The sequence below is a fragment of the Paraburkholderia sp. WS6 genome, assembly GCF_030464835.1.
Lineage (GTDB): Bacteria > Pseudomonadota > Gammaproteobacteria > Burkholderiales > Burkholderiaceae > Paraburkholderia > Paraburkholderia madseniana.
Genome location: NZ_JALQCK010000053.1, coordinates 1 through 57671 on the forward strand (window position 1 = coordinate 1; position 57671 = coordinate 57671).

At 60.9% G+C, this 57671-nt stretch carries 53 protein-coding genes; 19 read left to right on the forward strand and 34 right to left on the reverse strand.

Translation table 11 applies throughout. From position 1 onward, the window contains the following. Positions 1-41: 41 nt before the first annotated feature. Positions 42-242: a hypothetical protein gene (locus M0D64_RS39025; protein WP_266261570.1), complete on the reverse strand. Its 201-nt coding sequence runs from the start codon at positions 240-242 to the stop codon at positions 42-44. A gap of 243 nt (positions 243-485) precedes the next feature. Here M0D64_RS39025 and M0D64_RS39030 point away from each other — a divergent pair, with 243 nt between their 5' ends. The 3 genes from M0D64_RS39030 to M0D64_RS39040 are packed head-to-tail and all read left to right on the forward strand — an operon-like array spanning position 486 to position 4172. Continuing rightward, positions 486-824 (forward strand): DUF805 domain-containing protein, encoded by a 339-nt coding sequence (locus tag M0D64_RS39030; RefSeq protein WP_266261571.1) that lies wholly within the window; start codon positions 486-488, stop codon positions 822-824. A 7-nt stretch (positions 825-831) separates the two neighbouring features. Continuing rightward, positions 832-3069 carry an FAD-binding protein gene (locus M0D64_RS39035; RefSeq protein WP_266261572.1) on the forward strand — a complete coding sequence of 746 codons (2238 nt, stop codon included), beginning with the start codon at positions 832-834 and terminating at the stop codon, positions 3067-3069. Continuing rightward, positions 3066-4172, forward strand: coding sequence for a hypothetical protein (locus tag M0D64_RS39040; RefSeq protein ID WP_266261573.1), 1107 nt, complete (start codon positions 3066-3068; stop codon positions 4170-4172). The genes M0D64_RS39035 and M0D64_RS39040 overlap by 4 nt, the downstream gene beginning before the upstream one ends. Before the next feature lie 84 nt (positions 4173-4256). Here the strand turns inward: M0D64_RS39040 and M0D64_RS39045 are convergent, their stop codons facing one another. Together M0D64_RS39045 and M0D64_RS39050 are read right to left on the reverse strand one after the other, a co-directional pair. Beyond that, positions 4257-4730: a VOC family protein gene (locus tag M0D64_RS39045; RefSeq protein ID WP_154560210.1), complete on the reverse strand. Its 474-nt coding sequence runs from the start codon at positions 4728-4730 to the stop codon at positions 4257-4259. Between the two features lie 124 nt (positions 4731-4854). Next, positions 4855-5739: a LysR family transcriptional regulator gene (locus tag M0D64_RS39050; RefSeq protein ID WP_266261613.1), complete on the reverse strand. Its 885-nt coding sequence runs from the start codon at positions 5737-5739 to the stop codon at positions 4855-4857. A gap of 78 nt (positions 5740-5817) precedes the next feature. Between M0D64_RS39050 and M0D64_RS39055 the strand changes: the two genes are divergently transcribed. Then, entirely contained in the window at positions 5818-7119 is a 1302-nt protein-coding gene (locus M0D64_RS39055) for an aspartate aminotransferase family protein (protein ID WP_171927972.1), read from the forward strand. A 773-nt stretch (positions 7120-7892) separates the two neighbouring features. Here M0D64_RS39055 and M0D64_RS39060 read toward each other — a convergent pair. Together M0D64_RS39060 and M0D64_RS39065 are read right to left on the reverse strand one after the other, a co-directional pair. Beyond that, a complete protein-coding gene (locus tag M0D64_RS39060; protein ID WP_266261574.1) occupies positions 7893-8990 on the reverse strand; it encodes a beta-propeller fold lactonase family protein in 1098 nt (365 codons plus the stop codon). Positions 8991-9142: 152 nt separating this feature from the next. Beyond that, the gene (locus M0D64_RS39065) at positions 9143-10699 is read right to left on the reverse strand and encodes a methyl-accepting chemotaxis protein (RefSeq protein WP_266261575.1); all 1557 of its coding nucleotides are present in this window, start codon (positions 10697-10699) and stop codon (positions 9143-9145) included. 420 nt (positions 10700-11119) lie between these two features. Between M0D64_RS39065 and M0D64_RS39070 the strand changes: the two genes are divergently transcribed. From M0D64_RS39070 to M0D64_RS39090, 5 genes are all read left to right on the forward strand, one after another. Next, positions 11120-11728, forward strand: a complete 609-nt coding sequence (locus M0D64_RS39070; RefSeq protein WP_266261576.1) for a TetR/AcrR family transcriptional regulator — start codon at positions 11120-11122, stop codon at positions 11726-11728. Positions 11729-11844: 116 nt separating this feature from the next. Then, positions 11845-12654 carry an oxidoreductase gene (locus M0D64_RS39075; RefSeq protein WP_266261577.1) on the forward strand — a complete coding sequence of 270 codons (810 nt, stop codon included), beginning with the start codon at positions 11845-11847 and terminating at the stop codon, positions 12652-12654. A gap of 94 nt (positions 12655-12748) precedes the next feature. Continuing rightward, positions 12749-13750 (forward strand): NADP-dependent oxidoreductase, encoded by a 1002-nt coding sequence (locus M0D64_RS39080; RefSeq protein WP_171927968.1) that lies wholly within the window; start codon positions 12749-12751, stop codon positions 13748-13750. 163 nt (positions 13751-13913) lie between these two features. Further along, positions 13914-15215 (forward strand): UDP-N-acetylglucosamine 1-carboxyvinyltransferase, encoded by a 1302-nt coding sequence (locus tag M0D64_RS39085; RefSeq protein WP_266261578.1) that lies wholly within the window; start codon positions 13914-13916, stop codon positions 15213-15215. A gap of 45 nt (positions 15216-15260) precedes the next feature. After that, positions 15261-16220: an alpha/beta fold hydrolase gene (locus M0D64_RS39090; RefSeq protein ID WP_266261579.1), complete on the forward strand. Its 960-nt coding sequence runs from the start codon at positions 15261-15263 to the stop codon at positions 16218-16220. A gap of 71 nt (positions 16221-16291) precedes the next feature. Here the strand turns inward: M0D64_RS39090 and M0D64_RS39095 are convergent, their stop codons facing one another. Then, positions 16292-17533 carry an FAD-binding oxidoreductase gene (locus M0D64_RS39095; protein ID WP_266261580.1) on the reverse strand — a complete coding sequence of 414 codons (1242 nt, stop codon included), beginning with the start codon at positions 17531-17533 and terminating at the stop codon, positions 16292-16294. A gap of 64 nt (positions 17534-17597) precedes the next feature. Then, a complete protein-coding gene (locus M0D64_RS39100) occupies positions 17598-18386 on the reverse strand; it encodes an ABC transporter substrate-binding protein (RefSeq protein WP_154560199.1) in 789 nt (262 codons plus the stop codon). 240 nt (positions 18387-18626) lie between these two features. Here M0D64_RS39100 and M0D64_RS39105 point away from each other — a divergent pair, with 240 nt between their 5' ends. From M0D64_RS39105 to M0D64_RS39120, 4 genes are all read left to right on the forward strand, one after another. After that, a complete protein-coding gene (locus M0D64_RS39105) occupies positions 18627-19598 on the forward strand; it encodes an ornithine cyclodeaminase family protein (protein ID WP_266261581.1) in 972 nt (323 codons plus the stop codon). 144 nt (positions 19599-19742) lie between these two features. Beyond that, complete coding sequence (locus M0D64_RS39110) at positions 19743-20387, forward strand: transcriptional regulator (RefSeq protein ID WP_054038287.1); 645 nt, start codon at positions 19743-19745, stop codon at positions 20385-20387. 270 nt (positions 20388-20657) lie between these two features. After that, the gene (locus M0D64_RS39115; RefSeq protein ID WP_266261582.1) at positions 20658-22061 is read left to right on the forward strand and encodes a GGDEF domain-containing protein; all 1404 of its coding nucleotides are present in this window, start codon (positions 20658-20660) and stop codon (positions 22059-22061) included. A 125-nt stretch (positions 22062-22186) separates the two neighbouring features. After that, positions 22187-22633: an SRPBCC family protein gene (locus tag M0D64_RS39120; protein ID WP_266261583.1), complete on the forward strand. Its 447-nt coding sequence runs from the start codon at positions 22187-22189 to the stop codon at positions 22631-22633. 10 nt (positions 22634-22643) lie between these two features. Here the strand turns inward: M0D64_RS39120 and M0D64_RS39125 are convergent, their stop codons facing one another. The 9 genes from M0D64_RS39125 to M0D64_RS39165 form a co-directional block, all read right to left on the reverse strand. Next, the gene (locus M0D64_RS39125; protein ID WP_171927962.1) at positions 22644-23264 is read right to left on the reverse strand and encodes an ANTAR domain-containing response regulator; all 621 of its coding nucleotides are present in this window, start codon (positions 23262-23264) and stop codon (positions 22644-22646) included. Beyond that, a complete protein-coding gene (locus M0D64_RS39130; RefSeq protein WP_266261584.1) occupies positions 23261-24436 on the reverse strand; it encodes a transporter substrate-binding domain-containing protein in 1176 nt (391 codons plus the stop codon). The genes M0D64_RS39125 and M0D64_RS39130 overlap by 4 nt, the downstream gene beginning before the upstream one ends. A 32-nt stretch (positions 24437-24468) precedes the next feature. Continuing rightward, positions 24469-25770 carry an amidase gene (locus tag M0D64_RS39135; protein ID WP_266261585.1) on the reverse strand — a complete coding sequence of 434 codons (1302 nt, stop codon included), beginning with the start codon at positions 25768-25770 and terminating at the stop codon, positions 24469-24471. Between the two features lie 35 nt (positions 25771-25805). Then, positions 25806-26513, reverse strand: a complete 708-nt coding sequence (locus M0D64_RS39140) for an ABC transporter ATP-binding protein (protein ID WP_266261586.1) — start codon at positions 26511-26513, stop codon at positions 25806-25808. 25 nt (positions 26514-26538) lie between these two features. Then, complete coding sequence (locus M0D64_RS39145) at positions 26539-28401, reverse strand: branched-chain amino acid ABC transporter ATP-binding protein/permease (RefSeq protein WP_266261587.1); 1863 nt, start codon at positions 28399-28401, stop codon at positions 26539-26541. After that, a complete protein-coding gene (locus M0D64_RS39150) occupies positions 28394-29227 on the reverse strand; it encodes a branched-chain amino acid ABC transporter permease (RefSeq protein WP_266261588.1) in 834 nt (277 codons plus the stop codon). The genes M0D64_RS39145 and M0D64_RS39150 overlap by 8 nt, the downstream gene beginning before the upstream one ends. 86 nt (positions 29228-29313) lie before the next feature. Beyond that, positions 29314-30480 (reverse strand): substrate-binding protein, encoded by a 1167-nt coding sequence (locus M0D64_RS39155; RefSeq protein ID WP_266261589.1) that lies wholly within the window; start codon positions 30478-30480, stop codon positions 29314-29316. A 65-nt stretch (positions 30481-30545) separates the two neighbouring features. Continuing rightward, on the reverse strand, positions 30546-31442 hold the full coding sequence (locus M0D64_RS39160; RefSeq protein ID WP_154560189.1) for a nitrilase family protein: 897 nt from the start codon (positions 31440-31442) through the stop codon (positions 30546-30548). 361 nt (positions 31443-31803) lie between these two features. Next, a complete protein-coding gene (locus M0D64_RS39165; protein WP_266261590.1) occupies positions 31804-32343 on the reverse strand; it encodes a carboxymuconolactone decarboxylase family protein in 540 nt (179 codons plus the stop codon). 248 nt (positions 32344-32591) lie between these two features. On the opposite strand from M0D64_RS39165, the gene M0D64_RS39170 reads away from it, so the two are divergent. Beyond that, positions 32592-33551, forward strand: coding sequence for an AraC family transcriptional regulator (locus M0D64_RS39170; RefSeq protein WP_266261614.1), 960 nt, complete (start codon positions 32592-32594; stop codon positions 33549-33551). A gap of 23 nt (positions 33552-33574) precedes the next feature. Here the strand turns inward: M0D64_RS39170 and M0D64_RS39175 are convergent, their stop codons facing one another. The 4 genes from M0D64_RS39175 to M0D64_RS39190 form a co-directional block, all read right to left on the reverse strand. Further along, positions 33575-34597: an aldo/keto reductase gene (locus tag M0D64_RS39175; RefSeq protein WP_266261591.1), complete on the reverse strand. Its 1023-nt coding sequence runs from the start codon at positions 34595-34597 to the stop codon at positions 33575-33577. 92 nt (positions 34598-34689) lie between these two features. Then, positions 34690-35556 carry an NmrA family NAD(P)-binding protein gene (locus M0D64_RS39180; protein ID WP_266261592.1) on the reverse strand — a complete coding sequence of 289 codons (867 nt, stop codon included), beginning with the start codon at positions 35554-35556 and terminating at the stop codon, positions 34690-34692. Positions 35557-35612: 56 nt separating this feature from the next. Further along, positions 35613-36926 carry a serine hydrolase gene (locus M0D64_RS39185; protein ID WP_266261593.1) on the reverse strand — a complete coding sequence of 438 codons (1314 nt, stop codon included), beginning with the start codon at positions 36924-36926 and terminating at the stop codon, positions 35613-35615. A 50-nt stretch (positions 36927-36976) separates the two neighbouring features. After that, positions 36977-37312 carry a DUF4148 domain-containing protein gene (locus tag M0D64_RS39190; protein WP_266261594.1) on the reverse strand — a complete coding sequence of 112 codons (336 nt, stop codon included), beginning with the start codon at positions 37310-37312 and terminating at the stop codon, positions 36977-36979. 160 nt (positions 37313-37472) lie between these two features. Here M0D64_RS39190 and M0D64_RS39195 point away from each other — a divergent pair, with 160 nt between their 5' ends. Further along, entirely contained in the window at positions 37473-38387 is a 915-nt protein-coding gene (locus tag M0D64_RS39195) for a LysR family transcriptional regulator (protein WP_266261595.1), read from the forward strand. Positions 38388-38420: 33 nt separating this feature from the next. Here the strand turns inward: M0D64_RS39195 and M0D64_RS39200 are convergent, their stop codons facing one another. The 8 genes from M0D64_RS39200 to M0D64_RS39235 form a co-directional block, all read right to left on the reverse strand. Then, on the reverse strand, positions 38421-39719 hold the full coding sequence (locus M0D64_RS39200; RefSeq protein WP_266261596.1) for an L-fuconate dehydratase: 1299 nt from the start codon (positions 39717-39719) through the stop codon (positions 38421-38423). Between the two features lie 166 nt (positions 39720-39885). Beyond that, positions 39886-40827, reverse strand: coding sequence for an ABC transporter substrate-binding protein (locus tag M0D64_RS39205; RefSeq protein ID WP_171927973.1), 942 nt, complete (start codon positions 40825-40827; stop codon positions 39886-39888). A gap of 98 nt (positions 40828-40925) precedes the next feature. Beyond that, positions 40926-41951, reverse strand: a complete 1026-nt coding sequence (locus M0D64_RS39210; RefSeq protein WP_266261597.1) for an ABC transporter permease — start codon at positions 41949-41951, stop codon at positions 40926-40928. Positions 41952-41975: 24 nt separating this feature from the next. After that, the gene (locus tag M0D64_RS39215) at positions 41976-43487 is read right to left on the reverse strand and encodes a sugar ABC transporter ATP-binding protein (protein ID WP_266261598.1); all 1512 of its coding nucleotides are present in this window, start codon (positions 43485-43487) and stop codon (positions 41976-41978) included. Between the two features lie 266 nt (positions 43488-43753). Beyond that, a complete protein-coding gene (locus tag M0D64_RS39220) occupies positions 43754-44719 on the reverse strand; it encodes a LysR family transcriptional regulator (RefSeq protein ID WP_168435674.1) in 966 nt (321 codons plus the stop codon). Between the two features lie 236 nt (positions 44720-44955). Further along, positions 44956-45597 (reverse strand): DsbA family oxidoreductase, encoded by a 642-nt coding sequence (locus M0D64_RS39225; protein WP_266261599.1) that lies wholly within the window; start codon positions 45595-45597, stop codon positions 44956-44958. 143 nt (positions 45598-45740) lie between these two features. Next, positions 45741-46223: a cupin domain-containing protein gene (locus tag M0D64_RS39230; protein ID WP_154560175.1), complete on the reverse strand. Its 483-nt coding sequence runs from the start codon at positions 46221-46223 to the stop codon at positions 45741-45743. A 131-nt stretch (positions 46224-46354) separates the two neighbouring features. Beyond that, entirely contained in the window at positions 46355-46864 is a 510-nt protein-coding gene (locus M0D64_RS39235) for a DUF1993 family protein (protein WP_266261600.1), read from the reverse strand. Positions 46865-47155: 291 nt separating this feature from the next. Here M0D64_RS39235 and M0D64_RS39240 point away from each other — a divergent pair, with 291 nt between their 5' ends. The 3 genes from M0D64_RS39240 to M0D64_RS39250 all read left to right on the forward strand — a co-directional run bounded on the left by M0D64_RS39240 (position 47156) and on the right by M0D64_RS39250 (position 50541). After that, positions 47156-48445, forward strand: coding sequence for an FAD-binding oxidoreductase (locus tag M0D64_RS39240; RefSeq protein WP_266261601.1), 1290 nt, complete (start codon positions 47156-47158; stop codon positions 48443-48445). Between the two features lie 15 nt (positions 48446-48460). Then, entirely contained in the window at positions 48461-49018 is a 558-nt protein-coding gene (locus M0D64_RS39245) for a helix-turn-helix domain-containing protein (RefSeq protein WP_097394205.1), read from the forward strand. 176 nt (positions 49019-49194) lie between these two features. After that, positions 49195-50541, forward strand: a complete 1347-nt coding sequence (locus M0D64_RS39250) for a glutamine synthetase family protein (protein ID WP_266261602.1) — start codon at positions 49195-49197, stop codon at positions 50539-50541. 8 nt (positions 50542-50549) lie between these two features. Here M0D64_RS39250 and M0D64_RS39255 read toward each other — a convergent pair whose 3' ends face one another. Genes M0D64_RS39255 through M0D64_RS39265 form a run of 3 tightly spaced genes read right to left on the reverse strand, consistent with a single transcriptional unit; the run spans position 50550 to position 52727 of the window. After that, entirely contained in the window at positions 50550-51410 is an 861-nt protein-coding gene (locus M0D64_RS39255) for a class I SAM-dependent methyltransferase (protein WP_266261603.1), read from the reverse strand. 52 nt (positions 51411-51462) lie between these two features. Then, positions 51463-51903 carry a GNAT family N-acetyltransferase gene (locus M0D64_RS39260; protein ID WP_266261604.1) on the reverse strand — a complete coding sequence of 147 codons (441 nt, stop codon included), beginning with the start codon at positions 51901-51903 and terminating at the stop codon, positions 51463-51465. 44 nt (positions 51904-51947) lie between these two features. Further along, on the reverse strand, positions 51948-52727 hold the full coding sequence (locus tag M0D64_RS39265) for an SDR family NAD(P)-dependent oxidoreductase (protein WP_266261605.1): 780 nt from the start codon (positions 52725-52727) through the stop codon (positions 51948-51950). Between the two features lie 158 nt (positions 52728-52885). Between M0D64_RS39265 and M0D64_RS39270 the strand changes: the two genes are divergently transcribed. Continuing rightward, the gene (locus M0D64_RS39270; RefSeq protein ID WP_154560168.1) at positions 52886-53779 is read left to right on the forward strand and encodes an AraC family transcriptional regulator; all 894 of its coding nucleotides are present in this window, start codon (positions 52886-52888) and stop codon (positions 53777-53779) included. A 17-nt stretch (positions 53780-53796) separates the two neighbouring features. On the opposite strand, the gene M0D64_RS39275 is transcribed toward M0D64_RS39270, so the two are convergent. The 3 genes from M0D64_RS39275 to M0D64_RS39285 are packed head-to-tail and all read right to left on the reverse strand — an operon-like array spanning position 53797 to position 57411. Continuing rightward, a complete protein-coding gene (locus tag M0D64_RS39275; protein ID WP_266261606.1) occupies positions 53797-54699 on the reverse strand; it encodes a metal-dependent hydrolase in 903 nt (300 codons plus the stop codon). A gap of 28 nt (positions 54700-54727) precedes the next feature. Further along, entirely contained in the window at positions 54728-56527 is a 1800-nt protein-coding gene (locus tag M0D64_RS39280; protein WP_266261607.1) for an SDR family oxidoreductase, read from the reverse strand. Between the two features lie 11 nt (positions 56528-56538). After that, the gene (locus M0D64_RS39285) at positions 56539-57411 is read right to left on the reverse strand and encodes a M24 family metallopeptidase (RefSeq protein WP_266261608.1); all 873 of its coding nucleotides are present in this window, start codon (positions 57409-57411) and stop codon (positions 56539-56541) included. Positions 57412-57671 lie beyond the last annotated feature (260 nt).

Sequence of the window (57671 nt, forward strand, 5' to 3'; positions counted from 1 at the left end):
CTTTTTCATCCCGCCAGGATACCAGGTCCGACAAAAAGTGCCTAACACCCTCTAGCGGGGCCGCGCTCCTGTATCAGCATGTCCACGTCCGCCGCACGGACGAAGCGCGATCCGGCCGGCGCCGCGCTCCGTGCGATGTCCCGCTCGCGGCTATGGGCGATCAGATCCGCGCCGCCTAATACGGCAACCAGCGCGATGATCGGTACAGCGACCAGTGCGACCGCGACTTTATAGAGTTTCATGGCGTTTCACACATTCTTTTTTATGCTTTATGGGTTCGGCGGCACACTTATTCAGGCCGATGATTATGTACAGTTATGCTCAGCCAATTTTCTCAAGATTGAGATCGACCGATAATATCAAGTCCGCTTAAACTTGCGCACCGAGGCTTGAAACGTTTTGATAGCTTCAGGAATCACCAATTGACTTCCGGGAATAGGCAAAAATAAAAAATGCTATTAACCACCCTCACCCCCGCTTTCTTTTTGAGCCGCGGCCGTATCACCCGCAGCGAATGGCTGACCCGGATCATTATTGCCGCATTCGTATGCGCCGCCTTCGGCAGTCTTGCCGGTTCCTGGTTTGGCGAGATCGGTGCGGCCGTCTTCGCGATCGTTTTTCTCTGGAGCGCGGTTGCGCTCTCCACCCAGCGCCTGCACGACACCGGACGGTGCGGATGGTCGTTGCTGACGGCCATCGTTCCGGTGTTCGGGCCGATCTGGGTGCTGATCCACGTGCTGCGCCGCGGCGTCGATCACGAGAACCGCTTTGGCCCCGATCCGGCAACTCGCGCGGATTACCTCAAAGTCAACATCGGGGAGTGACACAAACATGGCAACAGTCAACGACGTCACTCAGCTAAACCGGATTCCCGTATTTTCAATCGCTACGCCCACCTCCACGCAGGAAGTCGTCGAGGCGCTCACCCAGACCAATCTGCCGGTGTCGGTAGGCGGCGGCCACTTCAGCATGGGCGGACACACCGCGAGTCCTGGCACCCTGCATCTGGACATGCGCAAGATGAACCGTGTACTCCGGTTCGAACCGCACACGTCGGTGATTCGCGTGCAGGCCGGTATCCGCTGGTGCGATATCCAGCGGTTTATCGATCCGCACGGCCTGTCGGTCAAGATCATGCAGACCTATGCGAACTTCACGGTGGGCGGCGCGCTGTCGGTGAACGCCCACGGACGATACATGGGATTGGGGCCGGTCGTGCTGTCGGTACGGGCGATTACGCTCGTGCTCGCCAACGGCGAAGTAGTCAACGCCACTCCCACCGAGAACACCACGTTGTTCAACGCGGCGATTGGCGGATATGGCGGCGTAGGCATCATCACTGAAGCGGAGCTCGACCTTGTGCCCAATACGCGGGTCAAGCGCAGCGACCGCAAGATGCGCACTGCCGATTACAAGGCATGGTTCGATACAACCGTGCGCAGCCATCAAGATGTGATCTTCCACAATTTCGACCTCTATCCGCCGCGCTACACGCGCGGCCGGGCGATTAGCTGGACGGTCACCGACGAGCCGGCCACGTCGGCGCGATTGCAGCCGCTCAGTCGCGGCTTTCTTGCTGCGAAATACTTTCTATGGGCAATCACCGAAACGCCGCTCGGCAAGTTTCGTCGCGAGTATCTGTACGACCCGCTGCTGCATTTCGGCAAGAAGGTGCACTGGCGCAATTACGAAGCCGGTTACGATGTCGCAGAACTCGAGCCGGTTGGGCGACGCCGGCGCACGTACGTGCTGCAGGAGTACTTCGTGCCCGTAGACGCCGTCACGCGATTCGCCGAGGCGTTATCGGCGATCCTCTCGCGGCATCGGGTGAACGCGGTCAACATCTCGATCCGCCATGCGCTCGCCGACAACCGCACCGTCATGGCGTGGGCGCGCGGCGAGACGTTTGCCTTCGTGCTCTACTACAAGCAGCGCACTCGCGAGAATGCCAAAGAGCGCGTTGCGGTATGGACGCGCGAACTGATCGACGCCGTGCTCGCCGCGGGTGGCACCTACTATCTGCCCTACCAGTTGCATGCAACGCGCGAGCAGTTCCATCGTGCCTATCCGCGAGCGCGCGAGATGTTTGCGCTCAAGCGGGAGCTCGATCCGCAATACCGCCTGCGTGGTGCGCTGTGGGATCGCTACTATGCGCCTGAGCGAAGCGCGCTAGATGCGGCGCCTGATGTGACGGCGGCACAAGAGGACAGCAACAGCAACGGCACCCTGTTCGCCACGATCTATCGTAACGAGCGCGAAGCCGATCGTTTCTATGCGTTCCTGCAGAACATTTTCAATGTGCTGCCCGAAGACCGTCTGCATACGTTGATCAAAACTTCGACAGCCGAACACACGGGCGACGAGCGGATCTATCGCGCGATCCAGGCGGGCCTCAAACCAATCACGCCGCGCCTCGCGATGCTCACGCACGCGCTGCCGTCCCTGTCGATGCAGAAGGCTGAAATGGGCCGGCAAGCCGCCATGCTGCTGGGCGATTCGCCGTTGCAGGATTACGTCGAGATTGGCACGACAGGGCGCTACGTTCGGGCCATGAAGAAGTATCTGCGGCTCAACGGCAAGGTGACCCTGGTTCATGACGTGCGACCGGGAATGAGCCCGGTCGATATTGTCGAACGTGGACAGATCGGCTCGATCGGCGAGTTCCAGCCGTTGAACGACTACGCGCCCATCGCGCTGCCTGCGGCTAGCGCGGACCTAGTGAGTTGCTTTGTCGGCTTGCACCACATGGCGCCGGCGAAGCTCGCGCCGTTTCTCGACTCGATCGCGCGAATCGTCCGCCCCGGTGGCTATTTCGTGGTCCGCGATCACGACGTCACAACGCCGACAATGGACGCATTCGTTTCACTCGCCCATACGGTTTTCAACGCGGGCCTCGGCGAAACGTGGGAAACCAACCGGTCGGAGTTGCGTCATTTCGCCAGCGTGGACGACTGGATCGCGCGCGTCGAAGCGACAGGTTTTCGCCATACCGGCATGCGCCTGACCCAGCAAGGCGATCCGTCGGACAACATCCTGATGGCGTTCGTTCGCCATGGAGAGGCGGCATGAAGCGGCCGTTGCGCAAGGCGCTTCTTACCATCACCATCACCACCACCATCGCCATCGGCGTCGCGCTCACATTCGCGATGCCGGTTGCGCATGCGGCGGCGTCCTCCGCGGCGGCTGAGACACCGGGAGCCTCATTCCAAAGCCCCGTGCCGGCGGCGGATCGCCGCGGCACCGAGCAGACGCTGCTGACTTTTCCGGAGTGGTATCTCGTGCACAGCCCGGCGGAGTACGCGCGAATCGTGCAACACGAACCGTCGCACGACTTTCCGTTTCTGGATCAGATCGGCCAGCTCTGGTCGAGTTACGCGACCGTCACGCGTGAGCAGATGCACGACAACTATCCGCTCAATCTCGGTTACCACGTGATGATCTGGGTGATCGCATCGAGTACGACCGTGGAGTATGCGCTGCGCTCCCTCTACGAAAATACCGTGGGTCGCGCGAGTTGGCTGCTCGGCGGGAAAAAGCTCACCGACGAGGACCGCTATGGCGCCCAGGCGGCTCAGGAGTACGTGGACTTCATCCGTCAGGAGCCCTGGTACCTGTTCGATTTCAGCGCCCGACTCCACCATCTCTGGAGCGATGTCCCGCTGTGGGGACCGGATCTCGTACGCAAATGGGAACGCCGCTACGCGCTGACCACCGAATACGCGATCAAGGCGGTGTACGGAAAATTGATCGAGAAGGCGACACGGGCCACCTACACACCGGCCCTGATGACGACCGATGTGGTCGTCGACCGCCTGCCCGATGGGTGGTCGGCGCCGGCTCACGTCAGCGTGCTTGCCCGTCTGCCCGACGGTCGGGCGTTACTTGCGTTGCCGCGCTATTTCGACTTCAGACTTGCGGCGACAACGCTTGCGCAACAAGGCATTCATCTCACCGACATCGCCGGCAACACATCGGTCATTCTGGTCACGGTGTGGGCGAAAGATGACGCCCCGTTGCCCGCCGGCAGCGGCCGCATATTGTTCGAACAGCCGCTGACAATACCGGCCCATACACGACGCGTCGCGTTGTTGATACCGGTTCATGGCCTGTCCGACTTTCTGGCGGCAGCCGGAAAAAACGGCCTGGTGACGGAGCATGTGTACGACTATTGAATCGGCAGAGGGTGTGGAGTTTCTGCTGGAAACGGACAAGCCTGACCGGCGCTCTATGGCACACACGATGTAAGGGACGTTCTGTTACTCCGCCGTCCCCAAGTAAGCGGCTTTCAGCGCGGCGACCTCGAACTTCACCATTTTCATCATGGCCTGAGCGACACGCCCTGCCTTTACCGGATCGGAGTCAGCCATCATCCTGATGAGATCGCCTGGAACGATCTGCCACGAGACGCCGAAGCGGTCTTTCAACCACCCGCACGCCTCGGGCGAACCGCCGCCCTCGAGAAAAGCATTCCAGTAACGGTCAACTTCTGCCTGATCGGCACAGTCGACCATAAGGGATATCGCGTGATTAAACGGGTCGCCCCCGCCGGAGTTCATGGCAATGAAGGGCTGCCCAAAGAGAACAAATTCGACCATCTTCGTGGAGCCGGCGGCCGGTACCGGTGTAACCCGATTGACGCGCGAGTCCGGAAAGATACTCGCATAGAAAGCAGCGGCCTCCTCAGCTTGATCGGAATACCAAAGAAATGGCGTGATCTTTTGAATCGTCATGGCAAATCTCCTGTCAGTGGTGGCCGAATGCGGAGATAAGCCGCATGCTGCCATTGAGACGACGAAGAAAGACTATCAAAATCGACACGCCGCGAAGAAAAATTTCACTTCCTACCGGCTTCGATCACAGCAACGGCAACGTCAGCCTGATGTGCTCCGCGAATACCGTAATCAGATGGGCGGGACGCTCCCGTTCGAACTTCAGGGTAATTCCGACGGTAGGCAGGGATGGCAGCGCCGGATCGCCATTGAGTATGCAGAGATCCGGGGGAACTGCCGTCTGTGTGATAACGGCAACGGCCTGCCCCGAGCGGACCAGGGCCGTCAGGCCGGCAAGACTGCTGCTCGCATAGGCGATGCGGTAAGCCTTGCCCGCGTGCTGCAGCGCTTCGCAGGCCGCCACATGGTCGAGCGTATCGGGATCGGAAACCGCCAGCGGCAAGGGGTCGAAGTGCGCGGAATCCAGTCCCGGATAACCCACCCAGACCAGCGGCTCGCGGCGAATGATGTCGTCATTCGCCGCGTCGTCCGGCAGCGAGATCATGGCAAGGTCCAGCGCATGCATCTCCAGTTGTTCGAGCAATCGCGGAGTCGGGGCGCACATGACCTCCACCAGGGCATGCGGGTGCTGGCTCGAGAACTGGCGCAGCAAATGCGGCAGGAAAACAGCGGCGTAGTCGTCCGGACAGCCGAAGCGGATCGTCCCCGACAGCCCTTTGCCGGACAGATCGGCCATCGTCTCGTCGTGCAGTCGCAGAATGCGTTGGGCATGGACCAATAGGCGTTCGCCGGGATTGGTCAGCACCACCCCTCGCCCCGTGCGCTGGAACAGCGGCTGATCGACGATTTCTTCGAGGCGCTTCATCTGCTGACTCAGCGCAGACTGGGTCCGGCCGATCCGGTTGGCCGCGCGACTGAGCGCCCGGACTTCGGCAATGACGATAAACGAACGCAGCAGATCAATTTCCAGGGAAAGACTCAAGGTATAAGCCCCGCTTCTATCTTCGATAAGAACTATTCGATTCTATGAAAGCAGAGAGCCATCTAGACTGCAAGTTATTCTCGCCACCCGCCAAGGAGAAGCAAGGTGTCCCTGAACAACGATGCAAATTTCTGGCGCAACGCCAAACAGCACCTCATCCGCTATGGCGGCACCTTCGAGCCGATGATCATCGAGCGCGCCCAGGGCAGCTTCGTCTATGACGCGGACGGCCGCGCGATTCTGGATTTCACCTCGGGGCAGATGAGCGCGGTGCTCGGGCACAGCCATCCGGAAATCGTGTCGGTCATCAACGAATATGCTGGCAAGCTCGACCATCTTTTCAGCGGGATGCTGTCGCGGCCGGTGGTCGATCTGGCGACCCGGTTGGCCGAGATCACGCCTGACGGGCTCGACCGGGCGCTGTTACTCAGCACGGGCGCTGAGTCGAACGAGGCCGCCATTCGCATGGCGAAGCTCGTCACCGGTAAATATGAAATCGTTGGTTTCGCGCAGTCCTGGCACGGTATGACGGGGAACGCGGCATCCGCGACTTACAGCGCCGGCCGCAAGGGTGTTGGTCCGGCAGCGGTCGGCTCCTACGCGATCCCCGCGCCGTTTCCGTATCGGCCGCGTTTCGAGCGCAATGGGGAATACGATTACCTGGCGGAACTGGACTACGCCTTCGATCTCATCGATCGTCAGTCCAGTGGCAATCTCGCCGCCTTCATCGCAGAGCCGATCCTCAGTTCAGGCGGCATCATCGAACTGCCGGTCGGCTACATGGCAGCACTGAAGCGCAAATGTGAGGAGCGCGGCATGCTACTGATCCTGGATGAAGCGCAAACGGGTGTCGGGCGCACGGGCACGATGTTCGCCTGTCAGCACGATGGCGTCACGCCCGATATTCTCACCCTGTCGAAGACACTAGGCGCTGGTCTGCCGCTCGCGGCCGTCGTGACCTCCGCACAGATCGAGGAGCGGGCCCATGAATTGGGTTACCTGTTCTATACGACCCACGTGTCCGATCCGCTTCCCGCCGCCGTCGGTCTGCGGGTGCTGGATGTGGTCGAGCGCGAGGGGCTGGTTGCGCGTGCGAACCTGATGGGCGAGCGACTCAAGCGCGGCCTGCTCGATCTGATGGAACGCTTCGAGTGCATCGGCGATATTCGCGGACGCGGGCTGCTTCTGGGTATGGAGATCGTCAAGGACCGCCGCACGAAGGAGCCGGCGGATGGGCTCGGCGCGAAGATCACCCGCGAGTGCATGAACCTGGGGCTCAGCATGAACATCGTGCAGTTGCCCGGTATGGGCGGTGTCTTCCGGATCGCGCCTCCGTTGACCGTCCTCGAGAGTGAGATCGACCTGGGTTTGGATCTGCTTGGGCAGGCGATTGAGCGCTCGCTGTAATCACATGTGTTGACATGCGTTCCAATTGCAAAGAAACTTGATGCCATGCTGACGCTAAACCTCTTCTCTTTCGCGATTCAACGCCACATGGCAGTCCGTTCGGGCATGCCATCGGAGGCCAATGCGCGTTAGATAAGTAGGAACGCAGCTCAAAGGCCTCGCCGAAAATACGGATGAGGCCTTTTTTGTTTGTGGCGTCTCCGTGATCGGCATCACCAGCGGAGATGACAATGGACGAAAGAAGCCCAAAGTTGGCCCCATCCGGCTTACCTGCAACCGGCGATTGCAGCAAAGGCCGCGTGGCAAGTACTGCGATCTACCCAACCCGGGGCCCTGTGTCGGCAACGCGTTGGGACACTACCGTCGAATGGCACGATGGCGGATGCGATGCACGTATTCGCTTCGCCCGGATGTTGTACCCATACGAGTACTGGAATCTTCCGATGCAGGAAGGCCACTTCGGCCGGCCGGTCATTTCGATGATTTCAGAGGATGACCCGCCGACAACGACCGGGCCACCCCTCCTCGGCATTCTTGCGACTGTGGGCCATTTGTGGCGGCTCGCGACCCGCAGGGCGCGGGCTACCGGGAGAGCCACATCTGCGCTCTTCGGCAAGCGGCCGCAGGATTAACTAACGGCTTGACGTTCCGCGCGACGGTGCTGCGCTGTCGCGTGGAACTTCATCCGCAAAGCTCTTGACTTGACCGTCCAACGTCACAGAGTGACAAGTCAGTTCGCGTGCAACTTGACCTGCTCACCCGTGACCCGGCTCTCAATTGCCGTTTGTCCCCTCGAACTCAACGATCTCGATCCAGTTCGCACCCTTACCCACGGGGTACTGTCCAATCAAAGCCAGTGCGCCGGAGTTGCGGTCAATACGGTAAGCGCTCAGGTTTGACGACAGTTGACCCACTGCAAGCAGATACTTGCCCGACGGATCGATATTGAATCCGCGCGGCTGCTTTTCCGTCTGATACGTGCCGATACGCGTCAATTCACCCGATTTCGCATTCACCCGATAGGCAGCCAGCGTGTTGGACGTGCGTTCAGTGGCGTACAGGAAATGCCCGTCTGGCGTGACGTGCACATCCGCACCCCACGGCTTGTCGCCGGAAAAATCGGGCGGCAGGATGGAGACGGTCTGGACGGGTTTGGCCTTGTCACGCGTGCTATCGAACGCGAGCACATGCAATTTTCCGTCGAGCTCATCGATCAGATAGACAAAGCGATGATCCGGCGAGAACACAAAGTGGCGCGGACCCGACTTCGCAGGCAACGAATAGGCGGGCGCGGCGTCTTCGGTCAACTGACCGTTCGACGCATCGAATTTCAGACGCAACCACGCATCCGAGCCGAGCACCGATGCGAAGACATAACGATTGTCGGGCGCATTGCGTATGGCGTGAGCCATTGGGCCGGTTTTGACGGTTTGCTGGACATCACCCGCCACGCCATTCGCGGCGATCCGGCTCACTGCCAGAAGGTTTCCGCCATACGATGCGAAAAGGAGGTAGCGGCCGCTCGCATCCGTCGAAACGTAGGCCATGCTATCCGCAAGCGGCGCCCTGCCCAGTTCGATCAGCCGACCGTCGAGCGGATTGACCGCGAAGGTCACCACGCTATACGGCTTGGAGCGTAACGCAGCATAGAGCCGGAGGTGGTCGGGCGAAAGCGCCATTGGCATGACCGTGCCCCCAACCGGCACGGTCTCGACTGCGGCGAGTGAGCCGCTCGATTTGTCGAGGCTGAAGACAGAGATGTCCTGGCTGTCCGCATTCGATACGTAGGCGTACGTAGCAGCCTGCGATACGCCCGATCCCAAAGCACCCGCAAACAGGATTGCTGCGACCAGGGTGGCCCTAACGCTCATCGTGACACTCCGTTGAAATGGTTGAATTCGTCGAATATGAACATCCAGCATCGGCCGCCTCGGTCTTTTCGAAAGAATATCCGCGGCCGGCGGCAGTACATTGCCAGCCCGGCACGTGCGCGACAGATGCTTCTACTGGATATGGATGCGGGTCAAGCCCGATTCAGGCGGAATGCCGAAACAGCATCCGTCATCGCTTGCGCCTGCTGCTCAAGTGCGCTCGCGGCGGCGGCTGCCTGCTCGACTAGCGCGGCGTTTTGCTGCGTTACCCGGTCCATCTGGCTGACGGCCTGCCCGACCTGCTCGATGCCGGAGCTCTGTTCAACTGTCGCCGAAGTAATCTCAGCCATGATGGTGGCGACGCCTTGCACCGCGCCCACAATCTCACCCATGGTCTGCCCGGCCTGGACAACGAGTTCATTGCCGTCACGGATATCGTTGACGGATGCGGCGATCAGCGTTTTGATCTCCTGTGCCGCGGCAGCGCTGCGCTGCGCGAGCGTGCGCACCTCGCCGGCGACAACGGCAAAGCCGCGACCCTGCTCCCCTGCTCGCGCGGATTCGACCGCCGCATTCAAGGCCAGGATGTTGGTTTGAAATGCGATGCTGTTGATCATCCCCGTGATCTCGGCAATCTTGTTCGAGCTGGCCGTGATCGCCGTCATCGTTTGCACTGCCTGCCGCACGACATTGCCGCCTCGCTGGGCGACGTCCGCCGCGTTAGCGGCGAGCTTGCTTGCCTGGCGGGCATGGTCGGCGTTCTGTTTGACGGTCGAAGTCAGCTCTTCCATGCTGGCCGCCGTTTCTTCAAGCGACGCAGACTGCTGCTCGGTTCTACTCGACAAATCGAGGTTGCCGGCAGCTATCTCACGCGCACCACCGTGGATGGCTTCACAGTTCACGCGCACATTCGACACCGTCTTCGCCAGGCCCGTCTGCATCTGCGACATCGCCGTAAACAACTGCCCCAACTCGCTCCTGCCCCCTTCCGGAATCGATACGGTCAGGTCGCTTCCTGCGATACGGTTAAGCAACTCAGAGGCAATCTGCAGCGGACGGACCACGATCTTCCGCAAAGCGAAATGCGCGGCGACGATCAATGCAAGGGCCAGTGCCACACCCGCCGCCACCATCGTGACAACCCACGTGTATTCGCGATCACCTTGCGCGGCGGAATCCTGGGCAAGTGCTTCAGCGAGCTTCTGGAACTTCTCGACGTTAGCCGAATAGGCGACGCCGGCCATTGTGATGTCTTTGTCGTTGATCGATACGTATGCATTCGTATCGCCCCGCTGCAAGGCGTCGAACGCAGCATGCAGAATCGTGGCCAGAGTATTGGAAGAATCGACGAGTTTTTGCTTCAGCGCGTCGTCCTGCCCCGCAAATTTATCAGCATCGCGAAACATCTGGGTTTCGCGGTCCGCACGCTCCAATGTCGTGGCCGCACTCTTGAGCGCCGAGTCGCGGGTCACTTCGTCATTGCGCTCTTTCAAAGCGGAATACGCACGCGTCAGAGCGGCGCGCGTGCGTGTGGAGTCTTTATAGGCATCGTTGACCAGCACTTCCTGGCTGGCGATATCGTGCAGACGCCGAGCGTTGTCGTTAGAACGGCCAAGTGCTAGCACCCCCACTACGCCGCCGATCAGAATCATGCCCGCGAAAAGCACGAGGACGGCAAGGAGACTGTGTCTTATTGTCAGATTACGCATGCCTACCGATCCAGTTGACCATTGTTTGACTGTTTACGACATAAACAACGCAAAACCTGAGCCGTCGATCTCGCAAGATTGCGGTACAGACCGCGGCGTGGCGTGGCGTCGCGCAAATCCATTTCGAGATACGTCATCATACAAGACGAATTGACCCCTTGTCGCAATTCTTCGACGCGTATTTACTAGAATTTCCCCAAATCGCTAAATTTCAATTTCTTTCAACGCGATACCGGCTGAGACGTTATTTATATGACGTCATATGTCTATGAAGCTGATCGTAACTGCCGATATCGCAAGCGAAGCAACGCGGGCACGCACTGCTAAGACCCCGGAGTTGGTAGCGCTGCTAATCGTAGTCTGAGAGACATTGACCGTCATCGACATTGCCCCGCCCAGTAAATTGCGTCGAAATGTTATATGATGGTCATCATGAAAAAGCCATCAATCAATCGGAAGGCTGCCAGCCGCAAAGAAATCACGCACGAGCGCATCGTCGAAGTTGCCGCGCGCGCGATCCGTCGCAGCGGGTACGACGGCACAGGAGTGGCCGACATCATGAAGGAGGCCGGCCTGACGCACGGCGGCTTCTATGCCCACTTCCCGTCGCGCGAGGTGCTGCTTGCCGAAGCCGCTGACCGCGCCGGTGCTGAAGCTGTCGCGCTCTCAGAACATATCGCCGCCTCCGTACCGCCAGAGGAAGCGTTGCCGTCGATGGTGCGCGCGTATCTGTCGAAGGAACATTGCGAAGACATAGAAAATGGCTGCCCGGTCTCCGCCCTTGGCTCCGAGATGCCGCGCCAGGCGCCGGTCGTGCGGCGCGCAGCCACCCGCCGCATCAAGGAGATGATCGATGTCATTGCGCGCCAGTTGCCCGATTGGGGTCAGCCAGGCGCGCACGAGCAGGCGCTTGTCACGGCGGCCACCATGGTTGGCACCATGGTGCTGGCGCGCGCCGTCGACGACCCCAAACTGTCGGAAAATTTTCTTGAAGCCGCATTGAAAAAACTCGCGCCTACTGACGCGTAAATCCACCGGCCCGGTGCCGGTTTTTGTTGAATCGAAAATATGATGAACATCATATTTTCGAAAGATGAACACTCAAACAAGCACCTAAAGACATCCCTCAATATCGGAAGGACATCATGGAAACTGGAATAGCGCTCGTTACGGGCGCCTCGTCAGGAATTGGCGAAGCCACGGCCAAGCGGCTCGCGAAGGCTGGATACAAGGTCTACGGCACCAGTCGGCGCGGCGCACAGGCCGGCCAGCGGACGTTCGGGATGTTGCCCCTGGACGTGACTAGCGATGAATCGGTCGAAGCTGCCGTCAAGGAAGTACTGTGCCTGCACGGCCGCGTCGACCTGCTGGTGAACAACGCTGGTTTCGGCGTGGCCCCTGCCGCTGCGGAAGAGAGTTCGATTGACCAGGCCCGCGCGATCTTCGATACGAACTTCTTCGGGATCGTCCGCATGACGCGTGCCGTGGTGCCCCATATGCGGCAGCAAGGCAGCGGCCGCATCATCAACATTGGTTCGGTGCTGGGTTTCTTGCCCATGCCCTATATGGCGCTGTATTCCGCCACCAAGCATGCGGTCGCAGGCTATTCGGAATCGCTCGATCATGAGTTGCGTACGATGGGCATCCGGGTCTCCGTCATTGAGCCCGCCTACATCAAGACGCCCTTCGACGCGAACTTCATGGAGCCGGACGCTCCCCTCGACGACTACCTTGAGATACGCACGGCCATCGCGAGGCGTGTGAAAGAGGTCGTCGAGAGCGCTGACGGTCCCGAAGTCGTGGCCGAGACCGTACTGCACGCCGCCATCGCGGCTCGCCCGAAACTTCGCTATACAGCCGGTGGACTCGCCGCCCGTCTGCGATTGCTGCGCAGGTTTGCGCCCGCCGGCCTTGTGGATGCAGGTATTCGCAAAGACCTTCGACTTCAAACTTAACGGCATGACTGCGTTGCCATCGAGCTAGAGCGCTACATCCCCGCTACTGTCCGCGAAACAACCTGACTCAACGAGAAACGTACAAGGAAACATGATGAAGGCATTTGTTGTCGATCGATATGGCCGCAAGAATGATTTGCGAGCTGGCGAAATGCCGGTCCCGGAGCCGCGTGAGGACGACGTATTGATCCAGATCCACGCCGCGGGCGTGAATCCGCTCGATGCCAAAATCAGGGACGGCGAGTTCAAGCTCATTCTGCCCTATCGTTTGCCGCTGATTCTGGGCAACGACCTGGCAGGGGTGGTCGTCCGAGTTGGCTCGCGCGTTCGGCAATTCAAGCCAGGCGATGAGGTCTATGCCCGACCGCACAAAGATCGCATTGGCACTTTCGCGGAATTCATTGCCGTCAAAGAAGACGGCGTGGCGTTGAAGCCCAAATCACTCGCCATGGAAGAAGCAGCGTCGATCCCGCTGGTAGGCTTGACTGCGTGGCAGGCGCTAATCGAAAAAGGACAACTCAAGAAAGGGCAGAAAGTGTTGATCCATGCCGGCTCGGGCGGCGTCGGCACATTCGCCATTCAACTGGCGAAACATGTGGGCGCGACCGTCGCGACGACAACGAGCGCGCGCAATGCCGAACTGGTGAAGCAACTCGGTGCGGATATCGTCATCGATTACAAGAAAGACGACTTTGCTGACATCCTCAAAGGTTACGATCTGGTGTTCGACACGCAGGGCGGCGATACGCTCAAGAAGTCACTGCGCGTGCTCAAGCCGGGTGGCAAACTCATCGGGATTGCGGGACCGCCCGATCCCGACTTTGCCAAAGAGATGGGCGCTTCGTGGTTCCTGAAAATGGTGATGCGTCTTTTGAGCTATCGCATCCGGAAAACTGCAAAACGTCATGACGTCAGCTATTCATTTGTGTTCATGCGCGCCAGCGGGGACCAACTGAGCCGGATCGCTGCACTGATCGATGCAGGATCCATACGGCCTGTGATCGATCGGATCTTCCCGTTTGCAGCAACCAATGAGGCCTTGGCTTACGTCGAGACAGGCCGTGTAAAGGGTAAGGTTGTCATCAAGATCCAATAGACAGCTTGGACCGGTCGCGAACCATTGGCCGGGAGATGCTGGATAGATTGCGGCAAGAAACGACAAGAAAAAAAACCGCCCCGGAATCCCGAAACATCCTCCGCATGCCATCCAATGGCATGATAGTGGCCTCGCTTCTCAATCCACCAGCTCTCTCCCGAACATGTCGAACCTGATCGTACATGGCGGTCTCCCGTTACGCGGCGAGATCGTGCCATCCGCCAACAAGAACGCTGTCCTGCCTATCCTTTGTGCCACGCTGCTGACCGACCAGCCACTGCGTCTCATCGGCGTACCCGAGATTACCGACGTCAAGAAGGTCCTCGAGATCTTTCACACGCTCGGCAGCAACGTGTCGATGGACTATGCCACCGGCATTCTCGATTTGCATCACCACGCCACGTCCTTCGATCCCGTCGCGCACAGGCTGCCCGAGGAGATGCGTTCTTCGATCATGCTGGTGCCGCCGCTGCTGGCGCGTTTCGGCGTTGCACGTCTGGAGAACGACGTGAAGGGCTGCACGCTGGGCGTGCGCGAGATCGATCCGCACGTTGAGGTCTTCGAGCGCTTCGGCGCGAGCATCGAGCGCACCACCGACTCGCTGATCGTGCGCGCGGCCACTCAAATGGCGGCGAATCATCATTGGCTGGACTACGCGTCGGTCACCACCACTGAGAATTTCGTGCTTTGCGCGGCGTCGGCCAACGGTACGTCGACCTTGGTCAATGCAGCATCGGAACCGCATGTGCAGGAGTTTTGCCGTTTTCTGGCCATGCTGGGTGTCCCGATCGACGGCATTGGCACATCGCGCCTGAGCGTAGAAGGCGGCCATAAACTCGGCGGCGGCGAGTTCCGGTTCAGCGAGGATTTCCACGAGATCGCGACCTTTCTCGCGCTTGGTGCGATCACCGGGGGCGACATCATGGTCAAAAACAGCGCACCCGAACAGTTCCCGCTTATCGACCGAACCTTCGCGAAGTTCGGCGTGCAGGTGGAGCATCGCGATGGCTGGTCGCACGCCGTTCGGGAAGGCCCATTGCGAGTGCGCCGGCCTTTCACCCAGAATATTCTCACCAAGGTGGAAGCGGCGCCCTGGCCGTATCTGCCCGTCGATCTGCTCCCCATCTTCATCGCGCTTGGCGTGAAGGCGGAAGGCAGCGCGATGTTCTGGAACAAGGTCTATGACGGCGCGATGGGCTGGTCCGTTGAACTCTCCAAGTTCGGGGCTCACGTGTTCCTGTCGGACCCTCATCGTTTGATCACTTTCGGCGGACTTCAGTTAAGTCCCGCCAAGGTCGAGAGTCCGTACATTATTCGCGTGGCAATCGCGCTGCTCATGGTCGCCGCAAGTATCGAGGGGCGCTCGGAAATCACCAACGCGCTGCCGATCCGCCGCGCACACCCCAATTTTGTGGAAAACCTGCGCTCGGTGGGGGCGCGCGTGGAATGGACCAGCAGCGAATGATCGCCTAAGGCGATCCACCGGAACCCGAACATCATGGAGCAAACCTTGCACGAACTTCGCCTCGAGACGTTGCAGGTAGGTGCACTGCGCATGCGTGTGGCCAGCCAGGGCAGCGGCCCGCTGGCGCTGCTATGTCATGGATTTCCGGAGTCCTGGTACGCCTGGCGGCACCAGTTGGCGGCGCTGTCAGCCGCCGGGTTCCGCGCCGTCGCGCCCGACATGCGTGGCTATGGCGGCACCGATGCGCCGCCAGACGCCGAGTCGTACACGATGCTGCATCTCGTCGGCGACATGGTCGAACTCGTCAATGTTCTCGGCGAGAGCAAGGCGGTGATCGTCGGCCACGACTGGGGCGCGCCGGTGGCCTGGAACGCGGCGATGTTGCGGCCCGATCTGTTCCGTGCCGTCGTCGGCATGAGCGTGCCGTTCCATCCGCCTGCGCGGGAGGACTTGCTCAGTGCGCTGGAGCGGCAAGGTGTGCAAACGTTCTATATGCAGCATTTCCAGACACCCGGCATCGCTGAGCGCGAGTTCGAGGCTGATCCCGAAGCCACCATTCGACGCGTCACGTTCAGCATGTCGGGCGATGGGCCCGACCACGTGGTGGCGGGCATACTCGCGCCCGGCACAGGTTTTCTCGACAACACAGTGGACCCCGAGACGCTGCCGGCCTGGCTAAGCAGTGAAGAAATCGCCTACGTGGCGGGCGAGTTCGCGCGCACTGGCTTCAGAGGCGGGCTGAACTGGTACCGCAGCATTCGGCGCTCGTCGGAACTCATGGCCGCGTGGCGGGGCTGCGTGATCCGGCAGCCTTCGCTATTCGTGGCCGGCGCGAAAGACGACGTCCTTAAATTTCCGGGCGCGCAGGCCCGTATCGCGAATCTGGCACGCGTACTGCCCGGACTGCGTGGATGTCATATTCTCGATGGCGCGGGTCATTGGATTCAGCGCGAGCGTGCGGCAGAAGTGAGCGATCTGCTGGTTGCGTTCCTGAAGGGACTGTAGGCAGCGTGCATCCCGGCTCGCGCGATTCGTTACGCAGTTGACTTATCGATGAAGCGGGTCCGCCACGCCCTCTATCGGAATCGCTCGGGACGGAACGGATGGGGATCGGTAAAGGGCTCGCCGCCCGTCATCATTTCCGCCAGCAAACGGCCTGTCACCGGACCGAGCGTCAATCCGTGATGGTTATGCCCGAACGAGAACCACAGCCCTCGATGGCGAGGCGCGCGCCCAATGACAGGCCGCATGTCGGGCGTACAGGGCCGCAACCCGAGCCATGGCGCGTCATCGAGGCGGCGGCCCAGACCGAATATCGGCCGGGCAACAGCTTCCGCGCGTTCCAGTTGAACGCCAGTCGGTGGCGCATCGCGTCGGGCGATTTCCACGCCGGTGGTCAGCCGCAGGCGACCTTGCATAGGCGCGACCACATACCCTTTTTCCGTGTCGACCAGTGGTATCGAGAGCATTGATTTCGTGGCCTCGTAGTGCATGTGATAGCCGCGCTTCGCCCGTAGCGGTATCCGATATCCGAGTGGCTCAAAGACCTTGTCGGACCAAGGGCCGAGCGCCACGACCACCTCTTTGGCACTGATCCTGCCTTGCGACGTCTGTACAGTCCATGCATCGGCTTCCTGACGCACCGTGACCGCCTCGCCGGTAAGCAACGCGCCGCCGCCCTCCTCGAACAGTCGCGCATAGCCCTTCGTCAACGCACCCGGATTGGAGATGCTCTTCGGGTCCTGCCAATGCAATGCGCCGCTAAAACCCGGCGCGATACCGGGTTCACGCGCCACCAGTGCATCGGCATCGCACGGCACCACGCGCATTCCGTATGTCCTCGCCGTGACTTCGGCGGCTGATGCCTGCCGTTCATATTCCGAGCGGGTGCGAAATGCCTCGATCCAGCCGCCGTCGTGCGCGAGACTTTGGAGGCCGGCACGCTCGATCAGTACGTCGTGCTCGGCGACGCTTCGCCGGATCAACGGCAACATATCGCGCGCGGCAGCTTCGAGCCGCTCGGGAGACGACTCCCACCAGAATCGCGCCAGCCACGTCGCGAACGACGGCAGCGCCTTGTAGTCCCAGTAAAGATCGGTCGACCGATTGCGCAGGTAGCGCAGCAGCGTACCGAGATCGCGCGGAAAGCCGTAAGGAACCACCGACGAACTTTCGATCAGGCCGGCATTGCCAAAGCTGGTCTCTTCGCCGGGGCCGCGTCGATCGACGAGCCCCACGCGGCGGCCGCGATCCTGCAGATGCAGCGCGGACGACACGCCGACAATCCCGGCTCCCAGCACGATCACATCGAAATCCATAAGCTCGCTCGAATGTTCATTTCGGATCCCGATGCAATTCGGCTCGCATCGGGTCATGAACCGGTTACTTCGCGATGATGTCGCGCTTGAAATACTTCTGCGACAGGTTGCTGAGCGTGCCGTCTTTCTTTAGCGCGGCGAGCGCGGCGTCGATCTTTCCGGCCAACGCCTTGTCGCCCTTGCGCAAGCCGAAGCCCGTGCCTTCGCCAAGCGTTGCCGGATCGCTGAGCGGCTGGCCGACAATCGCATAATCATGGCCTGACGGCTTGTTCAGGAAACCATCCTCAACAGTCTGCGCTTCCTGGACGGCGGCATCCAGGCGTCCGGCAACGAGGTCGGCGTACACCTGATCCTGGTCCTGGTACGAAACGATCGATACGCCGGCATTCGCCCAGTGGAGCTTAAGGAAATCTTCCTGCGACGATCCCTGCAGAACGCCGACGCGTTTGCCCTGCAGGCTCTTCACATCCGGCAACAAGGGGGAACCACGCTTCGCCACCATCACGATCGGCACCACGTAGATCGGCGGCGTGAAATCGATGGACTGTTTGCGCTTGTCCGTAATGTTCATCGCGGAATTGATGACATCGAATTTGCGCGCCTGCAACGCGGGAATCAAGCCGTCGAACGAGTTCTCCACCCATTCGCATTTCACGCCCATCTTCGCGCAAACCGCGTTGCCGACGTCAACGTCGAATCCCTGCAATTGCCCCGTCGGCGACTTGCTTTCGAACGGCGGATACGCAGCCTCGATGCCGAAACGCAAGGTGCTTTGAGTCTCGGCGCTGACGGTGCCAACCGAACCGATCAGAGCGGCAGCGACGAAAAGTGAGAGTGGAAGCTTCAGACGCATGATGGTTCCCTATGAAATTGGGGTTCACAAAATTAGGGCACGGGGCGGTAACTGACGGCGCGACCTCGAGAAGACGCATGAGGTGCCAAAAAGGCCTGTTCTCACACTCGTTCTGGAACAACAGTCTATTCTGGACACTCACAAATGCAAGCGATTTTCAAAATAAAAGTCCAGACTGGACTTTTTGACTTTAGAATTGCGCTGACGCCGCTAGCCGGCAACGATGTGGAGAGCAGGCCCATGAGCAGCACAGACACAGTATTCCCGTTGATCGTCCAGCAGGACGCGGTGCGCAAAGCACTGCCCCATCTCGATGTACGTGGCGCGTTGACACGCATGTTTCTCTCGCTTGCGAACGATTCCGCGGTGCAACCACCCCAGACCTTCACCCCGTTTCCACAAGGGGCTGGCGATTTCATTACGTACCTCGGGGTCATGGCGGAGGCCAAGGTATTTGGAGCAAAGATGTCGCCGTACATCGTGACTGAATCGAAACCGGTCATTACGGCATGGACCGCACTGATGTCGATGGAAACGGGGCAACCTTTGATGTGGTGCGATGCGGGTCTGCTCACCATCGAGCGCACCGCCGGCGCAACGGCGCTTGCAGTGGAACACCTTGCGGCGCCCGACGCGCGCCGGCTCGCCATCGTGGGCGCCGGGTCAGTGGCGCAGGCGCATTTGCGCCACCTTGCGCCGCTGCGAGCGTGGGACTCGATCAATGTGTTTTCACCCGAGCTTGCGAGCAACGAGGCGAAGCGCGCGGAGGTCGCCGTCCTTCACGAGCGTGTACGGGTTTGCACCCAGCTCGATGAGTGCGTGCGCGACGCCGACGTGGTCGCGTTGTGCACGTCCTCAGGCACGCCTGTACTGTCGGACAACCTGCTGACCAAGCCGGCACTCATCACGTCGATCAGCACGAATGTCGCCAATGCGCATGAAATTCCACCGACGTGGATTCAGGACATGGACGTCTATTGCGACTACCGGCGAACCACGCCCGCCAGCGCAGGTGAAATGAAATTGGCGGCGCAACGGCACGACTGGTCGCCGGCAAGCGTTCTGGGCGATTTGCCCGAACTGGTATCCGGCATGGCCAGGAAACCCTCCTGGCGGCAGCACGTTTTCTTTCGCTCAATCGGACTCGGACTGGAAGATGTAGCGATCGCCTACGCGTTGTTCAGGCACGTGAGCGGGCAACCAATCGGTTGAACAAGATCGATCCAGCGGTGCGTGGGTTGCCGCAAACAGGGGTGAATATTGCCCGTGGCAAAATAGTGCGTCGCACGAATATTCGTTGCACCTTGACGCACGCGCCGCCAGACCCGGCCAAACCGAAAAACCTCATGCTTCCCTATGCGAAAGACTAAGACCACACCCGCGCGCCGGCTTTTGCTGGATCGCTACGGCCGTGTCGCCGACGGTATTGCGCTGCTCTTCTTTCCGTACGTCGAAATCGTCATTCATGACCTGCACAGCCAGACGATTGCGTACATCGCAAACAACCTGTCAAAGCGTGAACTGGGCGATGAATCGGCGCTGGAAGAGATTGATCATTCGGCCCAGTCTGGCACGATCGGTCCGTACGAAAAGATCAACTGGGACGGCAGGCGGATGCGCTGTGTCAGCACGGTGCTCTTTGACGACGCAGGCGCGGCTGTCGGCGTGATGTGCGTCAATTACAACATCGCCGTCTTCGAAGACATGAAACATGTCATCGACCGCGTGGTGTCGGGCGCCGGTCTGGTGAAGCAGCCTGAGGAGCTGTTCAAGGACGACTGGCAGGAGCGCATCAACACGTTTCTCCACGCATGGCTTCAGGAACGCCAACTGGCACTCAACTCCCTGACCCGGGAACACCGTCGCGAACTGGTCGAGGCACTGTGGGAGGAAGGGGCCTTCAAAGGAAAGAGCGCGGCTAACTATGTTGCCAACGTTCTGGGCATGGGCCGTGCGACCGTCTATCAGCATATAAGGGATTTACGCGGCGCCGCAGCCTAGGCTGAATCGGATTCAGCGACTGGCAACTGCCGGCCGCTGTTTCTGTCATTTTCAGAAGACAACTGCACGATATATCAGGAGCTAATTGCACGACCGATATACCACCGATGCAAATTACAGTCCGTTATACTTTCAATTGCCTGAAGATAGTCCGCTGCGCGGTATGTTTGGCCCGGCATAACGGCATGGTGCCGTGTCCGAATCGGCCAATCCACGCGTCAATCGCTCGGCGGTGTGAAAAAACACCGTAATATTGTCGGAGACGGGCACATGAGCACGACAATTTCAATCGAAGAGCCGCCTCGCCTCATCGGGATCGTGACCAAGCTCTACTCGGGTTTGCTGGTCATTGGTTTTGCGCTCCTTCCCGCCTACCTGATTGCCTATCTGGCTTTCTTTCAAGACCCGAGCCTGAAGTTCGAAAACCACGGGTTCCACGAAATCGCGATCGCAGCAGCAACGCTCGAGGGGCTGTTTGTCACCTATGTAACCTGGCGTTGTTATCTGTCGTCGGGTGAACCGCTGTTGCGGTGGCTGACTTTAGGTTTTCTCGGCTTTGTGCTGGTCTATGCGCTGCACGGCGCGTTCACCGGCATGGCGCACCACAATATCTGGCTATTCCTGCTCTACGGACCCGCATCGCGTCTGGTGATGTCGGTGCTGCTGCTGGTTGGGCTTCTCTCGTACCATCGCGCGCCGGACGCGCTCAAGCAGCGCTCGAATCCGCGCCCGTGGCTGAGGTGGATCGCCGTGTTCGTCCTGATCGACCTGGTTGTCGGAATCATTGCGAACTCGCCCATTGCGGGCAACCTCGCCGTGCGGCTCTCCATGGAAGGCGGCGCGCTCGTCTTCTCGACGCTGAACGTCACGGTGCTGATGCTGCGTCGCATTCGCTCGCCGCTGATGGTGATCTACGGCATCTCGATCACCTTCTTCGCGCTGGCGTCTCTCGCGTTCATTCTCGGCAAGCCCTGGAATCATATGTGGTGGCTGGCACACGCGATCTTCGCCGCCGGCTTTTTCCTGCTGAGTTACGGCGTCGTTCAAGCATTTCGCACGACGCGGTCCTTTTCTACGATCTACAGCCAGGAAGAACTGATGGCTCGCCTCGCCGAAGCGATGGCACGCACGGAAAGCGCGCTGCAGGAACTCCAACGCACCAATCACAAGCTCGAACACCTCGCCGCGACCGATCCGCTGACGGGCGCCGCGAACCGGCGCGAGTTTATCCAGCAAGTGGAGACGGAAATCGCACGAGCGAGGCGAGGTGGTGCGCCGTTCTCGCTGCTGGCGCTGGATCTCGACCACTTCAAATTGATCAACGACAACTACGGCCATCAGGTGGGTGACGAGGTGTTGCAGCGATTCGTGCAGAAATGCCTTGATGCCATTCGACCCTATGACGGCGTAGCGCGGGTCGGTGGTGAAGAGTTTATGGTGCTGCTGCCTAAAGCCGCGCTGGACGCGGCACGTTCGATCGCGGAGCGCGTTCGGGGCGCCGTGGCTACCGAGGAGTTCTATACCGGAACCGGACGGGCCGTCGCCGTTACCGTCAGTGTTGGCGTCTCCGAGTTCGGCCGCGACGGTGTCACGATCGACACCCTCTTACGCGTTGCCGATGAACGCCTTTACCGGGCCAAGCACGATGGCCGCAACCGCGTGGTGGCCGGATAGAAGCGGTAACAGGTGACGCTTATTAGCGTGTACGGGTTTTTCCTGGTCTCAGCCTATGTCGATACCGGCGTAGCCAGATCGTCGTAGGAGTATGTTCAACTTCTCCAGTGAAAGGCGAGCACACCATGACAACCGGAACAATCCGTCTCCATCGTGTCCTGCACGCGACTCCCGAACGCATCTATCGGGCCTTCCTCGAAGCCGACGCGATCGCGAAGTGGCTTCCTCCCTACGGGTTCACCTGTCAGGTCCACCACATGGATGCACGCGTGGGCGGCACGTACAAGATGTCCTTCCGTAACTTCGGCACCGGCAATGGTCACTCGTTCGGCGGCGAGTACGTCGAACTGGTGCCGTTCGAGACCATCCGCTACTCGGACCGTTTCGACGACCCGAACCTGCCCGGCCAGATGCACGCCACCATTTCCTTGCGGCAGGTGTCCTGCGGAACAGAGCTCACGATTGTGCAAGAGGGTGTGCCCGAGGTCATTCCAGTGGAGATGTGTTACCTCGGCTGGCAGGAGTCGCTGGTTCAGTTGGCCAAGTTGGTCGAGCCGGTGATCCCTGACTAGCGGGTGCGGCTCAAGGCCTTGGTCCCTTGGCAAGGCCGAGCTTTTCCATTGCCTCATGCGCATCGATCACCAACGTAGCGATCTCGCTCACCGTGACCCGGAGACTTGTCGCTCTTGAACGAATGTGCTCGTATGCTTCGCTCTCGCTGAGCTGGTGCGCCTCCATGAGGATGCGGATGGCCTTCTCGATGTGGCGTCGTGCCTTGATCGCCTCCTCGAGCTTGGCGACCTTGCTATGCAAGCGCTGCTGATAGCCTGAAGACGCGCGCGCGAGCACCAGGGTGCTCAGAATGCCGGTAGACCGGTAGGGCTTCGTAATGACGCCATGCGCCTGCGTATCCACCAGCATTTTTAGCGCCGTTGGATTTTCGTAGTCCGATAACGCGATCAAGGTGGCTTCGGTATCGGCCGCGCACCAGTTTCCCGCGCTGCGGGTTTCGGGGCCGACGAGAAAGAAAATCGCGTCGACATCGGTGGGCAGTTGCGACGGAAACGGCCAGAGCACGCGCACCGGACAACCAATGCGGCGCAACTGTTCTTCCAGAACAATACGGTCCTCACCCGGCGGATGAATCACGAGGACGCGCAGTGTACGTAGATCGTCGAACAGACGACGGGCCCCCGTGCTCATGCCGATTCTCCGTCGAGCCAGAATTCCGCGAATCCGTACGACGTCAGGTAGGGATCAGGTTTGACCGGACCTCGCCCCTCCCAGACGATATCGAACGAGCCGTCCGGCCTGCACACGGCAATGCGTGGCGTCAGTATCGCGTGATTGTTCTCCGGATCGATTTTCAGCACCCCCTCCGGCGAATCGAATTCGACTTCGTGTACCGCCTCCACCAGCTTGGCCGTATCGAGACTGCCGCTACGGGCCAGCGCCAGCGCAAAGAGATGCACCTGGTTATACGCCATCTCCGACCACATGCTGGCCGGTTGATCTCCGAATCGCGCATGCCATGATTTCAGAAAGCGCTGGTTACTCGCGAGGTTCAGCGTGTTGACGTAACTCGCCGAGACGATGTGGCTGCCACACAGTTCGGAGCCGATCATCCGCGTTTCGCCCTCGGTCATTGTCAAGCTTGCGATCGGAATCTGTGCCGGGTCGATACCGTGCTCGCGATACAGCCGATAAAAGTCACGCGCGCCTCGCCCGATCAGCGTGGAGAACACGACGTCGGGCTCGATGCTCTTGATCTGCCGCACCACGTCTTCCAGCGCCGCCGGATCTGCATCGCTCGGCAGATAGAGTTCTTCCACGATTTCGCCGCCATGCTGCTCGACCATGTCGCGCATGATCCGGTTCGATTCTCGCGGATAGATATAGTCGGCGCCAACCAGAAAAAAACGGCGGCCATGATTGCGCAGCAGATAGGCGGCCAGTTGCATGCTGTTCTGGTTCGGTACCGCGCCGGTGTAGATCACGTTCGGTGAATACTCAAACCCTTCGTAGATCGAGCAGTACCAGAGCAATGCGTTGGTGCGTTCGATCACCGGTAACACCGCCTTTCGGCTCGACGAAGTCGAACAGCCGAAAATCACGGTCACGTCGTCTTCCTGCAGCATCCGCGTGGCGAGCCGGCGATATTCGTCAGGTTCGCTCTTCGGATCGTAAACAACCGGGTCGAGCAGGCGCCCACCTACGCCGCCGGCCGCGTTGACTTCCTCAATCGCGAGTACTGTGCCGAAAAAATGCTCCGACCCGGTCGCTGAGGTCACGCCCGTGCGCGAGTACAACACGCCGATGCGCCAACCATCGTCCGCGGGCGCCGGATTGGCCGACTGTCGCGAGCTCGCCGCCATTTCGTCTCCTCCTTGCATCGCTTCCTCGTTGCTCAGGTCGCGGGAAAACGTCCCACTGCTGCCGCGATCGCCTGCTCGGCAAATGCGGCAGCGTCGAGGCATCGTGCATCGTCCCAAGGACGGCAGATCACCTGCACGCCGATCGGGGCGCCACGTGTGCCCCTCAATCCCGGCACGTTTACGCACGGGCAACCGAGCAAGGTCCAATTGCGATTGAATGCGGGGTCGCCCGTGGACGCCTGGCCGTCGGGCGCTTCGTCGGGTGCGCTCGGCGTCAGCAATCCGGTGATGCCGTCGAATAGTTCGGCAAGCCTGGCCTTCGCCTGTTCCGCAAGCACACATGCCTTGATGTAGTTTGCGGTATCGATCCTCGCAGCACGATCAAGAAAACCGGCGAGCATCGGCGATAGACCGACACGATGATGATCGTACTCGAACCCCAACGACTGATACGCCTCATAGCTCTGGATCGTGTTGTGCGCGGCGACCAGGTCGGCCATCCATGGCGCGAAACGCACACGCCGCACGCGCCCGCCCGCCTGCTCGATGGCGCGCACCGCCGTGTCGAGCGCGTCACTCGCATTCGCCGACGGCGCGGTCCATGGGTAGCTGTCCGGCACGCCGAACACCGGGCCGGCCGTCACGCCGCTCAGGGCAAGTGACCGGCCCGACAGGACCTGAGCGAAGTAAGCCACGTCACGCACACCGGCGCCGAACAGGCCGACCGTATCGAACGACCACGAGAAGCACTTCATGCCGACGGTCGGCAACATGCCGAGAGTGGGCTTGTAACCGGCGATGCCGCAGAACGAAGCGGGCCGGATGGTCGAGCCGCCGGTCTGCGTGCCGATCGCGAAAGGCACGATGCCGGCTGCCACCGCAGCGGCCGAGCCGGATGAAGATCCGCCAGGGGTACGTGTCAGGTCGCACGGATTGCGCGTCACTGGCGGCGTCATATAGGCGAATTCGCTGGTGACGGTCTTGCCGATGACGATGCCGCCGTTACGCCGCAATAACGTGACGATCGCGGCATCGGACTTCGGCTGGTGGCCTTCGTAAATTGGCGAGCCGTAGCCGGTGACCAGGTCGCTCGTGTCGAAGATATCTTTCACCGCGATCGGTATGCCGGCCAAAGGACCCGTTGCACCGGCGGCCAAGGTCAACGCCGTTTCCCGCTGCGCGACGGCCGCCATCGCCCTCACCTCGGGCTCGACCTCCGCGATGCGCGCGAACGACTCGCGGACGGCGCGCTCGCGCTCGCGCGGGTCGCCGGCGGTTTGCTCTAGCAGGTCCAGTCCTGAACGGGGTCGATAAAATGAGTTTGCGTTCGTCATATGCCGCCTATCGTGATGGTCGTCCTGAATGTTGCTTACACACGCAGGTGTTCGAAGATCGATCCTACCGCTGCTTCATCTTTCGCGTTGCCTTGCTCGAGGATCTCGCCTTGCTTGAGTACCGCGTAGCGGTCGGCAACCTTCAGCGCAAAGGGAACATTCTGCTCTACCAGCAGCAGCGTCGTGCCGTGCTGGCTGCGCTCCCATAGCAGTGCGTCGGCGAGACGGTCGATCACGGACGGTTGCAACCCTTCCGTAATCTCGTCGAGCAAAATGAGCGAAGGACGCATCATGAGCGCGCGCGCCACCAGCAGCATCTTCTGTTCGCCGCCGGAAAGCGTGCCGGCCAACTGCTTCAGGCGACTTGCGAATACCGGGAACACCGGCTCGATCGCGGCAAAGCGTTCGTCGAACGCCGACGCCTTCTCGAGCCCAAGACGCAGATTGTCGCGAATAGTGAGGTCCTGAAACAATGCATGTTCCTGAGGCGCGTAAGCAATGCCCTCTCGCGCGATCTGGTGAGGCGCCATGCGCGTGATATCTTGCCCGCGCGCACGGATGGCGCCGGCTTTCTTCGGCAGATAGCCCATGATTGTCTTGAGCACCGTCGTCTTGCCCATGCCGTTCTTGCCGAGCAGCGCGACGGCCTCGCCATCCGCAACGGTCATCGACAGCTTGCGCAGCACGACCGAAGCCTTGTATCCGCTCGTCACGTCCTGCAACTCCAGCGCAATCTGGCTCATGACGCCTCCTCCAGCGCAATCTGGCTCATGACGCCTCCCGTTGTCCGACGTCTTCGCCTGCCGCAGCGCTTTGCGCAGTCCCGGCATAAATCGTTCTAACCAGCTCCGAGTTGACGACTTCGTCGAAGTTGCCTTGCATCACGATTCGCCCCTGGTGCAGGACCACGATGCGCGTGGCAATCCCGGCCACGAAGTCGAGGTCGTGCTCCACCAGCAGACAACAAAGCCGATACTGGTGAGCCAACGCGGCGAGCACATCGCCGATTTGCGTGCGCTCCGTTTTGGTCAAACCTGCCGTGGGCTCGTCGAGCAGTACGATACGTGGCTCCAGTGCGAGCACCATCGCCAGTTCCAACGCCTGCTGTTGGCCATGCGAAAGATCCTTCGCTACGGCGCCCAGCCTCTGATCGAGATGGGTAGTACGAAGCACCTCCAGCGCATAGGGCGGCAGCGCAAGCGTCGTGGAGCGTCGCAGGAGCGATGGCCGCTCGATGATGGTGCCCGCGATTCTCAGGCACTCCGCAACGGTAAGCGTCTCGAAGATATTCGCGTTCTGGAACTTGCGCCCCAAGCCGAAATGCACGCATCGGTCCGGCGGCAATTGCCGGACGTCGTGGCCACAGAGCACGACCGTGCCGGCAGAACGTTCCGCGCCGTCGCTCATGCAGCGCATGAGCGTCGTTTTGCCGGCGCCGTTCGGGCCGATGAGGCCAACCAGTTCACCGCCATCGGCGTTCAGATCGATGCCTTGCAGCACTTTCAGGCTGCCGTAATGTTTGGCGACGCCGTTCATCTGCAGCGCTGGCACTGACAGCTCCCGTTGATGAATTGCGCCAACGTCGCGCTCAACCAGTTCCGGTTCGGCGCCGTGACCCGCCAGATGGCGTAATGGCTTGAGCAACAGCGGCACCAAACCTTGCGGCAACAGCACGATCACCGCTACGAACGCGGCGCCCAGAATCAGTTGCCACGCGAATGGCATGCTGCCGCTGAGATAGGCGGTCCCGACATTGATCAGAAGCGCGCCGATCACCGGCCCCCACAACGTTCCCCGGCCGCCGAGCGCGACCCAGATGATCAGTTGGGTGCCAAGGACAAACCCGGCCAGCTCAGGCGCGACCACGCCGCTGAACGATCCGTAGCCGAACCCGGCGAGGCCGGCGATGGCCGCGGTTGCAATCAGCAAGACGATCTTTACCAGCGACGTATTGATGCCGAGATACGCACAGCGTGATTCGTTGTCGCGGATAGCAGCCAGCACGCGGCCGCCGTCGCTCCGCACGAATAGCCACGCGATTGATGCGACGGCCAGCAGCGCCGCGCCGGCGAGCCAGTACCAGGCCTGCAGCGAAAGATCGAAGGTCTCGTAGCCGGTGAGTCCCGAACTCGAGCCGGTCCACGCGCCGCCGGAGAGCAGCAACTGGCTGAGAACGATCGGCAATACGAGCGACATCACCGTCGCGAAGAACGGCGACGCACCGCGATAGAACGACAGCCAGCCGAGCAATGCGGCCACGGCCGCGGTCACCGCGATAGCCGCTCCCACTGCGAACAGCACATAACCCGCTGAAAAACCGCCGTGCGTAAACACGAGTCCCGCGGCATAGGCGCCCAGACCGAAGAACGCCGATTGCCCGAACGTCAGATACCCGGTGTACCCCCACAGGATATCCACGGTCACGGCTACGATCGAGAAGAAGAAGGCCTGAATGAGGACGTTGAGCAGATACGAGCCGAAGACAAGCGGACCCGCGGCCAGCAGCACGACAGCCACGCCACCGGCCATGAGCAGACCGCGTCCATGAGTCGTTCGCCCGTTGCGTGCCCGTTCATCGTTTTGCCCAGCTTGATCACCGGCTCGATGGGGCGATGCGCCGACTTTAGCCATGAGAGAACCCCTTCGGACGAATGCGCAGCGTGAGCGCCGCCAGCACGGCGATAGTCAAGCCGCCCAGCACCGGACTGACGAACGTGCTGACCAGCACCTGGCAAGCGCCGAATACGAGGCACGTCACCAGCAAACTGAGCATCGAGTGTCCTGAAACCATGACCAGCATGAACGCGCTCACCAGCCACGGCAGCCCCATGTCGGGGTCGACGCTCGACAGCGGCGTGATGAGCGTGCCGGCGAGCGAACCGAGCGCTGCGCCCAGACTGAAGGTGATAAAACGGATGCGGCCGGAATGAATGCCGAGTCCTCGCGCCAGATCCTCGTTCATGATCACCGCGCGCGTCTTGATGCCGAAGCGCGTTCCCGTGAGAAGCGCAGTCATGAGGATGCACAGGCCGAGCGCGATCGGGATCAGCAGCAAACGATAGGCAGAGTAATCGGTCCCACCAATGGTGACGGCCCCCTTGAGCGGCGTCTCCACGAATTGCGCCTCGCGGCCGAAGGCCATGACGATGAGCTGTCCAATCACGATGCCGAGACCCCAAGTAGCAAGGATCGCGTCGAGCGGACGCTTGTAGAGCGGGCGCACGATCACCTGCTCGACGAGCATGCCCACGACGGTACCCACCACGACCGCGAGCGGCAGCCCGAGCCACGGATTCAGCTTGAGCTGCGTCACGACGAAGCTCGCGTATGCGCCGATTGTCAGCAGCGCACCGTGGGCGAAGTTGACGATTTTCATCACGCCGAAAATCACCATTAACCCTGCGGTCACGATGAACAGCACCGCCGCGGTTGTGAAAATATCGAGTGCCAGAACCATTGTCTTCTCCAGTCGCATCCGCCTGCGTGTCGCCTGCTTGTCGCCTGCGAATGCGCATCAGGCGGATGCTGTATTTCCAGCTACGTCTACTTGATATTCGGGCACTGCGCGCCCGGATCCACGTTCGGGAACGTCTGCAAGATCCTGATCGAGCCGTCCGCCTGTATTTGGCCCAGGCGCATGGCAAGAGGCGTGTGCCGGCTCCTGTTCATGGCCACCGGTCCGCGCGGTCCGTCGAACGACACCTGGCCCAGCGCCTTGATCACCTTGTCGGCGTCGGTTGAGCCCGCTTTTTCGACAGCGGCCTTATACAGGAAGAAGGCCTCGTACTGCGGCTCGGACAACTCGTTCGGTGTCTTCAGATCCTTGTCGAATTTCTTGTCCATGGCCGCGATAAATTTCTTGTTTCCCGGCGTATCGATGCCCGTCAGGTAGGAGCCCGACATATACATGCCCGTGGCGACGTCGCCCATACTCTTCGCCGTGCCTTCGTCGATCGCCAGGTTGCCGTAAGGCAGCGTCATGCCAGAACCCTTCAACTGTTTGGCGAGCGATACGTTAGGCGCGCCGCCGGCCGTCGCGCTGATCAACGCATCAGGATGAGCCGAACGGATCTTGGAAAGAATCGGTGTCCAGTCGGTGCCGTCGATCGGCAAGTACTCCTCGCCGACTACCTTGCCACCGTGCTCCTCGATGTATTTTCTGGTGAATCCAAGCATACCGCGCCCAAAAACGTAGTCGTTGCCGACCAGATAGAAGGTCTTGGCGCCCTTGCTCTTCGCGAAGTAATCGACCACCGGCGCGACCTGCTGCTCAGGCACCCAACCGTTGACGTACATCCACGGACTGCACGAACGGCCCTCGTAAAACGACGTGTACACGAAGGGCTTCTTGCCGCGCGCCACGATCGGCAGCGCCGCGTTACGCGCAGCACTCGTTTCCATGGAAATGATCGCGTCGACGTTCTTCTGGAACACGAGCGTGTCGTACGCTTTCTGCGCGCCGACTGCACCGGATGCGTCGTCGGTGATGTCGAGCTGCACCTGGCGGCCCATGATCCCGCCCGCTGCGTTGATTTCGTCGACAGCGAGTTGCGACGACTGCACGACGGCCGGCGCGACCACACTATTTGCGCCAGAGAGCCCCACCGCTACGCCGATCCTGATCGGATCGGCGGCGAGCGCACTCATGCAGGTGCAAGCCGCGACGAGCGCCGCGGCGGCGCCAAGGATTTGTCTGTTGAACGGAGTCATGGATTTTTTCCTCGCATTGGTCGAATGAAATTCTTGTGTTTCGTACGGGTGTGCCATCGGATGCCTCATGCGCGTGAGGTCGGCCAGCCGGTGCCCAGCATCGGGTCGTACACGTCCGCGCGCCGATCGCTCAGCACGTGATTGAAGGCGTTCAGCGTGCGTTCCGAACGAGTGCGCGTCAGATCGATTGCGGCGTACAGGATTTCTTCGCGATCGACACTGGCCGGACCCGCGACCGGCCATCCGTTGCCGCCCACAATCAGGCTCTGGCCGACGAACGGTTGACCACGCTCCATGCCGATGCGGTTTGCACATGCGATCACCACGCCGTTGCTGTGCGCGGCCGCCATGGTGAGCGTCGTGGCCATGGCGGGACGATCGTCCGGTTGGGCCGGCATCGGCACCCAGTTGGTCGGCACGCAAACGATGTCCGCACCTTGCATCGCGGCAAGCCGGTATGTCTCGGGAAACCAGCCGTCGTAGCAGATTGCGATGGCGATCCGTCCCAGCGGCGTGTCGAATACCGGAACGCCACGATCGCCCGGTTCGAAGAAGCGATGTTCGTCATTCCAGAGATGCAGCTTGCGATAGACGCCGATGTGACCCGTCGGGCCAGTCAGGATCGCTGAGTTGTAGAGTTGCTTGCCCGCCCGCTCGGCAATACCCATCACGACATGAATGCCAAGGCGCTGCGTCGTTTCGGCAAGCAACTGCGCGGTCTCCCCTTCCGGCAACGTTTCGGCCAGCGCGAATGCCTCGTCACGATCGTTGAACACATAGCCGCTATTGGCCAGCTCCGGCAACACCACCAGAGACGCGCCGTGATGCGCCGCAGCTTCGATGTGCCGGATGCATTGCGCCACGTTGTCGTGCTTCCTGCCGACATGAGGTTCCATCTGAACGCATGCGACCACCAGGTCTGCGACGCCATGTTCCGCGGGGTTGTACTGCAACGTCATCATTTCTTCTCCCAAAAGCAAAAAGCCCCCGAACCAGCGTTGGACGCAAGTTCGGGGGCTGCATAGCCTTTCATATGTAGCACGGCATCGTTGCCGTGGAGCCGCCAGAAACAATGACGGCTCAGTCGAAGCGAATTTATGAAGCCAAATTCAGGATGTCAAGCGGTTTGGCTGCGTCCAGGGTAATTCCTTGGGGACGTGTTTCAGGTCTGTTCAAATCTGATCCCGCTGCCCGAGCCGGCACGTCCGACAACAACGGCCCAAGCCCTTCGGCATAAGTCAGATGCGAAATCACCGCGTCGCGAAGCGTTTGATAGGACGAGCGCGTCACCATCGTGTGGCGACACGCTCCGCGATGTTTGCGTTACTTGACCGGCGGGAAATCGACGTCGGTATCGTTGATACGGTTGAATGTATTGGTGAAGATCGTCATGGCAACGGCCAACGAAATCTCAGCGAGTTGCGTCTCGGTATAGCCGGCCGCGCGAATGGCGGCGAATTCGTTCTCACTGATCGTGCCGCTCGTCTTCTGCAAATTCAGCACGAAGTGCACGAGCGCATCGCGCCTGGCATCGCCGGTGGCCTGTCCGGCGCGAATCTGTTTGAGCGCCTCCGTCGAGAGGCCCGTCATCTTGCCCAGCATCACGTGTGCAGCTACACAGTAGTCGCAGCCGGTCTGTTCGCTGACCAGCACCTTGATAGTTTCCAGATCCTGTTTGCTCAGGCTCCCCGATCCGAGCACGCCTTCGGCAGCCAGCACGGTGGAGAGCGTCGCCGGGGCCACGTGACCAACAGCAGCGAAGAGGTTAGGTACGGTGCCGCCAGCAATCTTCTTGACCTGGGCGTAGACCTCAGCAGTGGTGCCGGTGGCGGTGGCAATAGCGGGGACAGTGATGCGGCTCATGATGGAACTCCTTCAGTGGTGGTTAGGAGCCTCCACTTTAGGTCCAGAGAATGATCTTTACGATACTAAAAATTGTCATTATTATGCTCAAAAGTATCACATCATCCGCTCAGTGCGACGGCGTCCGTCGGGCAGCGCCGGACGAAGCGACCAGCTAGAATCCGGCGTCATTGTTTGCGCCGATGCGCCACGTTGCGTGCCTTGATACCGATTCCCGAACAACGCGAAAACATGCTCACCCGGTTCACATGGATCTGCTAAGTCGACTGCTGTCACTGATACCCGTCACGGGGCGGCTGGAGCTGCGCTGTCTTTTCGGTGCGCCGTGGAAAATCGATCAGGCTGTCTCCGGCGTGCGAGAAATCCCGTACCACGTGCTGCTGTCCGGTCATGCCGTTCTCGAAGACGTTAACGGGCCGCCCGAACGGCTGACAGCGGGCGACATCATTCTGTTTCCAGCGGGCAACGCACACCTTATTCATGACGGTAGCGGGGAGACCGCGAGGCCCGAAACAAAAAGTCGACAGGCCTCGCTGATCGTCTTTGAGAACGATGGGAAAGGCGAAAAGGCTGACTTCCTATGCGGACGGTTTCTGCTCGGCGCAGTTCCAGACAGGCTGTTGCGCGACCACCTGCCGGGCCGCCTGGTTGTGCACACCGCATTGCCCGAATCAGGCGGCGACGTCGAAGGTTCCGCACGATCCATTGTCCGCGCCCGCTTGAGGCAACTAATCGAACTGATGCATGAGGAGGCCAACGATCCAGGTCCTGGCAGCGAGATGTTCGTCAATCATCTGTCGGCGGCGCTGTTCGCACTGACGTTGCGTTTCGCCACTGAAGGCACCCAGCCGCCGCATGGTTTGCTCGCACTCTCGAGGCGGCCTCGTTTGCAACCTGCGATATCCGCGATGTTCGAGACGCCGGGTGAGCCGTGGACTCTGGATCAGTTATCGGGGCTCTGCAATATGTCCCGAGCAACCTTCATCCGTCAGTTTCAGGAAGCCATCGGTCGCTCGGCTTCCGACGTGCTGACCGAGATTCGAATGACCATCGCGGGCCGAATGCTGTTACATACCGCCGCACCGATCGCCGAGATCGGCGAGGCGGTGGGCTATCAATCGAATGCCGCGTTTCAGCGCGTCTTCAAACGTCACATCGGGGTTTCACCGGCACGTTGGCGCTCGTCCGGTGGAAATCTCGAGGCGTGACGGCATGGCCGCTGCTCAAGCAATCAGACCACCACTCGATCCTTGTCATGGAACTGCTGCATCCAGTACGGATATGGCAGATGCGGCTGCGAAATCTGATTCAGACGTTCGGTCTGCGCTGCGCTCAACGCGATGTGCTCAGCGTCGAGGTTAGCGCTCAGTTGGTCGGTTGTGCGTGCGCCTACGATGACGGAACAGACTTCACGGCGCGCCAGAATCCAGGCCAATGCCACCTGAGCGGGCGACGCGTTCAGTTCCGAAGCGATGTCGCGCAATACATGCACGACAGGATCCGCCTTCGCGGGATCGATCGGCGGAAAATTCAACGCGGTTCGACGCCCGGTTTCGCCGCTGCTTCCCTGCGTGTACTTACCGCTCAGGTACCCGCCTGCGAGCGGACTCCACACCAGAAGCGCAACATCATTCGCCTTTGCCACAGGCGCGATCTCAGACTCGACGTCACGGCTCGTCAGCGCATAGTGAACCTGATTGCTCACGATGCGGGCTCCATGCGTACCGTTGGCAATTCCCTGCGCACGTTCCAGATCGCCCGCGCTGAAATTGCACACACCGATATGCCTCACCTTCCCCTGCGTAACAAGATCATCCAGCGCGCGAAGCGTTTCTTCGAGCGGCACGAGTGCGTCACGGTCGTGCAACTGAAAAAGGTCGATATGGTCCCGGCCGATACGCCGAAGACTCGTCTCCACCGAGCGCATGATGTGCGAGCGGCCGAGTCCGACGTCGTTGTGACCGGCTCCTGTGCGCAGCCGAACTTTGGTCGCGACCAGCATGCGCGATTCGTCGAGTCCGAGGTCAGCCAATACCTGACCGACGACCGTTTCAGAGTGCCCTTGCGAATAAGCGTCAGCCGTATCGATCAGGTTGATGCCGCGCTCGACGGCCATCGCGACGAGCCGAGTGGCCTGGCCGCGGTCAAGGCCGGCAATTTCGCCCCAGATTCCGGTACCGGCACCAAAGGTCATGGCGCCAAGACAAAGACGGGAAATGCGCAGGCCTGACCTGCCGAGTGTGCTGTATTCCATAGCGAACCCCTTGATATGAATCTCTTGATGAACGATGAACGGAAAGCACCCGGCGACGCGGCATCCTGCACGCGTCACCGGGTGTGCCCGCGTTAGCCCGCCTGCGAGACGAGGCCTCGCAGAACGGTTTCCAGTTCCACCTCGCCCTTGACGATATCGGCTTCATTGCCTTCGAAGGCGATGAAGCCTTCATTGAAACCGTCGAGCATGCGCATGCGCGGCAACGGGTCCGTCGTACCCTGGGACCGGAACAGCTCGCCCCATGTCTCACGCAACACCACCTCCGCACGAACCGGACGACCGAGCACCTGGGCAAATGCCGCGGCCAGATCGTTCGGGCTCACACGGTGCGGCCCCTCCAGTTCGACGACACGCACGCCGAGCCAGGTTTGCTGAAGCAGTTGCGCGGCGACGCGACCCACGTCCGCGGTCGCGACCATCGGCACCGCCTTGTCGAGCGGCTGCAGAAAGCTGGGGATGACCCCTGTGTCGCGGGCAGGCGCCACGTCCCACGCGGCGTTTTCCATGAACCAGCCGGGACGCAGGAATGTCACCGGCACGGGCAAATCCTGAAGCGCCTGCTCCATCAGCGTACGTTGCGTGAGCAGATTGATCTCGGTGGCTTGCGCGCCGATCGTCGACAGGCAGACCACCTTGCCAGGCGCCGCGGACTGAAGCGCCCCGCGCACAGCGTCAATGACAGCACGTGCCTCGGGAAAGCCCGGCGACGGATCGAACTCGGACGGCGGCAGGATGAAGACGCCTTGCGCGCCCTCGAAAGCGGCGGAAAGGGACGTCTCGTCGTCCATGTCGGCCGTCACCACTTGACATCCGTGCTCAGCCCACGAACGTGCCCGAGCGGCATCGCGTACCACCGCGCGTACCGGCTGACCGGCTGCGAGCAACGTGCGCGCCACCGCACCGCCGACCCTACCTGTTATCCCTGTGATTGCATACATTGCAGTTTCTCCTTGCGTAAATTGACGTGTCCCGAGTGCCGATCACTGACCAGTGCTCAGGCGTGTTGCAAGCCGTGATACAACCCCTGCTCGAACTGTCCGTACAGATCCACCACGCGAGGGTCGTAAAACGGCAGGATTTGCGTGAACAGCGTGCCGGTCACCTTCCTGACAGGATCGACCCAGAAATAGCTGTTCAGCAGTCCCGCCCAACTGATGCTGCCTGCGCTGCGGCCATGCGCACCCGGCTGCGTGTTGATGTCGAAGGAGAGGCCCCACTTGTGCGGCATCCCAGGGAATTGATCGAAACTGTTCGACCACGCCGGCTGTGCCGTCTTCATTTCGGTTACCTGAAGATCTCCGATTTGATTCTGGAACATCGTCGCAACGGTGTCGGCGCGCAGGACCCGCTCGCCGCGGTACGTCCCGCCGTTCACCAGCATCTGCAGGAGCGCCATGTAATCGCGCGGCGTGCTGAATGCCCCGCCGCCGCCCATAAAGAACTCGGGCCGCTGGTTGATCTCGAACGGAGCGGGCTTGAGCGATCCATCGGGTTGCCGGTTGTGCATGGTCGCCACGCGCTGCTTCTGCGCGCCACTGATCAGAAATCCCGAATTGCTCATGCCGAGCGGCGCGAAGATGTGCTCGCGAAAATAGACCTCCAGCGATTGATCGGTGACCGCCTCAACCAGCTTGCCCACCCAGTCCATCCCGATGCCGTACTGCCAGCGCTCGCCAGGCTCGAACTCCAGCGGCGCCTTGAACGCGCCGTTCATCGAGTAGCCAATATCCGGCATGCCGGTCACCTTTTCGTACCGGCTCATGTTTTCGCTCCAGATGCTGTACGTGAAGCCGGACGTGTGAGTCAGCAGGTGACGCACGGTAATCGTGTTGCGTGCAGGACGCAGTTTCGGCTGTCCGGATGCATCGAAGCCGTCCAGCACTTGCGGCGACTTCAGTTCCGGGAGAATGTCGCCCGCGGGTTGATCGAGTGAGAGCCTGCCCTGCTCGACGAGTTGCATACAGGCGGTCGCAGTGATCGCCTTGGTCATCGATAGCAACCAGAACACCGTGTCGGGCGTCATCGCCGTACCCGTCTGGGGATTGGCATGGCCCGATGCGCCCTCGTAGACGAGCCCGCGCTGCGTGGCGCCCATCGCCACCACGCCGGCCACAGTGCCGTTGTCGACGGCCTGCCGCAGGGAAAGGTCAATCGAGGCAAAGGCAGGGTTGCGGACCAGAACACGATGACGCTCCTGATGACCCTCCGCGGCCTCCGTTCCGATGCTGGTCAATCCGCCCACTGCGGCGACCGCCAGGAGACCGGATGCCCGCTTCAACAGGTCGCGGCGGGTGAGTTGAACGGTCATCTCCTACTCCTTGGAAAATGGAATGAACAATGATTGGTGTGACACGCCGATCAACGATGTGCGTAAAGCGAGTTGAACGGTGCATTCGCGAGGGCTGCCGCAGCGACGCGGTTGCCCGAATCGGACGAACCGCTACGCACACCGCCCACGCCGCTGGCGACGTTCGATTCGGCACCCTTCTGCGCGGCCACCGCTGCCTCGGCTGCCTGAATGTCGGTGGGGTAATGCGGATCATTGGCGCGACCGGGCTGGTAGCCCACGCTTTCCAGCTGGACGAGTTCCGCGCGCACCTGTGCACGCGTGACGGTCGAGGATTCCTGAGCGTAGCCAGCGACAGGGAAGGCGATGGCGGCGGCAATAGCAACTGCGAAATAACGGGTATTCATGGCAATGCTCCTTTGGATCGTTGCGGTCGAAACGGACCGTTGGGATGCATTGTGGGTAAACTCGATGAGAAACTAAATGATACGAATGACACTTGTGAAGTGACAGTTAGTCACTAATGGGCCATAGTGCGGGTTTTGAAGCACTGTGCGGGGAGCGCCAATGAGATCGTCCAGCGAGAATCTCTCTAGCGGTATCAGCGTATTTGCGGCCGTCGTCGATGCGGGGACGTTCGCAGCCGCGTCCGAAGTGATGGGTATGTCGCCCCCCGGAGTTAGCCGGGCAATCGCCAGGCTCGAAAAGCGGCTGAAAATACGGCTCTTCAATCGCACGACTCGCGCCGTTTCGCTCACGGAAGAGGGCAAACGGTTTTACGAGCAGGTCATGCCGCACTTAAGGGGAATGGAGGAAGCGGCAGCCGCCGCTTCAGGCGGCACCGCGACAGTACGCGGGAAACTGCGAATCAATCTTGATCCCGCTTTTTTTCGAATCGTTCTGGGTCCGAAGCTCGACGAATTCATGGATGCGCATCCTGAACTTGAACTCGAGTTCATTGCGAGAGATCAGCTTGGCGACCTCATCGTGGACGGCTTCGATCTGGCCTTGCGATTTGGCGAACCTCGCTCATCCAGTCTGATTGCGCGAAAGCTTCTGGACACGGCAGTTGTCACCGTCGCAGCACCCTCGTACCTCGCTCGCCGGGGACGGCCAGCGGAGCCTCAAGATCTGGGTCGCGGGACGCACCGGTGCCTCGAGTTCCGGAACCCGGAAACCGGCAAGCCGTATCCGTGGGAGTTTCATCGCAAGCGCAAAAAGCTGGTTGTCGAAACGAATGGACGGCTTACGGTGAACGATCCGAGCGCACTCTTCAACGCTTGTCTGGCCGGCTCCGGCGTCGCGCAGATGCTTCTGCTCGGAGCGGAACCCCTGATTCGGGAGGGACGGCTCGTCAACCTGTTCCCAGACTGGCCGGATGAGCGCTTCCCTCTCTATGCGTACCATCCATCGCGGCACCACACGCCGGCCAAGACACGGGTGTTTCTCGACTTCATCGTCGCTTTGACGAGTGCGAGTTAGCCAATAGCCGCAGAGGGCCCCGCGCGTGCAGCTTCACGCCCGCCAGGCCGGCCCCTCGGGAAAGTCATACTCATCAAGCGACGCCGCATGCATTTCGATGCTGTAGCCGGCACGTTGCGGCGGCATATACCGGCCGCTTCGAATCACGACAGGATCGACAAAATGCTCATGCAAATGGTCCACGTATTCGAGCACCCGGTTGTCCAGCGACGCCGACACGCAGATATAGTCGAACAGCGAAATATGCTGGACGTACTCGCACAAGCCGACCCCACCCGCATGAGGACACACGGGCACACCGAATTTCGCCGCCATCAACAGGACGATGATCACTTCATTCAGACCGCCCAGGCGGCAGCTATCGACCTGACAGAAGTCGATTGCCTGCGCCTGCAGCAACTGCTTGAACATCACCCGGTTATGGCAGTGCTCGCCCGTCGCGACACCGATGGGCCGAATCCGCTCGCGGATCGCCGCGTGACCGAGAATGTCGTCGGGACTCGTGGGTTCCTCGATCCACCAGGGATCGAATTCCGCCAGGCGCCGCATGTTCGCGACCGCTTCATCGACATCCCACACCTGGTTCGCATCCATCATCAGCTTCAGGTTTTCGCCGATTTCTTCGCGCAGGATGCGGGCGCGGCGCATATCTTCTTCAATATTGCCGCCCACCTTCTGCTTGAAGTGCGTCCAGCCCTGCGCGACGCCTTCACGTGCGAGCCGGCGGATCTTGTCGTCGTCGTAACCGAGCCAGCCGGCCGACGTCGTGTAGGCCGGATAGCCGTGCGCCAGCATGTCCTTTTCGCGCTTGCCTCGCGTCTTTGCATGACGGTGCAGCATGGCGATGGCTTCCTGCGGCGTGATCGCATCGGTCACATAGCGGAAATCGAGGCATCGCACGAGTTCTTCGGGACTCATGTCGACGAGCAGTTTCCACACCGGCTTGCCTTCCGCTTTGGCCCACAGGTCCCAGGCCGCGTTCACGACAGCCGCCGTCGCCAGATGAATGGCGCCCTTGTCCGGACCGATCCAGCGCAACTGACTGTCCGACGTCAGCGCGTGCCAGAAGGCGCCCATGTTCGCTGCGATATCCTCGAGCGTTTTGCCGACCACCAGCGGGGCAAGCGCCTTAACCGCACTCACGCAGATCTCGTTGCCGCGGCCGATGGTGAAGGTAAGACCGTGACCTGTGAGCCCCGTCGGCGAATCGGTTTCGAGCGTCACGTAGGCAGCGGAGTAATCCGGCGCGGCGTTCATCGCATCGGAGCCGTCGAGTGAACGCGAGGTCGGGAACCGAATGTCCCGGACGGACAGCTTGGTGATTGTGGGCATCTGAACCCCTCCTCTGCGACAGCTATCGTCTTCTGCTTATAGGCAAAGAGGCCGTGCGTGTTCGCCTGGCCTCTTTGCAGCCATCTGCACTCCAGGCGGACGGGAGGCAAGAAAAGAAAAGGGAGCGCAGCGCCCCCTCCTCTCTCTTCGCGTCAGGCGGCCCCGGTCAATCGTAGAGCACAGCGGCGATCTTGGGATCGCTCATATTGCTCTTGTCGTACCAGTAGAAGCCCGTGTCGACTTTCTTGGGCAGCTTCTCGCCCTTCAACGCCTTCACTGCGGAGTCGACGACGCATTTGCCGATGCCGACCGGGTTCTGCGTAATGGCGCCAGCCATCAAGCCCGAATTGATGTCGTCCTTCTGCTCCTTGCCGGAGTCATAGCCAATCAGAACGAGCTTTTTGCCCGATTCCTTGACGCCGATCGCAGCACCTTCCGCCGACCCTTCATTCGCTCCGAAAATGCCCTTGAGGTTCGGGTTGGCCTGGATCATCGTCTTGGCGATTTCCGCCGACTTCAGGTGGTCCCCGCCGCCATACTGGACCGAGACGATCTTGATGTTCGGGTGCTTCGCTTTCATCTCATTCAGGAAGCCATCGCGGCGATCGATGCCGGTGCGGCTGGTCTGGTCATGCACCACCAGACCGACCTCCCCGGCATTGCCGATCGCCTCGGCCATCTTGTCGGCGGCGAGTGCGGCCGCGGCAAGATTGTCGGTCGCGCACGTGGTCAACGGAATGTCGCTGTCGACGCCCGAGTCGAAGGCGATCACGGGTATTTTGGCGGCCTGCGCTCGCTTCAGCAGCGGAATGGCCGCCTTGCTGTCGAGCGCGGCGATGCCGAGCGCCTGGGGCTTCTTGGCGAGCGCCGCCGAGAGCATATCGATCTGCTTATCGACCATGGCCTCGGTTTCCGGACCCTCGAAGGTGATCCTGACGTTGTGCTCCTTGGCCGACTGTTCCGCGCCGGATTTGACCGCCTGCCAGAACTGATGCTGGAAGCCCTTCGAGATGAGCGGGATATAGGTGTCCTGCGCGTATGTCACACTCGCCCCGCCAATGAGCGCACCAACGCCGACCACGACACCGATTAGTCTTCTTTTCAACATGGGGTTTCTCCTCCTAAGTTGGCCATCCACTTTCAGCCGTTCGGGGAGCCTTGGGCGCTCCCTTTTCTTGATCTTGTTTCGCGTAGCGTCCGCCTTCGTCAGCTTTTCTTGCGCCGCAAAATATCGGCATAAACCGCGAGAATGATGATGAGGCCAGTCACCACGATCTGCCATTCCTGAGCGACGGACATGATGCGCAGGCCGTTGGTCAGCACGCTCATGATGAACGCACCGATGATCGTGCCCAGAATCGTGCCCGCACCGCCGCTGAGCGAGGTCCCGCCGATAACCACGGCGGCGATCGCTTCGAGTTCGTAACCTTGGCCTAGCGCCGGCTGGGCCGAATTCAGGCGCGAGGCAATCAGCAGCCCGGCGATGCCGCAAATTGCCCCAGCGAGGCCGTAAATGGCGATCTTCCACCGGTCGACATTCACGCCGGAAAGGCGCACTGCTTCTTCGTTGCTGCCAAGCGCAAACGTGTACCGGCCAAGCGCCGTGCGATTGAGCGTGATCGAACTTACCACCGCAAGGAAAAACAGGATCAGGACCGCGTTCGGAACCGGCAGGCTCGGCAGGAAAGAGCCGATCAGCGAATCCTGAGAAATCATGTAGAAGTTTTCGGTGTCGGTGAAATAGATCGGCTTGTCGGCCGAGACGACCAGCGAAAGGCCTTTCAGCAGCAGCATCATGCCCAAGGTGGCAATGAACGGCGGTATTTTCATTTTCGCCGTGAGGGTGCCCGAAATGGTCCCGCAGATTGCGCCCGTCCCGATCGCAGCCACGACGCCGATCCACATAGGCAAATGCCAATAGGTCAGAAACACGCCGCAAATGACCGCCGTGAAGGTCATCAAGGTGCCGACGGACAAATCGATGCCGCCGGTGATGATGACGAACGTGCAGGCAATCGCCAGCACGCCGTTGACGGCCGTCGCCTGCAGAATCCCGAGCATGTTGTCCATCTGCATGAACGCAGGCGACGCGAAGCTGAAAAAGACCAGCAACAGGATCAGGCTCCCGAAGGCGAGCAGCTTTTGCAGAGCAGTCGGCGTGAAGACGCGGGCTCTGAGGCCGGACAACCGTCCCTCGTTAGCGAGCGTCGAAGTATCCGATGGCTGTGTCATAAACTGAATCTCTCCTCTTCGGGCTCACGCCGCTTTTAAGGTTTCGCGCTGCGTCGCCAGTTGCATGATGCGCTCCTGCGTCGCCTCCGTGGCTGAAAGTTCGCCGGTAATGCGGCCCTCGCACATCACGACGATGCGGTCGCTCATGCGCAAGATCTCCGGCAGTTCCGACGAGATCATGACGATCGCCTTGCCTTGCCCGGCGAGCGAGCGCAGGAGTTTGTAAATTTCGCTCTTGGCGCCGACGTCGATGCCGCGCGTCGGCTCGTCGAAGAAAAGCACATCGCAGTCGCGCTCGAGCCATTTCGCAACGACGATTTTCTGCTGATTGCCGCCCGAGAGAAGCCGCACCTCCTGCGTCGCGGAGGGCGTACGAATGGCGAGCAGATTGATGAAATGGGTGGCTGTCCGGCGGATCTCGGTGCGGCGCAAGAAAAAGTTGAGCGACAGGAATTTGCGCAGGTTGGACATGACGATGTTCGATTCGACGTTCATGCCGGTCGCAAGACCGAAGCGTTTGCGGTCTTCCGAGAGATAGCCGATGCCGCGCGCCACCGCATCGCTCGGATTCCTGATCGTCGCCTTCACGCCTTTCACGATGATTTCACCCGATTCGATCGGATCGGCGCCGAACACCGCGCGGGCGACCTCGGTGCGACCGGCGCCCATCAAGCCGGCAAAGCCCAATATCTCGCCTTTGCGCAGCGCAAAGCTGACGTCTCTGACAAGCGGGCCGGCATTCAGATTGTTGACTTCGAGCGCGATCTCGCCCGTGCCGGCGACGCTCTCAGAAGGCGCGGCGTCGGTCAAGATTCGACCGACCATCATGCCGATGATCGCGTCGACGCTGGTGTCCTTGGCGGTGACGGTGGCCACATATTCCCCGTCACGCAACACGGTGACGCGGTCAGCAATCTGCTTCAGCTCGTCCATCTTGTGGGAGATATAGACGATGCCCACGCCCCGGCTCTTCAGCTCGCGGATGATGCGGAACAGCTCGGCGATCTCGGCGTCGTTGAGCGCCGAGGTCGGCTCGTCCATGATCAGCACGCGCGAATCGAAGGACAATGCCTTGGCGATCTCGACCATCTGCTGCTTTGCGACGGTGAGCGTGCTGACCACCGCGCGCGGGTCGATATTCACATGCATGCGGGCAAGAATGTCGCGCGCCAGCGCATTGAGCTTGTCTTCGTCGAGGAACAGACCGAGGCGCCCACGCGGCTCGCGGCCGATAAACATGTTCTGGGCGACGGTCAGGTGATTCATCAACTGGAGTTCCTGATGAATAATGCCGATACCCATGGCCTGCGCCTCGCGCGGGCTCGAGAACTCGACCGGCTGACCGTCATAGAGAATATCGCCCGTGTCCCGGGTGTAGACGCCGGCGAGGATTTTCATCAACGTCGACTTGCCGGCGCCGTTCTCGCCCATCAACGCGTGGACTTCACCGGCCATGAGCTCGAACTGGACTTCGTGAAGCGCCCTCACGCCGGGAAAGCGCTTGTTGAGCCTTTTAACGGAAATGAGCGGGGTCATAGCGCGGATTGAACGACAATTCCGCGATCGCCGCTGGCCTCAATGCGGGGAGCGGGTCGAAAAAACGCGGGAAGCCGCTGCGCCGGGCGTTGCCGGGTATCGCGGCTGAAATCGTAACGAGAAGCCAGACACATTGCTGGACCACCCAAACTGATGTGCCACGATTTTACGACGCTGGATGGCAGCGGCTCAAGCGTAGGCATTCCCTAGTGTCGTGCGCACAGGTATCTCGCGCCTGCTTCCCACTATTTGGTTTGTCGCTCATTTCAGGCCGGTTCGGCGGCCGCCACGCCACGCAGACTCCGGTGCACGGGTGACGGCTCATGGCTTACGTGCCGCGCCGTTTCGAACAGTTCCGCGAGCCAGTTGACGAAGGCAAGCACGCGAGGCGGAGCGCGCCGATGACGCAGATACGCGACCGATACCGGCAGCGCTGCGGGCCTGCAATGCGGCAGCACTTCACGCAGCCGCCCGGAGTCGAGATAGGGCTGGGCGAGCGCACGCGGCGGCTGGATCAGTCCAAGTCCGCGCAGCCCGCATTCGAGATATGCATGCTCGTCGCTCACCTGCACGAAGCCCTCAAGCGCCACGTTGACCGTGTCGCCTTCGACCTGAAAATCGAAATCCGCTGCACGTCCCGTGTGCGCACACATGTAATTCACCGCGATATGACCGCTTAGCTCATCGAACCGTTGCGGCGTGCCGTACCGTGCGAGATAAAGCGGGCTCGCACAGGTCACACGCTCGAGCGCGCCCAGTCGGCGAGCGGCGAGGCCCGCATCCGGCGACTTTCCAGTCAGAATGCAGCAATCGATCGCTTCGCCGGCCCGTTCGACCTGGCGGTTGCTGACGCCGAAGGTGAGCAGGATGTGCTCGTAGCGCGCGTGAAAATCGTCGAGCGCCGGAAACACGATCGCGTTCGCGACGACCGCCGGCATCTCAACGCGCAGCCTCCCGCGCGGCCGGTCGTCGGGATGCCGCAGGCTCGCCTCGATGTCGTCGAGGTCGGCGAGAATCTGCACGCAGCGCTCGTAATAGGCGGCCCCCTCGGCAGTCAGACTGAGCCGGCGCGTGGTGCGCACGAGCAACTGGATGCCGAGCATGGCCTCGAGGTTCTGCACGAGTGTTGTCGCGCTTGCGCGTGGAATCCCAAGCGACTGCGCAGCACGGGTAAAACTGTTGGCGTCGACAATGCGTACGAAGGTCTGCATCGCCATGATGCGATCCATCACGGGCGTCTCTCCTTTTGATGTCGAGGCGCTATGGAACACATCACCAGCCTCGTCCTTGTAGAGCACACTAATGCCGTGCATCGAACGGTGGGAGTGACAAGTGTGGCGGGATTCAGTATGCGGGCAATGAACCCGTCTTTCGTCTGCCGGTGAGAAAGCGGACGCGGACCGAAGTGAGTCTTCGGTTGCGGCCCGTTGAATGCAACGGGCCGCCGGCGCGATTGCCGATTGCCGCCCTACGCTTCGGCGAGAATCTGCTGGATGACTTGCTCGAAGGTTTCCACGGGTTGTCCGCCGCTCACCAGATAGCGTCCGTTGAAGATGATCGCCGGCACGGACTGGATGCCCTTCGACTGGAATTCCCGTTCTTCCGCACGGACGTCGTCGGCATAGATTCCGCTGCGCAGTACCTCACCTGCTTGCGCGGCGTCGAGCCCTACAGATTGCGCCGCTTCAACCAGGACTTCGTGATTGCTCGGGTCTTTGCCCTCGGCATGATAGGCCCGCAGCAGCGCCAGTTTGAGCGGCAACTGCTTGCCTTCGATACCGGCCCAATGCAGCAGGCGGTGCGCATCGAAGGTGTTATAGACGTGCGTACGCGGGCCGAAGGCAAAACCGACGCTCGCCCCGCGCTCGCGGATCATGGCCTGAGTTTCCGCGATCTGCTCTGGAGTGCGTCCGTATTTCTTGCCGAGATAATCGACAATGGCTTCGCCGTCCGGCCCCATCTCCGGATTCAGCTCGAAGGGATGCACGGTGACTTGAGCGTCAACCGTATCGCTCAAACGCGATAGTGCAAGCTCGAGTGACGACAGGCCGATCGCACACCACGGGCATGCGATATCGGAGACAAAATCGATTGTTAGCTGTTGTTTCATTGCTTTCCTGACTGGAATAACCGTGTGGCACGGCCGCTGCGGTGCGACGCAAAACGGCCCACGCGGTAGCCTAGCCTGAATCGCTAGTTCTTGCAGGACCGCGCTCCGGATGTGCGCCGAGGCCGTCATCCGCGGCGTACCCTTCAGTCCGGCATCCCGTTGTGGTCCCCGATTGGCCTGGTAGGCCAGTCCACCCAGCGGTCCGCGCGGGTCCGTTCGTGCGCTTCGTTGAGCGGATAACGGATGCGGTTGTCATCGCGCGGACGTTCGCCGATCACCATCAGCCTGACTTCGTCCTTCGTATTGTTGATGAAGGTGTGGCAGATGCCGGTGCCTGACGGAAACGCGACGGAATCGCCTTCAGCAATGGGATGAAGCACGCCGTCGATCCAGACATCGGGCTTGCCTTCGAGCACGTACACAAACTCCTGCTCGGTACTTTCGGCGTGCGGATATGACGTGCGCCGGCCGGGCAAAAGCCTCACGTGATGAATGCCAATGCGCGTGATGCCGAGTGCGGCGGAAAGCGGCGCGTCGAGCGCCATTTTCTCGGTATCGCCGCGATAGGAATGCGCATCCGGTTCTTCCAGCTCGGTCCAGTGCTTGATGAAATCGGGTCGGCTCATCGGTTGTTCTCCTTTGGGGACTACGGTCGATGATAGCGGCTAACACACTCATAATTCGTCGTTGGCCCGCGACGTGAAAATCCGCTGAAACTACCGCCGACCGCTGGCCCGCCCTGCCCGTGCGTCGACGATCAGTACGATCCCATGTAGTCGCGCTTGCCGATTTCAACGCCGTTGTGGCGCAGAATCGCGTAGGCCGTCGTGACGTGGAAGAAAAACTGGGGCAGACCGTAGTTCTGCAAATAGGTGCTGCCGACCAGCTTCTTCTCTTTCGGCGTGCCTGGGCGCAGGACGATTTCCTTGCTCTCGCTACCCTCGAACTGGGCGGCGTCGAGCGTGCCGAGGTGGGCCAACGCTTTGGCGATCAGCGCTTGCAGGTCGGCAAACGTCACCTCAGTGTCGGGCCACGACGGCACTTCTACGCCGGCCAGGCGCGAACTGACGCCCTTGCTGAAATCCGCGGCGATCTGCACCTGGCGCACCAGGGGGAACATATCCGGGAACAGGCGTGCCTGCAGCAGAGCGTTCGGCTCGATGTTCCTTTCGGTGGCATGCGCTTCGGCTTTCTTCAGCACGTCGGACAATGCGGTCAGCATTTGCTTGAAGACGGGAACGGATGCGCTGTAGATGGAACTGGTCATGATCACTCTTTCGGTCGATGTTGGATGCCGGCGCGGAAGATGCCACGCCGGCCGGATGAATAAGCGGGGGAAGGTTACCACCGTCCTGCCGGAAGTGCGGATTCACACGCCTTAGGAGCGGAACAGCAATAGCTGTCTCGCGTTGGCCAAACTCCGCCCAATGCCCGATGCGCGTTTCTCCTCCAGTGATTCGATGAAAAGAACGTCGGCATTTTGAGGCGCGCTTGCGTCTGTGAAAAATGAATGGTATTTTTTCATGAAATTTACTGCGATTTTTTCACAAGAGCCAACATGTTCGACCAGTCAGCCGAGCACGTCGCGAGCTACTACGCACGCACCTATCCTGCCCCGATCCCCCTGCGGCCAACGCTGGAAGAGCGCCTCGACACGGAAGTGCTCATCGTCGGCGCGGGTTTCAGTGGCTTGCACACAGCGCTGCGTCTGGCCCTCGCGGGCAAGCGTGTCACGGTGCTCGAAGCCAGCCGGGTAGCCTGGGCTGCGTCCGGGCGCAACGGCGGCCAGGCCCTGCTCGGCTGGTCCTGCGACATGCCTCCGCTGGAGGCGGCGCTGGGTCTGGAACGTGCCCGTCAACTGTGGGACAGCATGCGTTGGGCCGCCGGTGAGATACGTGAGCTGCCGGCGCGGCATGGCTTCGATGCCGACTACCGTGCTGGAAGTCTGTGGGCGGCGGTGCTGCCGCGCCGCATCGCCCTCCTCCGGCAGGCTCAACGGGAAGCCGAGGAAAAGTGGGGTTACGACAAGATGCGCTTCATCCCTCGCGAGGAAATGCCTCAATGGATTGCAAGCGAACGCTACCAGGCGGCGCTCTACGATCCCGAGGCGGGCCATCTGAATCCGTTGAAACTCGCCCAAGGCCTCGCGACGGCGATCGAACAGGCCGGTGGACGCATCTTCGAGCAAAGCCAGGTGCTGGACTACCGCGAGACGCCTGGCGGTTATGTCGCGCGTACCGATAAGGGCGAGGTGCGTGCGGACGTGCTGGTACTCGCCTGCAACGCCTATATCGATCGCCTCGACCGCAAACTTTCCAGGCGCATGCTGCCTGTTGGCACCTACCAGGTGGCCACGTCGCCGCTGCGGCCGGAGGTGGCCCGTTCGCTACTGCCGCGCAATAGCTGCGTGATCGACAACCAGTTCGTTCCCGACTACTTCCGCTTAAGTCCTGACAACCGCCTGCTGTTCGGCGGCGGCTGCACCTACGCGGGCGGCATTCCAAAAGATATTGCGGCGGCTACCCGGCCTTACCTGGAACGCGCATTTCCGCAGCTGCGCGGAGTGGAACTCGAGTTTGCGTGGGGCGGGCATATCGACATCAGCATGAAACGCACGCCGGATATCGGTCGACAAGGTGAGCGCTACTGGTTGCAAGGCTATTCGGGGCACGGCGTGCTGCCCACGCTCGCCGCCGGCCGGGCGGTCGCCGACGCCATCCTCGGTGACGACGAATTGCTGGACCTGTATCAGGCCATCGACAATCCGCCTTTTCCAGGCGGTGCGCTACTGGCCGCGCCGCTGGAGGTCATTGGCAAGACCTGGTATCGTCTGCGCGACAGAGTCTGAGAGAAGAGGCAGAAGATGAACAAGCAGGAAGAAATTGAAGGTCTCGCGATACTGATTCGGGACCTGCGCAAGCATAAGAAGGTGACGTTGGGCGCGTTGGCCGAAAAGATCGGTCGCTCGGTGGGTTTCCTTTCCCAGATCGAGCGCGGCCTCTCGCGTCCGACCGTAGGCGACCTGACCGCCATCGGCGAGGCGCTCGGCGTACCCACCACCTATTTTTATAGCCTGAGCAAGCCGCGTGCGCTGCCTTGGGTGACCCGGCCGGACGAACGCCGCACGCTGTATTACGCCGAAGGCGTGACTGACGTGCTGGTGTCGCCGAACATGTCAGCGGGTTTTTCGATGCTGGAGAGCCACCTGGCGCCGGGCGCCAGCAGCGGCGACAAACCGTTGAATGACAGCGACGAGCAAGGTGGCTTCGTCCTAGAAGGCGAGTTGACCATCTGGCTGGACGACGAAGCGCAACCGGCGACGCTCGGCCCCAATGACGGCTTCCAGGTGCCGGCGCACGCCCGGTTCCGCTACGCCAATCTCTCCGACGAACCCACGCGGGTACTTTGGGTGTTCACCTAGGATTCTGGCAGTACGTGACGCAGTAGTGAACGCTGCGCTGAATGTCAATTCGGATGACTAATGGACGGCGTTGTGACTATCGCTTTCCTTTATGTCGTCGACTTGTGTACCTTTTTCCACGGTAGCTTTTAACTGAACCTCAATCATCGCGTCTTTTGCGTGAGAAGGACAACAACATGACTTCCCCCAGCGCCGACCTGCTCAGCGAAGTACGCGCCTTCCGCGCGGCGTATCCCGAGGTGCGTTACGTCGACCTCATTTGCCTGGATATCCCCGGGCACTTCTACGGCAAGCGATACCCCGTGGACATGCTCGAGAAAATCGCCGCCGGCAGTCTCCTGAAACTACCGCAGAACTGCATTTTGCTCGGTGCGCAGGGTGGCGTGTTCCCAATCGGCGACTATTGCTTCAACGACGGCGACCCGGATGCGCAGCGCCGCCTGATCGCCGGCACCCTCAAGCCCGTGCGATGGGAAAGCCAGCCATTGGGACAGATGCTGATCAGCTCGGACGGCACCGAGGCGCCCATCGAGTTCGAGCCACGCGAGGTATTGGCGCGCGTACTGAAACGCTTCGAGCGGCGCGGTATCCGTCCGGTTGTCGCCTTCGAACTGGAGTTTTACCTGTTCGACGCGAGGCTGGCGGACGGTATTCCGCAATTCCCCCGCGACCCGTTCCGCGACGATCCGGACGACCAGTCCAATATGCACATCGAGCGATTGTCGCGCTTCTCCAGTGTGCTCAATGAGATGGTCGACGCGACGCGTGAGCAGGGCGTGGACGCTACCGTGATCACCGCCGAGCTCGGGCCCGGACAGTTCGAGATCAACTTTGGCCACAACGACGACAGTCTGCGCGCCGCCGACTGGGCTGCCCTGTTCTGCCGCAGCACGCGCGGCGTGGCGATGAAACACGGCTATCGCGCGAGCTTCATGAGCAAGCCATACCTGCACGCGCCGGGCAGCGGCATGCACGTGCATGTAAGTCTCTACGACGAAGCGGGTAACAATCTGCTGGCCGCCGACGGCCAGCGCCCACTGCGCCATGCGGTGGCCGGGTGCCTCGCATTGCTGCCGCATTGCATGCCTGTCTTCGCCGCCAATCACAACGCGTTTCGCCGCTATGGCTGGAAGACGAATGCAGCCAGTCGTGCCAGTTGGGGTTTCGAAGACCGCGACGCCTGCATTCGCGTTCCAGAATCTGACGACCGCAACTTGCGCATCGAACACCGTCTGGCGGGCGCCGACGCGAACCCTTACCTGGTACTCGCCGCTATTCTCACCGGCATGGAACACGGGCTGGATGCAGGCCGCGAACCCATCGCGCCGCTCAACGAAGACCGCCAAAGCGGCGTCGACTTTCCGCAAGACATGCTCACGGCCGTCGCCGCGATGCAGAGCTATCCGGTCGTAGGCAAAGGCTTGGGCGAAGAGTTCGTGATGGTCTATTGCGAGAACAAACGGCAGGACCATCTGGATTTCATGAACGAAGTGAATGCGCGGGAATACCGCTGGTTCCTTTAAGCGAGCAGCTAGGTATTCGCTACCAGCAGTTCCTCAGCATTCTTTGGCGGCCGCAGACCATCGGTCCTGCCCACGAAGTAGCGCTCGGTAAGATCGGCCGCCGAGACGTGCCGTGCTTCTCTAAAGCCTGCTTCGCGGGCCAGCGCCAGAATCTCCGGCGGGGTGAAGAAGCTGAGGAATGGTGTCCCGCTTGCTCGTGCGCCCTTCTCCGCCATCTCAAGCCCAGGACGCACCTCTGGGTCCGCCATCTCCAGTGGCAGCAGGAACGTCATGGCGAGCGTCGATCCCGGGGCGAGGGACGCGACTTCGCGCAGCGTGGCGGCGTTCGCATCTTTGGTGAGATACATGCTGACGCCAGTGGAGACCACGATTGCCGGCTTGCTCTCATCGAAGCCGGCTGTCACGAGCCCGTCTCGCCAGCTTCCCCCCGCCTCGAAATCGACCGGCACGAAACGCAACCAGTCCGGAACGCCGAAGCCGAGTTCGATCAGACGCTGACGCTTCCATGCCTGAGGACCTGGCTGGTCGACTTCGAACACCTTCAAATGGGATGCGATCTCCGGCCGCCGCTGGGCGAAGCTGTCGAGGCCGGCGCCGAGGATGACGTACTGATCAAGCCCGCGGCCGGCCTGTTCCACGACTAGGTCTTCAATGAAGCGAGCACGCGCCACGATTGAAGCGCGAAAGGGTCGCGTGAATTGAGGATCCATATCCCCGCGGGTGCGCCAGCCCTCGTCCGGGGCCAGCAGCTTAAGGCCGATTACGTCTTCCAGCACATGCGGCGGTGGGTCGGACCAGACATGGAGTGCGCGCCACAAGGCGACTCGCGCTGCTGTGCTGTCTGGCGCTGCATCTTGCTTGTCGGTCATGGCTTTCGATCCTCCTGTGGGCGAATGTTGTTGACGGTAACCCATTTCATGCCTACGAGGGCAAGAGACCTTTTTTCATCGACGGTGCAGGATGGAACACGTAGTTCTGTCGTTCATAGAAGGGAACGGCATCCGGCCGCGCATCGAGAAACACCGCAGTCATATTGCGAGCACGCGCGTCGGCTTCCGCATAGTCCGTCAAAGCGCGACCCGCACCGCTGCCCCGTGTCGCCTCGTCGACAACGAGATCGTCGATATGTAAGTGCGCCCCGCGCGCCAACGTGTGGACCGGCCTCATCCCCATCACACCAATCAGCTTGCCGCCCTGAAAAGCGCCGACAAGCTCGTAGCCGGAATGCGATTGCAGCCTGGCTCTTCTGAGAAATTCGTCTTGATCAAGCGCCCGCAATTGCGCGATCACCGGAAAGGCTTGTGCCCATTCTGTTGGGGAAAGCCTTCGGATATCCAGGCAGTTGTTGTGATTGTCGGCCATAGCGGCATTCTGTCCTCGTTGGGAGAATGCCGATTCTGGCACAGCTACAGAGACATGCCACCCGAGACTTCGATGCGCTGGCCATTGACCCAGCGGTTGTCCTCGGACAGCAGCGACGCGATCATCGGACCGATGTCGTCGGGCAAGCCCGCACGGCCGAGCGCCGTCGCGTCCGCCACCAGCTTGTTGATCTCGGGATTGTCGCGCACCATGCCGCCGCTGAAGTCCGTGGCGACTGCGCCTGGCGCGACGGTGTTGACTGCAATTCGACGCGGACCGAGCTCCTTCGCGAGATAACGAGTCAGAACCTCGACCGCGCCTTTCATGGACGCATAGGACCCACTGCCTGGAAAGGCGACACGGGTCAGTCCCGAGGAGATATTCACGATGCGGCCACCGTCCTTGATCAACGGCAGGAGCTTTTGCGTCAGGAAAAACACGCCCTTAAAATGGACATGGTAAAGACTGTCCAGCTCATCCTCGGTAGTCTTTTCAAACGGCGTGTGATTCGAAGTGCCGGCGTTGTTGACGAGGTAGTCGAAGCGCTCGGCACCCAACTGCGCAAGCGACGCCCGAACTTGCTCCACGAACGCGTCGAATGTGCTCACTTTTCCGGTATCGAGTGGCAGTGCAATGGCTCTTTGCCCCTCCTCTGCCACGAGGCACACAACCTTGTCGGCTTCCGCCTGATTGGCGCGATAGGTGAATAGGGAACTGACGCCGCGCTTCGCAAGGTTAAGGACCGTATTGCGCCCCAAGCCGCGACTCCCGCCTGTCACGATGGCGATCTTCGAGATGGTGTCTGCCGATTGTCCTGCTGTCATTTTTGCGCTCCACGTTAGAGGTGTAGACGCAGCTTATTCCGGCCGATAGCGAGGCTGAATGCCCTAACTGTTCTTCTTCTTGCCTAATCCTGCCCGGGCTCTGCAGCTCGACACGAGAGGCAGTAACATGAGGAAATGCGGGCGCGGAGGAGGTACATATGTCAAATGCCTTGGTCGAGGGCGTCAAACGCTACACCGACAATCAAGCCGGGAGTGAGGGCCCGTTCATAACCGCCATCGAGGGCTTGATCATCATCCGGTCGGATCATGAAAAACATCCCTCTCATCTGATCATGAAGCCGGCCCTGTGTGTCGTCGTTCAAGGTGCCAAGTGGACGACATTCGGTGACAGGCGGTACGACTACCGGGCAGGACAAGCCCTGATCGTCAGCGTTGAGATGCCGGCGTTCAGCAGGGTTGTGAAAGCCAGTCCAACAGAGCCATACCTTGCTATTGCCATTGAGTTCGACCTTGCCATCATGCGCGATGTCATGGCATGTCTCGATACGCCGCCTGCGCCGGAAGACGAGCTCGGCCACGGCGTCTTTGTCACCGAGATTGACGGCCCGCTCGCTGACTGCATGCTGCGCATGGTGCGTCTCCTCGACACGCCTCACGCTATTCCCATTCTCGCGCCGATGATCAAGCGAGAAATTTGCTACTGGTTGCTAACGGGGCGTCACGGCAACGAGGTCGCCCGGGTCGTGCTGGCAACCAGCCATGTGCACAAAGTCGTGACTGCCATCCATGCGTTAAGAGGCCAATTCACCGAGACCGTACGCATCGAGGAGCTGGCCGCCGTGGCGCAAATGAGTCCGTCGGCATTCCACAGGCAGTTCAAGGCGCTGACATCGATGACGCCGTTGCAATACCAGAAGCAGCTTCGCCTGCTTGAAGCACGTCACCTGATGGTGGCAGGCAATGCCAATGCCGAAGCGGCGGCCTATCAGGTGGGCTACGAAAGCGCATCGCAATTCAGTCGCGAATACTCGCGCATGTTTGGCGCGCCGCCCCGACGTGACATAGAGGCTTTGAAAACGGCAACGACCTAGTGTTTCATGCTGCCGTCTCAATTCGCATCGCGCACCCAGTTGCCTCCATGCGCCGCGGCCTGCGCAGCGGGCGAGGTGGCAAGATAGGCGAGCGCCTGCTCGGTCGAGCCTTCGTGATGCGGCGTATAGCGCGGATTGAAATAGCGTAGCGCTGCCGCGATCATCTTCCAGAACGACGGCAGGCAACCGCGCCGCGCCCCGGCGCGCCAGCCGAGGATAAAACCGCGATACGCGCCGGCGTCGGGATCGCGCCGGTGCATGAAGCGCGCGCCGTGCGTGAGAAAGTACAGTAGGAGCATGACCGTCGACAGCATGTGGAAACAGCGTTCGAAGTAGGTCCCGCCCATATGCCGGAAGATGTCGAATGCTACGGTGCGATGCTCCACTTCCTCCGCACCGTGCCAGCGCAGCAGGTCGAGCATGGTTGGGTCGGCATGAGCGGCATCGAGGCCGTTGGCATTGAGCACCCAATTGCCGAGATAACCGAAAAAGTGTTCCAGCGCGGCGATGACGCCCAGCTGCTGGCGCAGCCAGAAGCGCGTTTTGCCGATCTTCAGTCCGAGCTGTTGCTCGCCGAGCAACTTGCCGAACAGCCAGTCGAGTTTCTTTGTGAAAGGCTGCGTATCGATGCCGTGCGCCTTGTAGTAGTGCGTGAGCACACCGCCGTGCGAGCGCGAATGCACCGCTTCCTGCCTGAGAAACCCCTCAGCGTCGTCGCGCAGCGCCGGGTCGGCGATCAGCGGCAGCGCCTTGTTGTAGACGCGGCAGAACCATAGTTCGCCGGCGGGGAACAGCAGGTTCAGCACATTGATGATGTGCGTGCTCGACGGGTCACCTGGAATCCACTGGATCGGCGTTTGACTCCAGTCGAATTTCACATGGCGTGCCCTGATCTTGTATTGAGTGTGCCCTTGGGTCATGACGGTCTCCGGCATCCGGTGGGTGAGATCAACGCGGCACCATGCTGATGCGAGCGATCATGCGGCTGAGCCCAGGCATGTAGCGCGAGATGAAACGCATTGAATGCGCCTCGATGCCGATGGCGACCACAGGCTTGTTGCGCAATACCGCACGGAGCGCGGCTTTCGCGACCGTCTCGGGTTGCAGGCCACGCAACTGGTAAAGCTTGGTGGCTTTCTGGCGCATGCGGTCCTGATCCTGAACGCTGGCGCCGACATACTGGGTCGAGGCCATGATTCCGGTCTCGGCGAACCCCGGGCAGATTGCGCTGACGCCGATACCGTGCGCGGCGAGTTCTCCGCGCATGCACTCGCTAAGCATCAACACGGCAGCCTTGGTGGTCGCATAGGCCGGCAGGTCGCGCGAAGGGGCGAAGGCCGCGGCTGATGCGGTGTTGATGATGTGACCGCCATTGCCGCGCTTCACCATCTGCCTGGCGAACAGGCGAGAGCCGTGAATCACGCCCCACAGGTTGACGTGAAGAATGCGTTCCCAGTCTTGGGCCGAAGTGTCGAGCACGCCGCCTGCCATGCCAATGCCGGCGTTGTTGACCACGATGTCGGCGCCGCCGAGGTCACTCCCGACCCAGTCCGCCAGCGCTTCCATCTGTTCGGCGCTGCCGACGTCGGCCTTGCGTGCGTACGCCTTGCAGCCTGACAACCTGGCCAGGGTAGCCGTGCGTTCCGCGCTTGCAGTGTCGATATCGACCGCGACCACTGCGGCGCCCTGCTTCGCGAATTCCAGTGCAATGCATCGCCCGATGCCGCTGCCCGCGCCGGTCACGACCGCGAGCTTGCCGCTGAGCGGTTTGCGTGCGGCGTCCATACGGGCGCGTTGCAGTGTGTCCGGTTCGGCGCCGCCTTCAGTGTGATCGACGAGTTCACGCACCATGCGGGCCATCTGTTCGGGGTGCGTGATCGGCAGCCAGTGCCGCGCGGTCAGCTCACGGCGCCAGTACTTCGGCGCCCATCGGGAAAGATCTTCGGACAAGGCCGGGCTGACGTATTTGTCCAGCGTCGGCACGATCACCTGGACCGGTGCGTGGGCGTAGCGCTTGCGCGGCGTGAACAGGCAGCGGATGAAGTTGGCGCGATACAGCGATACGCCGCGCACGCCGTCCTGCGTTTGCGTCGGCCGCGGTGCGATCTGCGTCTTTTCCACACGACGTAATACGCGCGGCCACGCGCGGCCGAGCCATACACGCCAGGTCAAGCCTGGCAGCACCGGCAAATGAAACAGCAGCACATACCAGGAGCGCACCAGCTGACCCATCAGCTTGCCGATCGAGCGCGGCGTGGGACGCAGCAAGCGTGCTCGTATCCAGTAAGCGACGTGATCGAGGCAGGGGCCCGAGCACGACGTGTACGACGCAATGCGCCCGCGCAAGCGCTCTTCGGTGACGAACTCCCAGCCCTGGATCGAACCCCAGTCGTGCGCGACCAGATGGACGGCGCGATCGGGGCTCACGGCGTCGATGACGGCGATGAAGTCGTCGGTGAGTTTTCCCAGACGGTAAGCGGCCGTCCCTTTAGGCGCGGTGGACTGCCCTGCACCGCGAACATCGTAGGCAATCACATGGAAATCGTGTGCCAGCAATCCGGCCACAGTGTCCCAGACTTCGCTGTTGTCGGGGTAGCCATGTACTAACACCACGGTCGGCCGGGCGGGGTCACCCCATGCCCTGGCGGCAAGCGTCACGTCGCCCGAGCTCACCGTGAATTCGGTGCGGCGCGTGGCGGGTGGCGCCTCGTACAGCGTAGGCGATATCGGTTCGGTTAGAAGTTGCATGTGCGCCTCCGTCATGCCGCGGCCAACGCCCGCCCGCGCTGTGCCCAGCGGCGCACATGCGGCAGGTCGTCGTCGAGCCAGTAGGCGTCGTCATCGGTGATGACCAGCAACTCTTCGAATTTGGCGCCCACACCCTGAAAGCCGAGATGCGGCTCGACAGCCCAGAGGCCAGGCGTCGGCGCATGATCGGAGCGGCGATCGATCGACCATAACGGCGACCAGCCCTCCTTCCTGCCCGCGCTGACCTGGTCAAGGACGAGGTTGCGCGTGGCGTTCAGGCCGAAACGCGCAACGAAACGCGGCTTTGCCGGCTGGCTCAGCTTCGCGACACGATGCGCGAGCACCTTGAAGGGATAGGCCTTGTGGCGCGGCTCGACACCCTGTTTTCTGCACAACAGGTCGACCGCACGCGCCACATCGGCAAGCGTGTGCCGTTGCTTCACCATACTGACGATCAACTCGCGGTGCTCGGCCAGGTCGTCCTTCAACTGTTCGAGAGTGGGATTCGTGCCGACGCAGGTGGCGTAGCCGACATCGGCGATCACACCGTTAAGCACCGGCGCCACGTCGAGAATGACCGGCATGTCTTCTTCCAGCCGACGCGAACTCGGAAAGAACGCCAGGTTAAAACCGGCCATGTGCGACAGCCCGGAAAAACCTTCAAAGGCGGTACGGTCGCCAAACCAGGCGAAGGGCTTGTGCAGCCAGTCGCGCACGCCGTGATCCTGCAGCCATTCGGTCAGTAGCCGTGCGGCGTCTTTCTCCGTCATGCCTGGCTGGAGCATTTCGCCGACGCTCTCGACGCAGCGATAGGCCAGTTGCTGGACTTCGCGGAACTGCGCCAGTTCTTCCACGTCGACGTGTGGAATGGACTTGTCACCCATACATGCCTCCCGAATATGCTGTCGACGGGGATGCGGCCGCCCGTCACGATGACATTTTTTATTGTTACATTGAACGATGTAACGATTGGATCGTACACCACCCTTGCCGCTCGTCCACTGGATGTTTTCCCTGGGGGCTGGTTGGGGATGCGGGATGGGGGGACGTGGAGGCCGTCCGGCTGGCCGAAGGTACGGATGCCTGAAGTCAGGCACCGACTCCGGCATTACCCGTGTGGTGCGGGGATGTAGTGGCTTACGTG

Excerpts from the sequence above, each read along its gene's own strand:
- M0D64_RS39025 (WP_266261570.1), bottom strand. The coding sequence starts at position 242 with ATGAAACTCTATAAAGTCGCGGTCGCACTGGTCGCTGTACCGATCATC.
- M0D64_RS39035 (WP_266261572.1), top strand. The coding sequence starts at position 832 with ATGGCAACAGTCAACGACGTCACTCAGCTAAACCGGATTCCCGTATTT.
- M0D64_RS39040 (WP_266261573.1), top strand. The coding sequence starts at position 3,066 with ATGAAGCGGCCGTTGCGCAAGGCGCTTCTTACCATCACCATCACCACC.
- M0D64_RS39045 (WP_154560210.1), bottom strand. The coding sequence starts at position 4,730 with ATGACGATTCAAAAGATCACGCCATTTCTTTGGTATTCCGATCAAGCT.
- M0D64_RS39060 (WP_266261574.1), bottom strand. The coding sequence starts at position 8,990 with ATGAGCGTTAGGGCCACCCTGGTCGCAGCAATCCTGTTTGCGGGTGCT.
- M0D64_RS39065 (WP_266261575.1), bottom strand. The coding sequence starts at position 10,699 with ATGCGTAATCTGACAATAAGACACAGTCTCCTTGCCGTCCTCGTGCTT.
- M0D64_RS39070 (WP_266261576.1), top strand. The coding sequence starts at position 11,120 with ATGATGGTCATCATGAAAAAGCCATCAATCAATCGGAAGGCTGCCAGC.
- M0D64_RS39075 (WP_266261577.1), top strand. The coding sequence starts at position 11,845 with ATGGAAACTGGAATAGCGCTCGTTACGGGCGCCTCGTCAGGAATTGGC.
- M0D64_RS39080 (WP_171927968.1), top strand. The coding sequence starts at position 12,749 with ATGAAGGCATTTGTTGTCGATCGATATGGCCGCAAGAATGATTTGCGA.
- M0D64_RS39085 (WP_266261578.1), top strand. The coding sequence starts at position 13,914 with ATGTCGAACCTGATCGTACATGGCGGTCTCCCGTTACGCGGCGAGATC.
- M0D64_RS39095 (WP_266261580.1), bottom strand. The coding sequence starts at position 17,533 with ATGGATTTCGATGTGATCGTGCTGGGAGCCGGGATTGTCGGCGTGTCG.
- M0D64_RS39100 (WP_154560199.1), bottom strand. The coding sequence starts at position 18,386 with ATGCGTCTGAAGCTTCCACTCTCACTTTTCGTCGCTGCCGCTCTGATC.
- M0D64_RS39105 (WP_266261581.1), top strand. The coding sequence starts at position 18,627 with ATGAGCAGCACAGACACAGTATTCCCGTTGATCGTCCAGCAGGACGCG.
- M0D64_RS39110 (WP_054038287.1), top strand. The coding sequence starts at position 19,743 with ATGCGAAAGACTAAGACCACACCCGCGCGCCGGCTTTTGCTGGATCGC.
- M0D64_RS39115 (WP_266261582.1), top strand. The coding sequence starts at position 20,658 with ATGAGCACGACAATTTCAATCGAAGAGCCGCCTCGCCTCATCGGGATC.
- M0D64_RS39120 (WP_266261583.1), top strand. The coding sequence starts at position 22,187 with ATGACAACCGGAACAATCCGTCTCCATCGTGTCCTGCACGCGACTCCC.
- M0D64_RS39125 (WP_171927962.1), bottom strand. The coding sequence starts at position 23,264 with ATGAGCACGGGGGCCCGTCGTCTGTTCGACGATCTACGTACACTGCGC.
- M0D64_RS39130 (WP_266261584.1), bottom strand. The coding sequence starts at position 24,436 with ATGGCGGCGAGCTCGCGACAGTCGGCCAATCCGGCGCCCGCGGACGAT.
- M0D64_RS39135 (WP_266261585.1), bottom strand. The coding sequence starts at position 25,770 with ATGACGAACGCAAACTCATTTTATCGACCCCGTTCAGGACTGGACCTG.
- M0D64_RS39140 (WP_266261586.1), bottom strand. The coding sequence starts at position 26,513 with ATGAGCCAGATTGCGCTGGAGTTGCAGGACGTGACGAGCGGATACAAG.
- M0D64_RS39145 (WP_266261587.1), bottom strand. The coding sequence starts at position 28,401 with ATGGCTAAAGTCGGCGCATCGCCCCATCGAGCCGGTGATCAAGCTGGG.
- M0D64_RS39150 (WP_266261588.1), bottom strand. The coding sequence starts at position 29,227 with ATGGTTCTGGCACTCGATATTTTCACAACCGCGGCGGTGCTGTTCATC.
- M0D64_RS39155 (WP_266261589.1), bottom strand. The coding sequence starts at position 30,480 with ATGACTCCGTTCAACAGACAAATCCTTGGCGCCGCCGCGGCGCTCGTC.
- M0D64_RS39160 (WP_154560189.1), bottom strand. The coding sequence starts at position 31,442 with ATGATGACGTTGCAGTACAACCCCGCGGAACATGGCGTCGCAGACCTG.
- M0D64_RS39165 (WP_266261590.1), bottom strand. The coding sequence starts at position 32,343 with ATGAGCCGCATCACTGTCCCCGCTATTGCCACCGCCACCGGCACCACT.
- M0D64_RS39170 (WP_266261614.1), top strand. The coding sequence starts at position 32,592 with ATGGATCTGCTAAGTCGACTGCTGTCACTGATACCCGTCACGGGGCGG.
- M0D64_RS39175 (WP_266261591.1), bottom strand. The coding sequence starts at position 34,597 with ATGGAATACAGCACACTCGGCAGGTCAGGCCTGCGCATTTCCCGTCTT.
- M0D64_RS39180 (WP_266261592.1), bottom strand. The coding sequence starts at position 35,556 with ATGTATGCAATCACAGGGATAACAGGTAGGGTCGGCGGTGCGGTGGCG.
- M0D64_RS39185 (WP_266261593.1), bottom strand. The coding sequence starts at position 36,926 with ATGACCGTTCAACTCACCCGCCGCGACCTGTTGAAGCGGGCATCCGGT.
- M0D64_RS39190 (WP_266261594.1), bottom strand. The coding sequence starts at position 37,312 with ATGAATACCCGTTATTTCGCAGTTGCTATTGCCGCCGCCATCGCCTTC.
- M0D64_RS39195 (WP_266261595.1), top strand. The coding sequence starts at position 37,473 with ATGAGATCGTCCAGCGAGAATCTCTCTAGCGGTATCAGCGTATTTGCG.
- M0D64_RS39200 (WP_266261596.1), bottom strand. The coding sequence starts at position 39,719 with ATGCCCACAATCACCAAGCTGTCCGTCCGGGACATTCGGTTCCCGACC.
- M0D64_RS39205 (WP_171927973.1), bottom strand. The coding sequence starts at position 40,827 with ATGTTGAAAAGAAGACTAATCGGTGTCGTGGTCGGCGTTGGTGCGCTC.
- M0D64_RS39210 (WP_266261597.1), bottom strand. The coding sequence starts at position 41,951 with ATGACACAGCCATCGGATACTTCGACGCTCGCTAACGAGGGACGGTTG.
- M0D64_RS39215 (WP_266261598.1), bottom strand. The coding sequence starts at position 43,487 with ATGACCCCGCTCATTTCCGTTAAAAGGCTCAACAAGCGCTTTCCCGGC.
- M0D64_RS39225 (WP_266261599.1), bottom strand. The coding sequence starts at position 45,597 with ATGAAACAACAGCTAACAATCGATTTTGTCTCCGATATCGCATGCCCG.
- M0D64_RS39230 (WP_154560175.1), bottom strand. The coding sequence starts at position 46,223 with ATGAGCCGACCCGATTTCATCAAGCACTGGACCGAGCTGGAAGAACCG.
- M0D64_RS39235 (WP_266261600.1), bottom strand. The coding sequence starts at position 46,864 with ATGACCAGTTCCATCTACAGCGCATCCGTTCCCGTCTTCAAGCAAATG.
- M0D64_RS39240 (WP_266261601.1), top strand. The coding sequence starts at position 47,156 with ATGTTCGACCAGTCAGCCGAGCACGTCGCGAGCTACTACGCACGCACC.
- M0D64_RS39245 (WP_097394205.1), top strand. The coding sequence starts at position 48,461 with ATGAACAAGCAGGAAGAAATTGAAGGTCTCGCGATACTGATTCGGGAC.
- M0D64_RS39250 (WP_266261602.1), top strand. The coding sequence starts at position 49,195 with ATGACTTCCCCCAGCGCCGACCTGCTCAGCGAAGTACGCGCCTTCCGC.
- M0D64_RS39255 (WP_266261603.1), bottom strand. The coding sequence starts at position 51,410 with ATGACCGACAAGCAAGATGCAGCGCCAGACAGCACAGCAGCGCGAGTC.
- M0D64_RS39260 (WP_266261604.1), bottom strand. The coding sequence starts at position 51,903 with ATGGCCGACAATCACAACAACTGCCTGGATATCCGAAGGCTTTCCCCA.
- M0D64_RS39265 (WP_266261605.1), bottom strand. The coding sequence starts at position 52,727 with ATGACAGCAGGACAATCGGCAGACACCATCTCGAAGATCGCCATCGTG.
- M0D64_RS39270 (WP_154560168.1), top strand. The coding sequence starts at position 52,886 with ATGTCAAATGCCTTGGTCGAGGGCGTCAAACGCTACACCGACAATCAA.
- M0D64_RS39275 (WP_266261606.1), bottom strand. The coding sequence starts at position 54,699 with ATGACCCAAGGGCACACTCAATACAAGATCAGGGCACGCCATGTGAAA.
- M0D64_RS39280 (WP_266261607.1), bottom strand. The coding sequence starts at position 56,527 with ATGCAACTTCTAACCGAACCGATATCGCCTACGCTGTACGAGGCGCCA.
- M0D64_RS39285 (WP_266261608.1), bottom strand. The coding sequence starts at position 57,411 with ATGGGTGACAAGTCCATTCCACACGTCGACGTGGAAGAACTGGCGCAG.